Annotated in this window: 40 protein-coding genes, 1 other RNA gene and 4 pseudogenes (2 of these 45 cut by a window edge); 24 read left to right on the forward strand and 21 right to left on the reverse strand. The window is 54.5% G+C overall.

Annotated elements, in window-relative coordinates:
• Both tyrA and aroF read right to left on the reverse strand, forming a co-directional pair.
• Positions 1–719 carry the 5' portion of a bifunctional chorismate mutase/prephenate dehydrogenase gene (tyrA, locus tag KI228_RS16670; RefSeq protein ID WP_061069709.1) on the reverse strand. Its footprint begins 403 nt before the window's first position, so only the first 719 of its 1122 coding nucleotides appear in the window; the start codon lies at positions 717–719; the stop codon falls past the left edge of the window.
• A 10-nt stretch (positions 720–729) separates the two neighbouring features.
• A complete protein-coding gene (gene aroF / locus KI228_RS16675; protein ID WP_042999696.1) occupies positions 730–1800 on the reverse strand; it encodes a 3-deoxy-7-phosphoheptulonate synthase AroF in 1071 nt (356 codons plus the stop codon).
• Positions 1801–2013: 213 nt separating this feature from the next.
• Between aroF and KI228_RS16680 the strand changes: the two genes are divergently transcribed.
• The 4 genes from KI228_RS16680 to KI228_RS16695 all read left to right on the forward strand — a co-directional run bounded on the left by KI228_RS16680 (position 2014) and on the right by KI228_RS16695 (position 4761).
• Entirely contained in the window at positions 2014–2388 is a 375-nt protein-coding gene (locus KI228_RS16680; protein ID WP_061069708.1) for a DUF2799 domain-containing protein, read from the forward strand.
• 140 nt (positions 2389–2528) lie between these two features.
• On the forward strand, positions 2529–3047 hold the full coding sequence (gene yfiR, locus KI228_RS16685; RefSeq protein ID WP_044255216.1) for a regulatory sequestration protein YfiR: 519 nt from the start codon (positions 2529–2531) through the stop codon (positions 3045–3047).
• Positions 3040–4263 carry a diguanylate cyclase DgcN/YfiN gene (gene dgcN / locus KI228_RS16690; protein WP_141227632.1) on the forward strand — a complete coding sequence of 408 codons (1224 nt, stop codon included), beginning with the start codon at positions 3040–3042 and terminating at the stop codon, positions 4261–4263. Before yfiR ends, dgcN begins: the two co-directional genes overlap by 8 nt.
• Positions 4264–4278: 15 nt before the next feature.
• The gene (locus tag KI228_RS16695; RefSeq protein WP_042999692.1) at positions 4279–4761 is read left to right on the forward strand and encodes an OmpA family protein; all 483 of its coding nucleotides are present in this window, start codon (positions 4279–4281) and stop codon (positions 4759–4761) included.
• A 3-nt stretch (positions 4762–4764) separates the two neighbouring features.
• On the opposite strand, the gene KI228_RS16700 is transcribed toward KI228_RS16695, so the two are convergent.
• From KI228_RS16700 to ffh, 7 genes are all read right to left on the reverse strand, one after another.
• Positions 4765–6123: a PepSY-associated TM helix domain-containing protein gene (locus KI228_RS16700; protein ID WP_200016016.1), complete on the reverse strand. Its 1359-nt coding sequence runs from the start codon at positions 6121–6123 to the stop codon at positions 4765–4767.
• Between the two features lie 56 nt (positions 6124–6179).
• Positions 6180–6596: a DUF2946 domain-containing protein gene (locus KI228_RS16705; protein ID WP_042999690.1), complete on the reverse strand. Its 417-nt coding sequence runs from the start codon at positions 6594–6596 to the stop codon at positions 6180–6182.
• A 134-nt stretch (positions 6597–6730) separates the two neighbouring features.
• Positions 6731–7078 carry a 50S ribosomal protein L19 gene (gene rplS / locus KI228_RS16710; RefSeq protein WP_012134695.1) on the reverse strand — a complete coding sequence of 116 codons (348 nt, stop codon included), beginning with the start codon at positions 7076–7078 and terminating at the stop codon, positions 6731–6733.
• Positions 7079–7118: 40 nt separating this feature from the next.
• Positions 7119–7886, reverse strand: coding sequence for a tRNA (guanosine(37)-N1)-methyltransferase TrmD (gene trmD, locus KI228_RS16715; protein WP_042999689.1), 768 nt, complete (start codon positions 7884–7886; stop codon positions 7119–7121).
• A 44-nt stretch (positions 7887–7930) separates the two neighbouring features.
• Positions 7931–8479: a ribosome maturation factor RimM gene (gene rimM / locus KI228_RS16720; RefSeq protein ID WP_042325915.1), complete on the reverse strand. Its 549-nt coding sequence runs from the start codon at positions 8477–8479 to the stop codon at positions 7931–7933.
• An 18-nt stretch (positions 8480–8497) separates the two neighbouring features.
• On the reverse strand, positions 8498–8746 hold the full coding sequence (rpsP, locus tag KI228_RS16725; RefSeq protein ID WP_042325918.1) for a 30S ribosomal protein S16: 249 nt from the start codon (positions 8744–8746) through the stop codon (positions 8498–8500).
• Between the two features lie 270 nt (positions 8747–9016).
• Complete coding sequence (ffh, locus tag KI228_RS16730; RefSeq protein ID WP_042325920.1) at positions 9017–10378, reverse strand: signal recognition particle protein; 1362 nt, start codon at positions 10376–10378, stop codon at positions 9017–9019.
• Positions 10379–10543: 165 nt separating this feature from the next.
• Here ffh and KI228_RS16735 point away from each other — a divergent pair, with 165 nt between their 5' ends.
• Complete coding sequence (locus tag KI228_RS16735) at positions 10544–11335, forward strand: cytochrome C assembly family protein (protein WP_042999687.1); 792 nt, start codon at positions 10544–10546, stop codon at positions 11333–11335.
• Positions 11336–11354: 19 nt separating this feature from the next.
• On the forward strand, positions 11355–12641 hold the full coding sequence (locus KI228_RS16740; RefSeq protein ID WP_042999686.1) for an HlyC/CorC family transporter: 1287 nt from the start codon (positions 11355–11357) through the stop codon (positions 12639–12641).
• Positions 12642–12722: 81 nt separating this feature from the next.
• On the opposite strand, the gene grpE is transcribed toward KI228_RS16740, so the two are convergent.
• Positions 12723–13316: a nucleotide exchange factor GrpE gene (grpE, locus tag KI228_RS16745; protein WP_042999685.1), complete on the reverse strand. Its 594-nt coding sequence runs from the start codon at positions 13314–13316 to the stop codon at positions 12723–12725.
• Between the two features lie 122 nt (positions 13317–13438).
• On the opposite strand from grpE, the gene nadK reads away from it, so the two are divergent.
• The 3 genes from nadK to bamE all read left to right on the forward strand — a co-directional run bounded on the left by nadK (position 13439) and on the right by bamE (position 16558).
• Complete coding sequence (nadK, locus tag KI228_RS16750) at positions 13439–14317, forward strand: NAD(+) kinase (RefSeq protein ID WP_042325929.1); 879 nt, start codon at positions 13439–13441, stop codon at positions 14315–14317.
• An 85-nt stretch (positions 14318–14402) separates the two neighbouring features.
• Entirely contained in the window at positions 14403–16064 is a 1662-nt protein-coding gene (gene recN, locus KI228_RS16755) for a DNA repair protein RecN (RefSeq protein WP_042999683.1), read from the forward strand.
• Between the two features lie 149 nt (positions 16065–16213).
• The gene (bamE, locus tag KI228_RS16760; protein ID WP_044255202.1) at positions 16214–16558 is read left to right on the forward strand and encodes an outer membrane protein assembly factor BamE; all 345 of its coding nucleotides are present in this window, start codon (positions 16214–16216) and stop codon (positions 16556–16558) included.
• 54 nt (positions 16559–16612) lie between these two features.
• Here the strand turns inward: bamE and KI228_RS16765 are convergent, their stop codons facing one another.
• Both KI228_RS16765 and KI228_RS16770 read right to left on the reverse strand, forming a co-directional pair.
• On the reverse strand, positions 16613–16903 hold the full coding sequence (locus tag KI228_RS16765; RefSeq protein ID WP_042999681.1) for an RnfH family protein: 291 nt from the start codon (positions 16901–16903) through the stop codon (positions 16613–16615).
• Entirely contained in the window at positions 16893–17369 is a 477-nt protein-coding gene (locus tag KI228_RS16770) for a type II toxin-antitoxin system RatA family toxin (protein WP_042999680.1), read from the reverse strand. Before KI228_RS16770 ends, KI228_RS16765 begins: the two co-directional genes overlap by 11 nt.
• Before the next feature lie 130 nt (positions 17370–17499).
• Between KI228_RS16770 and smpB the strand changes: the two genes are divergently transcribed.
• The 7 genes and pseudogenes from smpB to KI228_RS16805 all read left to right on the forward strand — a co-directional run bounded on the left by smpB (position 17500) and on the right by KI228_RS16805 (position 35972).
• A complete protein-coding gene (smpB, locus tag KI228_RS16775; protein ID WP_042325938.1) occupies positions 17500–17982 on the forward strand; it encodes an SsrA-binding protein SmpB in 483 nt (160 codons plus the stop codon).
• A gap of 616 nt (positions 17983–18598) precedes the next feature.
• The gene (locus tag KI228_RS16780) at positions 18599–29335 is read left to right on the forward strand and encodes a BapA/Bap/LapF family large adhesin (RefSeq protein ID WP_212807506.1); all 10737 of its coding nucleotides are present in this window, start codon (positions 18599–18601) and stop codon (positions 29333–29335) included.
• Between the two features lie 82 nt (positions 29336–29417).
• On the forward strand, positions 29418–30824 hold the full coding sequence (locus KI228_RS16785) for a TolC family outer membrane protein (protein ID WP_061069704.1): 1407 nt from the start codon (positions 29418–29420) through the stop codon (positions 30822–30824).
• Complete coding sequence (locus KI228_RS16790) at positions 30821–33007, forward strand: type I secretion system permease/ATPase (protein ID WP_061069703.1); 2187 nt, start codon at positions 30821–30823, stop codon at positions 33005–33007. Before KI228_RS16785 ends, KI228_RS16790 begins: the two co-directional genes overlap by 4 nt.
• Positions 32988–34178, forward strand: a complete 1191-nt coding sequence (locus KI228_RS16795) for a beta-barrel domain-containing protein (protein WP_042999676.1) — start codon at positions 32988–32990, stop codon at positions 34176–34178. The genes KI228_RS16790 and KI228_RS16795 overlap by 20 nt, the downstream gene beginning before the upstream one ends.
• 62 nt (positions 34179–34240) lie before the next feature.
• Positions 34241–34602, forward strand: a transfer-messenger RNA (tmRNA) gene (gene ssrA / locus KI228_RS16800).
• 183 nt (positions 34603–34785) lie between these two features.
• Positions 34786–35972: pseudogene (locus KI228_RS16805) on the forward strand (integrase domain-containing protein).
• Positions 35973–36011: 39 nt separating this feature from the next.
• On the opposite strand, the gene KI228_RS16810 reads toward KI228_RS16805, so the two are convergent.
• The 3 genes and pseudogenes from KI228_RS16810 to KI228_RS16820 all read right to left on the reverse strand — a co-directional run.
• Positions 36012–36938, reverse strand: coding sequence for a DUF4435 domain-containing protein (locus tag KI228_RS16810; protein WP_061069702.1), 927 nt, complete (start codon positions 36936–36938; stop codon positions 36012–36014).
• Positions 36935–38329, reverse strand: coding sequence for an AAA family ATPase (locus KI228_RS16815; protein ID WP_061069701.1), 1395 nt, complete (start codon positions 38327–38329; stop codon positions 36935–36937). The genes KI228_RS16810 and KI228_RS16815 overlap by 4 nt, the downstream gene beginning before the upstream one ends.
• A 363-nt stretch (positions 38330–38692) precedes the next feature.
• A pseudogene (locus tag KI228_RS16820) lies at positions 38693–39040 on the reverse strand (phage polarity suppression protein); the annotation flags it as partial.
• Positions 39041–39607: 567 nt separating this feature from the next.
• Here KI228_RS16820 and KI228_RS16825 point away from each other — a divergent pair.
• A complete protein-coding gene (locus KI228_RS16825) occupies positions 39608–39805 on the forward strand; it encodes a hypothetical protein (protein ID WP_042999658.1) in 198 nt (65 codons plus the stop codon).
• Between the two features lie 5 nt (positions 39806–39810).
• Here KI228_RS16825 and KI228_RS16830 read toward each other — a convergent pair whose 3' ends face one another.
• Positions 39811–41334 (reverse strand): EAL domain-containing protein, encoded by a 1524-nt coding sequence (locus KI228_RS16830; protein ID WP_061069700.1) that lies wholly within the window; start codon positions 41332–41334, stop codon positions 39811–39813.
• 271 nt (positions 41335–41605) lie between these two features.
• Between KI228_RS16830 and KI228_RS16835 the strand changes: the two genes are divergently transcribed.
• Entirely contained in the window at positions 41606–41962 is a 357-nt protein-coding gene (locus KI228_RS16835; RefSeq protein ID WP_042999656.1) for a hypothetical protein, read from the forward strand.
• A 76-nt stretch (positions 41963–42038) separates the two neighbouring features.
• Here the strand turns inward: KI228_RS16835 and KI228_RS16840 are convergent.
• From KI228_RS16840 to tctD, 4 genes and pseudogenes are all read right to left on the reverse strand, one after another.
• A pseudogene (locus KI228_RS16840) lies at positions 42039–46331 on the reverse strand (autotransporter outer membrane beta-barrel domain-containing protein); the annotation flags it as partial.
• Between the two features lie 243 nt (positions 46332–46574).
• Positions 46575–46685, reverse strand: a pseudogene (locus KI228_RS24635) (ESPR-type extended signal peptide-containing protein); the annotation flags it as partial.
• Between the two features lie 756 nt (positions 46686–47441).
• On the reverse strand, positions 47442–48869 hold the full coding sequence (locus tag KI228_RS16845; RefSeq protein ID WP_058586987.1) for a sensor histidine kinase: 1428 nt from the start codon (positions 48867–48869) through the stop codon (positions 47442–47444).
• Positions 48856–49530: a transcriptional regulator TctD gene (tctD, locus tag KI228_RS16850; protein ID WP_044255134.1), complete on the reverse strand. Its 675-nt coding sequence runs from the start codon at positions 49528–49530 to the stop codon at positions 48856–48858. Before tctD ends, KI228_RS16845 begins: the two co-directional genes overlap by 14 nt.
• Positions 49531–49682: 152 nt before the next feature.
• Between tctD and KI228_RS16855 the strand changes: the two genes are divergently transcribed.
• Genes KI228_RS16855 through KI228_RS16865 form a run of 3 tightly spaced genes read left to right on the forward strand, consistent with a single transcriptional unit; the run spans position 49683 to position 52631 of the window.
• On the forward strand, positions 49683–50660 hold the full coding sequence (locus KI228_RS16855) for a Bug family tripartite tricarboxylate transporter substrate binding protein (protein ID WP_042999652.1): 978 nt from the start codon (positions 49683–49685) through the stop codon (positions 50658–50660).
• Positions 50661–50674: 14 nt separating this feature from the next.
• On the forward strand, positions 50675–51106 hold the full coding sequence (locus tag KI228_RS16860; protein ID WP_042999651.1) for a tripartite tricarboxylate transporter TctB family protein: 432 nt from the start codon (positions 50675–50677) through the stop codon (positions 51104–51106).
• Between the two features lie 10 nt (positions 51107–51116).
• Positions 51117–52631 (forward strand): tripartite tricarboxylate transporter permease, encoded by a 1515-nt coding sequence (locus KI228_RS16865; RefSeq protein WP_042999650.1) that lies wholly within the window; start codon positions 51117–51119, stop codon positions 52629–52631.
• Positions 52632–52717: 86 nt separating this feature from the next.
• On the opposite strand, the gene KI228_RS16870 is transcribed toward KI228_RS16865, so the two are convergent.
• Positions 52718–54217, reverse strand: a complete 1500-nt coding sequence (locus tag KI228_RS16870) for an alpha/beta hydrolase (protein WP_061069698.1) — start codon at positions 54215–54217, stop codon at positions 52718–52720.
• Positions 54218–54490: 273 nt separating this feature from the next.
• Here KI228_RS16870 and glaH point away from each other — a divergent pair, with 273 nt between their 5' ends.
• The 3 genes in view from glaH to gabD are tightly spaced (at most 24 nt apart) and all read left to right on the forward strand, a layout consistent with a single transcriptional unit that may run on beyond the window.
• On the forward strand, positions 54491–55468 hold the full coding sequence (gene glaH / locus KI228_RS16875; protein WP_042999649.1) for a glutarate dioxygenase GlaH: 978 nt from the start codon (positions 54491–54493) through the stop codon (positions 55466–55468).
• A gap of 18 nt (positions 55469–55486) precedes the next feature.
• Positions 55487–56755, forward strand: a complete 1269-nt coding sequence (lhgO, locus tag KI228_RS16880) for an L-2-hydroxyglutarate oxidase (protein WP_141227634.1) — start codon at positions 55487–55489, stop codon at positions 56753–56755.
• A gap of 24 nt (positions 56756–56779) precedes the next feature.
• Positions 56780–57671, forward strand: the 5' portion of a protein-coding gene (gene gabD / locus KI228_RS16885) for an NADP-dependent succinate-semialdehyde dehydrogenase (protein WP_042999647.1). It continues 560 nt past the right edge of the window; only the first 892 of its 1452 coding nucleotides appear in the window; the start codon lies at positions 56780–56782; the stop codon falls past the right edge of the window.

Here is a 57671-nt window from a genome sequence, read left to right on the forward strand (position 1 = left end):
ATACGGTGCAGCCGCGCGCCCCAGACCTGAATCTGCTCCAGGAACCACTGATAAGCTTCCGGATGACGTCCATCGCACCAGACCACCACCTGCTTTGCCAGGCTGCCGCTGTCCGGGCCAAACATCGGGTGCAGACCGAGTACCGGCCCGTCGTGCGCCGCCAGCATTGCCTGTAAAGGACCGTTTTTCACCGACGCCAGATCGACCAGGATACAGTCGGCGGGCAACGGCGGTAATTTTGCGATCACCTGTTCCGTCAGATGGATCGGGACACTCACGATCACCATGCCGGCATCCGCGACGATCTCCTGCGCGCGATCCCAGTCATGCTGTTCGAGGATCCGCACCTGATAACCCGACAGGGTGAGCATTTTCTCGAACAACCGTCCCATCTGACCGCCACCGCCGACAATCACCACCGGGCGCAGCGAAGGACACAGCGTCTTAAACCCTTTATCGTTCTCACTGGAATAGGATTCACGCATCACTCGACGCAGTACGTCTTCAATCAGATCTGGCGGTACGCCGAGCGCTTCCGCTTCGGCTCGGCGCGAAGCCAGCATTGAGGCTTCGCGTTCCGGTACATAAATCGGCAGGCCAAAGCGGCTTTTGACTTCCCCGACCTCTGCCACCAGTTCCAGACGGCGCGCCAGCAAATCCAGCAGCGCCTTGTCTACTTCATCAATTTGATCGCGCAACGCGGTCAATTCAGCAACCATAACGAACCTCTTAAGCCTGGCGCGCCGCCAACTGGCCGTTCAAGTCTTTGTTAATTTCACGCAGTAACGCGTCCGTCATTTCCCAACTGATGCAGGCATCGGTAACGGACACGCCGTACTTCATTTCGCTGCGCGGTTGCTCGGAGGACTGGTTGCCTTCGTGAATATTACTTTCAATCATCAGGCCGATGATTGAGCGGTTGCCATCTTTAATTTGCGCAACCACCGACTCCGCCACGGCAGGCTGACGACGGTAATCTTTATTGGAGTTACCATGACTGCAATCTACCATCAGTGACGGCCGCAGTCCCGCCTGCTCCATCTCTTTTTCGCACTGGGCGACATCTGCCGGGCTGTAGTTAGGCGCTTTGCCGCCGCGCAGGATCACATGCCCGTCCGGGTTGCCCTGGGTTTGCAACAGCGCAACCTGACCTGCCTGGTTAATACCGACAAAACGGTGCGATTGCGCCGCCGCGCGCATGGCGTTGATCGCCGTCGCCAGGCTGCCGTCGGTGCCGTTTTTGAAGCCCACCGGCATCGACAGACCCGATGCCATTTCACGGTGCGTTTGCGATTCCGTGGTACGCGCGCCAATCGCAGACCAGCTAAACAGATCGCCCAGGTACTGCGGGCTGTTCGGATCCAGCGCTTCCGTCGCCAGCGGCAGTCCCATATTGACCAGTTCAAGCAGCAGTTGACGCGCAATTTTCAGACCTGCTTCAACGTCAAAAGAGCCATCCATATGAGGATCGTTAATTAACCCTTTCCAGCCAACGGTAGTACGGGGTTTTTCAAAATAGACGCGCATCACCAGATAGAGGCTATCGCTGACCTCTGCGGCAAGGGCTTTAAATCGACGAGCATATTCCAGGGCCGTTTCAGGATCGTGAATGGAGCACGGACCGCACACCACTAACAGACGCGGATCGCGACCGGCAATGATGTTAGAAATGGTTTTGCGGGACTGGGCGATTTGCGCCTCTTGCGCCAGGCTCAGCGGGAATTCCGCTTTAAGTTGTTCCGGGGTCATCAGAACCTGTTCGTCGGTAATATGTACGTTGTTAAGCGCGTCTTTTTGCATGATGGCGATCCTGTTTTAGCTCGTTTGCGATAGTTTTCCTCAGTGAGGATGACGTAACGATAACACAACGAGTAAAGATATCAATCCAAAATACGTAAACATTGCGTTACAGAATCGACATTTGTTCGATTTAAAGCCCATCATATCGTACATAATAATTTACACACATTTATTGTACGGTCCGCTATGCTTTGAAAAACAGGAGAACGAGCAATGACGAAAAGAGTCAGTATCGCAGTCATTTTTCTGCTTAGTGGCTGCCAGATCGATCCTTACACCCACGCGCCAACATGGACCAGTACCAACTGGTATGACGCCGGTATCGAAGATGCAATTTCCGGCGTTGCGGTTAAAGATAATGAAACGCTGGCCGATAGCTTTAACGACCCGGAGGTGGATCGTTCGCAATACCTCAACGGTTATGCAGAAGGTCAGCGTAAAACCTGTCAGCAAAATTTTGTCTATGCCAGAGGCGTAACGGGGAAAACCTTCCCTGCCAGTTGCGATACCGTAGAAAATGCCAGCCAGTTGCGTGAAGCATGGCAACAAGGTGCCGATGAAAATGCTGGCTCAATACGTCTGAATTAATATTTAGTCAGATTTAGCTTAAGGCGTATACGTTAATCTACAAGGTATAATGACGCTCCGCAAAAATAATGTTATTTTGCTTTAAACAAAACATGGATGTATTTTGATGACTGATAAAAGATGCTGGTGAGGAAATCGTTATGTCCGCTTCTCACCGATGCCTGATGCTGCTGGTGCTCTTACTGGCAGGATCGCCAGTTTTTGCAAATGACATCCCTGATGCGGCGAAGAACGTTCGCACCATGGTCTCTGGCATTGTCAGCTATACGCGCTGGCCTGCCCTCTCAGGGCCACCCAGACTGTGTATTTTCTCGTCTTCCCGGTTCGTCAACGTCCTGGGAGACAGCAGTGATACGTCGCTGCCTTATCAACCTGTTATTATTTACACCGAACAAGAAGCATTAACTGCGCGTTGTGATGGTGTTTATTTCGGCAGCGAATCTCCCACTGCTCAGGTTGAATTAGCGAATAAATATCCGTCTAAGGCGTTGTTATTAATTGCAGAACAGAATGCCGAATGCATTATTGGCAGCACCTTTTGTCTGATTATTAACAATAATGATGTCAGATTCGCCGTTAATCTGGATTCCTTGTCACGCAGTGGCGTAAGAGTCAATCCGGATGTATTGATGCTCGCACGGAATAATAAAAATGGATAAGGATCTTTCCCTAACCCCCCGTCCCACATTTAAGCGAGCGTTGCGACGCATCAACATCACCAGCGTGATCGTGACCATGACGTTGATCTGGCTGCTGCTATGTGTGGCCTCGGTGCTGACGTTAAAACAGTATGCGCAAAGGAACCTCGAGCTCACGGCGGCGACAATGACCCATAGTCTGGAAGCTGCGCTGGTATTCGCCGATGATGCCGCCGCTGCAGAAACGCTGGCCGCGCTCGGCCACCAGGGGCAATTTTCCGCCGCTGAGGTTCGCGACAATAATCAGAATGTCATTGCCTCCTGGCGCTACAACGCGCTGGAGAACGACGATAAGCTAGGGGATTTTATTAGTCACTGGCTCTTTCCCTTCCCCGTCGCCCAGCCCGTCTGGCACAGTGGTGAAATTATCGGTGAAGTTCGACTTACCGCACGCGACAGCTTAATCAGCCACTTCATCTGGCTTTCTCTGGCGGTACTTACCGGGTCGATTCTGCTGGCCTCCGGTATTGCCATTTTGCTGACGCGTCACCTGCACCGTGGTGTGGTTGAGGCGCTGCAAAATATCACCGAGGTGGTGCACGATGTGCGTACCAACCGTAACTTCTCCCGCCGCGTCTCTGAAGAGCGGATTGAAGAGTTCCACAACTTTGCCCAGGACTTCAACAGCCTGCTGGATGAAATGGAAGAGTGGCAGCTGCGTTTGCAGGCCAAAAATGCACAATTATTGCGAACGGCGCTGCACGATCCGCTGACCGGGCTGGCAAACCGGGCGGCGTTCCGGAGCAGCATCAGCGCCCTGATGAACGACAATTCAGCCCGTAGCAGCTCAGCGCTTCTGTTTCTTGATGGCGATAACTTCAAATTTATAAATGATACCTGGGGACATGCCGCAGGCGATCGCGTGCTGATTGAAGTCGCCAGACGACTGGCTGAATTTGGCGGCAACCGCCATATTCCTTATCGCCTCGGCGGAGATGAGTTTGCCGTCGTGCTTTACGGCGTCCATTCAGACTATGAAGTCCAGCGAATCAGCGCCGCGCTGTCACAAGAGTTTAATCGTCCTTTTGACCTGCATAACGGACATTTAGTCAGTATGACACTGAGTATGGGTTACGCGCTGACCTGGGAGCACGCTTCCGCCGAGAAATTACAAGAACTGGCCGATCGTAATATGTATCAGGCTAAACATCAGCGCGCTGTGCGCTCGATAAAATAAAAAAGGAATGCACACATGCTTAAGCGTCTTTTATCTCCATTCATTCTTGCCACGCTACTGCTGGCAGGCTGTCAGGCTCCACAGGGCAAATTCACCCCTGAGCAGATAGCAGCCATGCAATCGTACGGATTTACTGAATCCGCAGGAGACTGGTCCCTGGGGCTTTCCGACACTATCCTGTTTGATAAGAATGACTACAAACTGCGTGCGGAAAGCCAGCAGCAGATTCAGTCGATGGCCGCTCGTCTGGCTTCAGTCGGTCTGAATCATGCGCGTATGGATGGGCATACCGATAACTATGGCGAGGACAGCTACAATGAGGCGTTATCACTCAAGCGCGCCAATGTCGTGGCGGACGCGTGGTCAGAAGGTGCGAAGATTCCGCGCACCAATCTGACCACTCAGGGATTAGGGAAAAAATACCCCATCGCCAGCAACCAGTCGGCGAAAGGTCGCGCTGAAAACCGCCGTGTCGCCGTGGTCATCAGCACGCCTTAGTTCTCAGTCGGCTGGCTGCACGATTCCCGCGCGTGACGCGTGAACCCAGCGCAGCCAGTCGACCAGCATAAACAGCAGCAGACTCCCCCCCAGCACCGGCATTGCCAGTCCGAGCGTCATCGCCAGTAACCCAACACCTGTACGCCCCCAAACGCTCAACATGAGCCAGCTTTGAACCAGCGTCTGCGCCGGACTGGCTGATGGGCCCGCAGGACGGCGAATCCACCACAGCCGATAACCAATCACGATCATCAGGCAAAGGCCAACGCCAAAACCGATCAGCAGTAATTGGTTCGGCAATCCCAGCAGAATGCCCATATGAAAATCGACGCCCCAGCGCGTCAACTTCGCCATCAGCGGGAAGTCGGCAAATCGGGTATGGTCAGTCACCTGAAGCGTCGTCGGGTCAACGGCAACGGCATCAACCTGCGTAGGCCATCGGCGATCGATTTCCGTTACCGTCCACCCGTGCTGCGCATCCTTCGGCGGACGAATTTCCATCCGAAGCGCATTGAGGCCAGCCGTCTGCGCAGTTTGTAATACGGTATCGAACTGACGGATATTCACCTGAACCGCAGGCATCTCCCTGCCGCCATGGTGGCCTGCGTGCTCATCATGAAGCGGGCGAGCACCATGAAGTTGAGCGTTAAGCTGTGGCGTCAGCCAGCCAAACGCGGTGCGCATTTTATCCACATTGCCGCCTGCCCACTGCGACCAGGTCAGTCCGGTTGCTGAAAACAGCAGCATTCCGACTAACAACAGCCATCCCAGCGTAACGTGCAAGCGACGGTGGTTTTGAACCGGATTGTTCAACCGGCGCCGGGGTCGCGTTACTGACCAGAGTGTAATACCGCCCAGCGCCGCCACCCACATCCAGGATGCCGCCAGTTCACTGTAGAGACGCCCGACCTCCCCCAACAATAGCGAACGGTGGGCATAATCAATCCACTGCCGCAGCGGCAGGATACCGCTGGTGCCGTACACCGGCATATCGCCTTTCACGGCCAGGGTTACCGGATCGATAAAAATGGCCCGATGTTCAGAAGCCGCCAGCGCAGGGTCGGCAAACATGACGCGCGTTGTATCGCCCGGCTCCAGTCCAGGGCGGACGGCGTGCAGGCGCAGGTGCCCACCGGTCACCTGCTGCGCGATCGCAACCTGTGCCGCCAGCAATTGCGGCTCTCCCTGCGTCGTCCCGTTAAGTGCCTGAGCGTAAATGGCCTCTTCCAGTTGCGGCGTCGCCACATACAACGTGCCGGTCAGTGCGGCAACAAAGATAAATGGCCCGACAAACAGGCCGATATAGAAATGAAGGCGTCGCAGCAGGGTTATCCATGCCGCGCGCGGTGTGCAGGTTGTCATACTTTTCCTCAGAAAAAGCAAAAGAGTATCGTGACGCTTATGCGTCAATCTTATTTTCAGTAACAGGAAAGTGAGGACCTGCGCGGCGGCGCGCGCGTATCAGGATACAGCCAGGGGAAGAAATACCAGTGTTTTACCGTCGGACGAGTGGGTTGACATTGCACTCTGAGCAGAACGCCGCAGAGCAGAATCATCATCGCCAGGATAAGCCCTGGAACATGAGCCAGTAATACACAATAGCCACAGGCTTCGCCGTGATCGACAGGTATCGGAATGGAAGGAGAATCACCGTGATGCCCGGTGTGCTTCGCCATCGAACTCATCTCATGATGCATACCCGGCATCGCGCTCATTGGATCTTTTTGCAGTGCAACGGAGATTAGCGGGGCAATGACAATCAGCAGGATCGCAAACAACGCGAGACATGCCGCGTGCCGCTGAAAACCTGACTGACGAAATTTACCGTTATTCACTGTCCCTCCCGCAGAGAACGAGGGGCATTGTAAATGATTTATGAACTGAAGGTTAACGTTGTGAGTGTTACGGAGATAAAAAAGGGCCAGCCAACTGGCCAGCCCCTCTAACAGGATGTCGCCTGAGCGATATCTTAGTTAAGACGCTCTTTGATACGAGCTGCCTTACCAGTACGCTCACGCAGGTAGTACAGTTTAGCTTTACGAACGGCACCACGACGTTTAACAGCAATGCTGTCAACAACCGGAGAGTGAGTCTGGAAGACACGCTCAACGCCTTCGCCGTTGGAAATTTTACGAACAGTGAATGCAGAGTGCAGACCGCGGTTACGAATAGCGATAACCACGCCCTCGAATGCCTGCAGACGTTTTTTGGAACCTTCAACAACCCATACTTTCACTTCCACGGTATCACCCGGACGGAAGGAAGGTACGTCCTGCTTCATCTGCTCTTGTTCAAGTTGCTTAATAATGTTGCTCATAATTTAATCTCTTATCCTGGGTAAACTGATAATCGGGGGCTTACGCCATCCCATCATGTTTATGTTGCTGTTGCGCGTGTTCCGTTTTGAACTCCGCCAGCAACCTTGCTTGCTCTTCAGTCAGAGCCAGGTTTTCCAGAAGTTCAGGTCTTCTAAGCCAGGTGCGACCCAGCGACTGTTTCAAGCGCCAGCGACGTATCTCAGCATGGTTTCCTGACAGTAACACTGCCGGGACGTCCATCTCTTCTAACACTTCAGGTCGGGTATAGTGCGGGCAGTCCAGCAATCCATCCGCAAAGGAATCTTCCGTTGCCGATGCCTCATGACCCAGAACCCCCGGAATAAACCGGGAAACGGAGTCAATCAGTACCATTGCCGGTAACTCGCCACCGCTGAGAACGTAATCGCCGATTGACCATTCTTCGTCAATTTCGGTTTGGATCACGCGCTCATCTATGCCTTCGTAGCGACCACAGACCAGAATCAGCTTTTGATTCGTAGCCAGTTCGCTGACGCCTGCTTGATCAAGCTTGCGTCCCTGAGGTGACAGATAAATCACCTTAGCGCCTTCACCCGCCGCGCTTTTTGCTGCATGAATGGCATCCCGTAAGGGTTGAACCATCATTAACATCCCCGGTCCGCCGCCGTAAGGACGATCGTCCACGGTACGGTGCCGGTCATGCGTGAAGTCACGAGGACTCCAGCTCTGGATGTTCAGCAGGCCATTTTTAACAGCCCGGCCAGTTACCCCGTAATCGGTAATTGCACGAAACATTTCTGGAAACAGGCTAACGATACCTATAAACACAAGCCAATCCCCATCACGCCGTCATTTACCGCTTATCCGGTGGTTTAAAAACCAGGATCCCAATCTACTTCGATAGTCCGCGTAGTGAGATCGACTTTCTTGATAACCTGCCCATCGAGGAACGGCACGAGGCGTTCCTTGATACCAAACGCATCTTTCAGGTTTGCCTTAATGACGATGACGTCATTCGATCCGGTTTCCATCATGTCGACGACTTTACCGAGATCGTAGCCTTCAGTGGTCACTACCTGGCAGCCCATCAGGTCTTTCCAGTAGTAGTCACCTTCTTCCAGTTTTGGCAGTTGCGTAGAATCCACGACAATTTCGCAATTGGTCAACAGATTCGCAGCATCCCGATCTTCAACGCCTTTCAGCTTGATGATCAGATCCTGATTGTGGTGCTTCCAGCTTTCCAGCTGTACTTGCTGCCACTGACCCGCCTTCTGGATAAACCAGGGCTGATAGTCAAAAATGCTTTCGGCGTCTTCAGTGGAAGAAAACACTCTGAGCCAACCACGAATACCGTAAGACGATCCCATTTTCCCTAAGACAATCGGGTCCACGGGTGCTTGCGCAGTGAGTTGCTTGCTCATCATGACCACCGTGACAGATTAAGCTGCTTTGCTTACTTCTTTGATCAGCGTAGCAACGCGATCAGAAATGGTCGCGCCCTGGCCAACCCAGTGAGCGATGCGATCCAGATCCAGGCGAGTGCCTTCTTCTTTTTCGCTAGCGATTGGGTTAAAGAAGCCAACGCGCTCAATGAAGCGACCGTTACGTGCGTTACGGCTGTCAGTAACAACAACCTGGTAGAACGGACGCTTTTTAGCGCCGTGACGAGCTAAACGAATAGTTACCATAACATCCTCTTGTGTGAATAAAACAACCGGGCCCCATCGAGGAACGGAGCCCGGTGTCATATTAAAAGCCCGAAAATTTTACTGATTTCTGGGGAAATTGCAATCAGCATCTTGATGCTGGACAGTAAACAAGGGATAGAAGATGTATATCGGTGAAGCCAGTTTCGTTCCGGCGTGCGCGCAAAAAGCGGAGCGTACACGTAGTACGTGAGCATTTCGAGCACACCCCGGAACTAAAATGGCAAACAAGATAGCCTTATACCCTTGTTTTTAGCGACCAGGGAATCCTGGCGGCATCATCCCTTTCATACTGCGCATCATTTTGGCCATTCCGCCCTTCTTCATCTTCTTCATCATGCGCTGCATGTCGTCGAACTGTTTCAGAAGGCGGTTAACGTCCTGCACCTGCATACCGCAGCCTTGTGCGATACGGCGTTTACGGGACCCTTTGATGATTTCCGGCTTCGCGCGCTCTTTCAGGGTCATCGAGTTGATGATCGCCTCCATGCGCACCAGCACTTTGTCATCCATCTGTGACTTCACGTTGTCCGGGATCTGCCCCATGCCCGGCAGCTTGCCCATCAGGCTCGCCATGCCGCCCATGTTTTTCATCTGGCGCAGCTGTTCCAGAAAGTCGGTCAGATCAAAACCGTCGCCCTTTTTCAGTTTCGTCGCCAGCTTCTCAGCCTGCGCGCGGTCAACTTTGCTTTCGATATCTTCGATCAGCGACAGCACGTCGCCCATGCCGAGAATACGTGACGCGATACGATCCGGATGGAACGGCTCCAGCGCCTCGGTTTTCTCGCCAACGCCGAGGAATTTGATCGGCTTGCCGGTGATGTGACGAATAGAGAGCGCAGCACCGCCACGGGCGTCACCATCAACTTTAGTCAGCACCACGCCGGTCAGCGGCAGCGCTTCATTGAACGCCTTCGCGGTATTCGCCGCATCCTGACCGGTCATCGCATCGACCACAAACAGGGTTTCTACCGGATTGATAGAAGCATGGACCTGCTTGATTTCGTCCATCATCGCTTCATCAACGTGCAGACGACCGGCGGTATCCACCAGCAGCACGTCGTAGAATTTGAGTTTGGCTTCTTTCAGCGCCGCGTTAACGATATCGACCGGCTTCTGGCCGACATCCGACGGGAAGAAATCAACGCCAACCTGCTCGGCCAGCGTTTCCAGCTGTTTGATCGCCGCAGGGCGATATACATCAGCGGAGACGACCAGCACTTTCTTCTTGTGCTTTTCGCGCAGGAACTTACCCAGCTTACCGACGCTGGTGGTTTTACCCGCACCCTGCAAGCCCGCCATCAGCACCACGGCTGGCGGCTGCGCAGCCAGATTCAGGCTCTGGTTCTCTTCGCCCATCGCCGCCACGAGTTCGTTACGGACAATCTTGACGAACTCCTGCCCTGGCGTCAGGCTCTTGTTAACTTCATGCCCAACCGCTTTCTCTTTTACGCGATTGATAAACTCTCGCACTACCGGCAGCGCAACGTCAGCCTCCAGCAGCGCCATGCGCACTTCGCGCAGCGTCTCTTTAACGTTGTCTTCAGTAAGGCGTCCGCGGCCACTGATATTGCGCAGCGTGCGCGACAAACGATCGGTTAAATTATCAAACATTGTCTCTCGCCTGGGGTGGAAACGGTTGGTCGCTCAAGCGACACATGAACAGAATTTTGTCGCAGTATAACATGAAGCCGTCTTTGTTGTTATGCAACGGTTGGAGCCGCGGTCACGTAACGCTATACTGCTTCTCTTTCTCACTGGCCAACTGTCGACACCACTATGCCCGTTTTTGCTTTGCTCGCTCTTGTCGCCTATTCCGTCAGCCTCGCGCTGATCGTCCCCGCTCTGCTGCAAAAAAACAGCGGCTGGCGGCGTATGGCCATTCTTTCTGCGGTTGTCGCGCTGGTGTGTCACGCCATTGCGCTTGAAGCCCGCATTCTGCCGGGTGGTGATAGCGGACAAAACCTGAGCCTGCTGAACGTCGGTTCGCTGGTCAGCCTGATGATCTGTACGGTGATGACGATTGTCGCCTCGCGCAACCGTGGCTGGCTACTGTTGCCAGTGGTGTATGCCTTCGCGCTGATCAATCTGGCTTTCGCGACCTTTATGCCGAACGAGTTCATCACCCACCTTGAAGCCACGCCGGGAATGATGGTCCACATCGGGTTGTCGCTGTTCTCTTATGCGACACTCATTATCGCCGCACTGTACGCGCTGCAACTGGCGTGGATCGACTATCAGCTTAAAAACAAAAAGCTGGCGTTCAATAATGAAATGCCGCCGCTGATGAGCATCGAACGCAAGATGTTCCACATCACGCAGATTGGCGTGGTCCTGCTGACTCTCACCCTGTGTACCGGCCTGTTTTACATGCACAATCTGTTCAGCATGGAAAATATCGACAAAGCGGTGCTCTCGATCATCGCATGGTTTGTCTATATTGTTCTGTTGTGGGGACATTATCATGAAGGCTGGCGCGGTCGTCGTGTTGTGTGGTTTAACGTCGCAGGCGCCGGGATCCTGACGCTGGCTTATTTCGGTAGCCGGATATTGCAGCAGTTTGTCAGCTAAGCCTTAAAGGAGGCGCCCCCTGGAACACATCTCCACCACCACGCTGATCGTCACATTGATCGTCATGGTGGTTATCTCCGCTTATTTTTCCGGTTCCGAAACCGGAATGATGACCCTGAATCGCTATCGCTTACGCCACCTTGCCAAACAAGGGAACCGTCCAGCAAAGCGCGTTGAAAAGCTGCTGCGTAAGCCCGATCGCCTGATAAGCCTGGTACTAATTGGTAATAACCTGGTCAATATTCTTGCTTCGGCCATCGGCACCATTGTCGGTATGCGTTTGTATGGCGATGCGGGCGTTGCCATCGCCACTGGCGTGCTGACCTTCGTCGTGCTGGTGTTTGCCGAAGTTCTGCCAAAAACCATTGCAGCGCTGTACCCGGAAAAGGTGGCCTATCCCAGCAGCTTCCTGTTGGCGCCGTTACAGATTCTGATGATGCCGTTGGTCTGGTTGCTCAACACTATCACCCGATTACTGATGCGCATGATGGGCATTAAAACCGATATCGTCATCAGCGGTTCGTTGAGTAAAGATGAGTTACGAACCCTCGTGAATGAATCCCGCTCGCAAATTTCCCGGCGCAACCAGGACATGCTGCTGTCAGTGCTCGATCTGGAAAAGGTCAGCGTGGATGACATCATGGTGCCGCGCAGTGAAATTATGGGAATTGATATCAATGACGACTGGAAGTCCATCGTGCGTCAGCTATCGCACTCGCCGCACGGGCGTATTGTGTTGTACCGTGACTCGCTGGATGACGCTATCAGCATGCTGCGCGTTCGCGAAGCCTGGCGGTTAATGTCGGAAAAGAAAGAGTTCACCAAAGAGACCATGCTGCGCGCCGCCGATGAGATTTACTTCGTCCCGGAGGGCACGCCACTCAGCACACAGCTCATCAAATTTCAGCGCAATAAAAAGAAAGTCGGCCTGGTGGTCAATGAATATGGCGATATTCAGGGGCTGGTCACGGTGGAAGATATTCTTGAAGAGATTGTCGGCGACTTTACCACCTCGATGTCACCTACGCTGGCTGAGGAAGTGACGCCGCAAAATGACGGTTCGGTGATTATCGATGGCAGCGCCAACGTGCGGGAAATTAACAAAGCGTTTAACTGGCATCTGCCGGAAGACGACGCGCGTACGGTAAATGGCGTGATTCTGGAAGCACTGGAAGAGATCCCGATTGCGGGCACTCGCGTGCGCATCGGTCAATATGATATCGATATTCTCGACGTCCAGGAGAATATGATTAAACAGGTCAAAGTGTTGCCCGTTAAACCGCTGCGGGAGAGTGTCGCGGAGTAATGAAAACGGCCCGCTGGTTTTCCAGTGGGCCGTAGGCCGGATAAACATCAGCGCCATCCGGCAATATAAATAGCCGAAAGATTAACCTTTCGCTTTCGCAACGGTCACCATCGCCGCGCGGATCGTACGACCGTTTAGCGTATAGCCTTTCTGCATAATACCCAGCACGTTGCCCGGCGCGATGTCTTCAGACTCGACCATCGCAATCGCCTGATGCACGTTCGGATCCAGCGCAACGTTCGTCTCAGCAATCACTTCAACGCCAAACTTGCGCACCACATCCAGCATCGATTTCAGGGTCAGTTCGATCCCTTCCACCATAGGCTTCATATCCGGATTGGCTTTGTCCGCCACTTCCAGCGCGCGATCCAGGCTATCAATCACCGGCAGCAGTTCATTGACGAATTTCTCCAGCGCGAACTTGTGTGCCTTCTCAACGTCCAGTTCGGTACGGCGACGCAGGTTTTCCATTTCCGCTTTTATGCGCAACACCGCATCACGTTCACGGGTCTGAGCTTCAGTAAGCTGCGCTTCCAGATTCGCAATTTTTTCATCGCGCGGATCCACCTGCTCAGCAGAAGCGTCTGATTCAACCGCCTCAACTTCTTCGTGCTGATCCATGATAATTTCTTCCGGGGCTTGCCCCTCAGGCGTTTTCTGTTCTTTACTACTCATGAATTTCTCCGCGTTTTTTTCGCATTCATCTCGCTAACTTCGCTTATTATGGGGATCAGATTCAGGGTTTCAAGGGAAGCACTCACATTGTCATCAATCTTCGTCACAAGGACCTCGAAAAAATGAATAATCATTTCAAGTGTATCGGCATTGTGGGACACCCTCGTCACCCCACGGCACTCACGACACATGAAATGCTCTACCGCTGGTTATGCACGAAAGGGTATGAGGTCATTGTTGAGCAACAAATCGCTCACGAGTTGCAGTTGAAGAATGTGAAAATTGGCACCCTGGCGGAGATTGGCCAGCAGGCAGACCTCGCGGTGGTTGTCGGCGGTGATGGCAATATGCTGGGTGCGGCGCGAACGCTGGCGCGATACGATATCAAAGTGATCGGTATCAACCGTGGGAATCTCGGCTTTCTGACTGACCTTGACCCCGATAACGCGCAGCAACAGCTCGCCGACGTGCTGGAAGGTCATTACGTCGCGGAAAAACGCTTTCTGCTGGAAGCACAGGTGTGTCAGAAGGACTGCCAGAAGCGTATCAGTACCGCCATTAACGAAGTGGTGCTGCATCCCGGCAAAGTCGCGCATATGATTGAGTTTGAAGTCTATATTGACGAAAGCTTTGCCTTCTCTCAGCGTTCCGATGGCCTGATCATCTCAACGCCTACCGGTTCCACCGCCTATTCCCTCTCCGCCGGCGGGCCGATTCTGACCCCGTCGCTTGATGCCATCACGCTGGTGCCGATGTTCCCGCACACCCTTTCTGCGCGCCCGCTGGTCATCAACAGCAGCAGCACTATTCGGTTGCGCTTCTCGCACCGCCGTAACGATCTCGAAATCAGTTGTGACAGTCAGATCGCGTTGCCGATCCAGGAAGGTGAAGATGTACTGATCCGCCGCTGTGACTATCACCTGAATCTCATCCACCCTAAAGATTATAGTTATTTCAATACATTAAGTACCAAATTGGGCTGGTCAAAAAAATTATTCTAATTTAGCACCAACCTCTTTACTGTATAAAAAACCAGTTTATACTGTATGTAATTACAGTTATGGTTTTTCATACAGGAAAACGACTATGTTGGCACAACTGACCATCAGCAATTTTGCTATCGTTCGTGAACTTGAGATCGATTTTCAGAGCGGAATGACCGTCATCACCGGTGAAACCGGGGCGGGTAAATCTATTGCAATTGATGCGCTCGGCTTGTGCCTTGGTGGCCGTGCTGAAGCCGACATGGTCCGGGCCGGCGCCAGCCGTGCTGACCTGTGCGCCCGTTTTTCGCTGAAGGATACCCCTGCAGCCCTGCGCTGGCTGGAAGAAAACCAGCTTGAAGAAGGACGTGAGTGTTTACTTCGCCGCGTGATCAGCAGCGACGGGCGCTCCCGTGGTTTTATCAACGGGACTGCGGTTCCCCTCTCTCAGCTTCGCGAACTGGGACAACTGCTCATTCAAATTCACGGCCAGCACGCGCATCAGTTGCTGACCAAAGCTGAACACCAGAAATCCTTGCTTGATGGCTACGCGAATGAATCCGTGCGGGTGCAGGATATGGCTGCGCGTTACCAACTCTGGCACCAGAGCTGCCGTGATTTAGCACATCACCAGCAGCTGAGTCAGGAACGTGCCGCTCGTGCGGAACTGCTGCAATATCAGCTTAAAGAGCTGAATGAATTTAACCCGCAGCCGGGTGAGTTTGAACAGATTGATGAAGAGTACAAACGCCTGGCCAACAGCGGCCAGCTTCTCTCCACCAGCCAGAATGCGCTGTCGCTGATGGCAGACGGTGAAGACGTTAACCTACAAAGTCAGCTCTATACCGCAAAGCAACTGGTTAGTGAACTGGTCGGTATGGACGGTAAGCTCTCAGGCATTCTTGATATGCTGGAAGAGGCAACGATTCAACTCACGGAAGCCAGTGACGAGCTGCGCCACTATTGCGATCGCCTGGATTTAGACCCTAATCGCCTGTTCGAACTGGAACAGCGTATCTCGAAGCAAATTTCGCTGGCCCGTAAACACCACGTCAGTCCAGAAGCGCTGCCACAGTATTACCAGTCGTTACTGGAGGAACAGCAGCAGCTCGACGATCAGGCCGACTCGCTGGAAACGTTGACTCTGGCCGTGAACAAACACCGCCAGCAGGCGCTGGAAGCAGCGAAAGCGCTGCATGAGCAACGTCAGCACTATGCCCAGGAACTGAGTACCCTCATTACCGAGAGTATGCACTCACTCTCTATGCCACACGGCCGTTTCACTATCGACGTGGCGTTTGATGAGCACCATCTGAGCCAGGACGGCGCAGACCGCGTCGAGTTTAAAGTGACAACTAACCCAGGCCAGCCGATGCAGCCGATTGCCAAAGTGGCCTCCGGTGGGGAACTGTCGCGTATTGCTCTCGCCATTCAGGTGATTACCGCACGTAAGATGGAAACCCCAGCGCTGATTTTCGATGAAGTCGATGTCGGCATCAGTGGTCCAACAGCCGCAGTGGTCGGGAAATTGCTGCGTCAGCTCGGTGAGTCAACACAAGTGATGTGCGTCACGCACCTTCCACAAGTGGCGGGATGCGGTCATCAGCACTTTTTTGTCAGTAAAGAGACCGACGGCGAAATGACCGAAACGCACATGCAACCACTGGATAAACGCGCACGGTTGCAGGAGCTGGCGCGCCTGCTGGGCGGCAGCGAAGTAACGCGCAACACCCTAGCAAATGCGAAAGAACTGCTGGCAGCGTAAACTTTTTTGCACCTTAACGGTCAGAGTAGACAACAAAAACGCCGTCGGACCCGTAAGCAAAAGGTTTTAAAGTGGTGAAAGGTCTATTATCATCGGCATATTACATATGAGCCACGTACTGCTCGGGCCCGAAAAGGAATCAAATCACTATGCGCTGTAAAACGCTGACTGCTGCCGCAGCAGTATTATTGATGTTGACCGCAGGCTGTTCCACTCTGGAGCGAGTGGTTTACCGCCCTGATATCAACCAGGGGAACTATCTGACCGCGAACGATGTAGCCAAAATTCGTGTGGGCATGACGCAACAACAGGTTGCCTATGCGCTGGGTACGCCGATGATGTCCGATCCGTTTGGCACCAACACCTGGTTCTATGTGTTCCGTCAACAGCCGGGCCATGAAGGTGTTACGCAGCAAACGCTGACGTTAACCTTCAACAGCAGCGGTGTATTGACCAATATCGATAACAAGCCTTCGTTGACCAACAACCCGTAAGCTTGTCTTCAGATAACAAAAAAGGTGCTCTGAGAGCACCTTTTTTGTTATCTGCTATTTTTTTGCCGATTTCTCTGCCCGCTGTCTGCGCAACTCTTTCGGATCGGCAATCAGTGGTCGGTAAATTTCTACCCGATCGCCATCCTGTAATACATCCGCCAGCTTGACCGGACGGCTGTAAATACCGACTTTGTTTTTCGTCAGGTCGATATCGGTTCGCAGTTCCAGCAGCCCCGACGCGCGGATAGCCTCTTCGACCGTTGCCCCCGGCTGCAACGTCACCGGTTGCAGGTACTGTTTCTCAGGCAGCGCATAGGCCACCTCAACGACAATCTTAGGCGACACGGTAGACCTCTTTGGCTCGAACCGTAAAAGCCTGCACCATATTGGATGCCAGCTCTTTGAAGATACGGCCAAACGCCAGCTCGATCAGCTTATTGGTAAACTCGAAATCGAGATGAAACTCAATGCGGCAGGCATCCGTACTCAGCGGCGTAAATTTCCAGCCACCAATCAATTTTTTGAACGGACCGTCGACCAGATGCATCAAGATACTCTGGTTACTGGTTAACTGATTTCGCGTGGTGAACGTCTTGCTGATCCCCGCCTTAGAGACATCCACTGCGGCCGTCATCTGTCCTGGCGTAGACTCGAGAACACGGCTGCCGGTACAACCCGGTAAAAACTGGGGATAGGACTGAACATCATTCACTAACTGATACATCTGTTCCGCACTGTAAGGGACTAACGCGGTTCGACTAATCTGCGGCATAGCTCTTTCCATCAACAAAAATCGAACAAATAATACCATTTATCACAAGGTAAAAAAAACGCTATCCCACAACAGGGTACAACCACGTTCATGTTAAGATATCTCCTTGCGCCCCAAAGGATGAAATGGGGTGTTTTTCGATTCCAGATTACCTATACTGAGCGGCACTATGACGAAGAAAAAAGCACACAAACCTGGCTCAGCCACCATCGCGCTCAACAAGCGCGCGCGACACGAATACTTTATCGAAGAAGAATTCGAAGCGGGACTCGCTCTGCAAGGGTGGGAAGTGAAATCCCTGCGCGCCGGTAAAGCCAACATCGGCGACAGCTATGTGATCCTGAAAGACGGCGAAGCGTACCTGTTCGGCGCTAACTTTACGCCGATGGCGGTGGCCTCCACGCACGTGGTGTGCGATCCCACTCGCACCCGTAAACTGCTGTTGAATCAGCGTGAACTTGATTCCCTGTATGGTCGCGTGAATCGTGAAGGCTACACTGTTGTCGCCCTTTCTCTGTACTGGAAGAATGCCTGGTGCAAGGTCAAAATTGGCGTAGCGAAGGGTAAGAAACAGCACGACAAACGTTCCGACCTGAAAGAACGTGAATGGCAACTGGATAAAGCGCGCATTATGAAAAATGCCGGACGCTAACGATGTTATTATGTGACCTGCCTCGCATTTGAGGTAGGTCATCATTATTTACCTGTTGAATCTCCAAAAATATATTCTCTCCTTTATTATTTCTATTTCCCCGAAACGTAAAACTGATAAGAATATATCTTCAACCCTATTCATATTACGTACATAGTGCAATAATCTAATACTTCAAATAATTTTTTTTGACATTTTAATAGTCAAAAATACCAATACAATTTATGTAAGAAATCAATACCTATCCGGCTAACAGAAATCATAAAATTAATTTCAATACAATGAGATAAATCACACTCGCTTTCCGCACCGTACCGTTTCACGTCGCCAATCGGTGCAAAACTGTATATATTTTACCGCCACTAAACAAATCGCAAATATACGTTAATTTGCAGAATGAGTTCTTTCTGACTATATCATCTAATACGAAAGTACCAGTGGATCAAAAAAACAAAGGGTTATTCAACGCAACAGAAACCATCATCTGCACGGCCATAACATTGTCATCACCGGCAAGAATTCATCCACATGATGAACGGGATCGCTCGTCTGTACTTTTCCCTGCCCGGTAGTTTTAACGAATTTATGCACAGAGCTAGCCATCAGGAGTGATCATATGCGTCATCTCGCCGTTATATCCAGGTTGACGGGCGTTTCCACCAATGTTGAAGCCTCTGAAGTCACACTTAATGCCCCTTCCATTGTGAAATTATCCGCAGAGCGTAGCGACATCAGCCAACTGGCTCGCGTGAATCAGGATCTGGTGATCACCTTTACGTCCGGTGAAAAACTGACCGTTAAAAATTTCTATGTGGCGAACGACCAGGGGGCCAGCCAACTGGTGCTGGAAGACAGTCACGGTGCTCTGTGGTGGGTGGAAAACCCGGAAAACGGTCTGCATTTTGAACAAATTTCAACCATTGACGATTTACTGGTTACTGCCGGCGAATCTCACGAAGGCGGAGCACTCTGGCCATGGCTTCTGGGTGGCGCGGTTGCTGCCGGTGGAATCGTGGCCATCGCATCCTCGGGAGGTGGCAGCAGTCATCATCATGATAACGACAATGGTAATCCTGATGATGGTTCCGGGAACGGCGGCACGCCGGGGGATGCGGGCGGAAATAACGGAAGTGGAAATAACAGCGGCGGCGATAACAACACGAACCTTCCGGGCGGGGAAAATTCCACACCACCGACGGCCCCTGTGATTACCAGCGCAACAGATGCCGTCTCCGCCATTACGGGGGCGATTCAGGAAAACCAGAGCACCAACGACAGCCAGCCGATGATTGCCGGTACAGGTGAAGCTGGCTCCGTCATCACCCTCTATGACAATGGGCAGGTCATGGGGATCGTTATCGTCGATGAACAAGGAAACTGGAGCTATAAACCCGACCTCCCGCTTTCCGAAGGCGAACACGTACTGACCGCGACCGCGACGGACGAAAACGGTAATACCAGCGCCATCTCCGGTGATTTCACCTTTACCGTCGACACGATTGCCCCTGATGAGGTCTCCGGGTTAGCGATTTCTGAAGATGGGCTCTGGGTTTCAGGGATCGCAGAAGCGGGTTGTGTCGTCACGATTTTCGACAACCAGCACAATGTCCTGGCCTCGGTTCAGGTCGATGACACTGGCCGGTTTACCGTTCGCCTCACTTCAGCGCAAACCGATTCCGAACAGCTGTATGCCGATATTTCTGACGCTGCGGGTAACGAAGGTGACGAAGCCGCCTTTCTCGGTTCCGACTCAGGTTTTCCTGATGCCCCCACCATTACCGGCATCATTGATGACACGCAACCCATCGCGGTGACGTTAGGCAGCGGTCAGTTTACCAAGGACACCACCCCCACCCTTACAGGTACCGCGTTGCCTGGCGCAGTCGTGACCATTTATGAAAATGGTATCGCGATCGGCACGGCGAGTGCCAACGATGGCACGTGGACGTTCGATCTGACAGATGTGCCTGAAGGGTTGCACAACTACACGGCCACGCAGACCACAGAGGACGGCGTCAGCGGCAATACGATAGAATTTGCGGTCACCGTGGATACTACCCCACCGGCGGCTCCCGACGATCTGCTCGTCTCGCAAAACGGAACCGTGCTGACCGGCAACGCCGAGGCGGGAAGTAAAGTCACCATTGCTGACGCCAGCGGCACCACGCTCGGCACCGTGACCGCAGACAGCGAAGGGAAATTCAGCTTCCCGCTCAATCCGCCACGGGTAAACGGAGAAGTTCTGACCGCCATCGCCACGGATAAAGCGGGAAATGACAGCTCGCCAGCCAACGCAACCGCTCCAGATACTACGCCTCCGCAGGCGGCCGGTGATCTGGATGTTTCCGACGATGGGACAACCGTAACCGGTACCGCCGAGCCAGGCACGACGGTGACCATTTACGGCAGCGACAACACCCCGCTGGGATCTGAACAGGTTCAACCCGACGGTTCATTCACCGTCACACTGAACCCACCACAAACCAACGGAGAGATTTTAACCGCCATCGTCAAGGATCCGGCGAATCTGACCAGTCCTCCGGCGACCGCCCTCGCCCCGGACACGACCCCGCCGCAGCCCGCCGGAAACCTGGACGTCTCGGATGATGGCACCACCGTAACGGGGACAGCAGAACCCGGCAGCACGGTGACGATTCGCGATCCGGACGGTAACCCGATTGGCCAGGGTCAAACCGACGGCGAGGGGAATTTCACCGTCACGCTGGACACGCCGCAAACCAATGGTGAAACGCTTACTGCCACAGTGACCGATCCGGCAAATCAGAACAGCACGCCAGCCAACGTTACCGCGCCGGATACCACCGCGCCGCAGCCACCTACGGCGGTTATTTCAACAGACGGCACCACCCTGACCGCCACCGCCGAACCCGGCAGTACGATTACGATTAAAGACAGTGACGGCAATACGCTGGCGGAAACCGGTCCGGTACCGGAGAGCGGAACGCTGGTGATCACCCTTAACCCGCCGCAGGCCAACGGTGAAACGCTGAGCGTCACCGCCACCGACGCCGCGAGCAATACCAGCCAGCCAACTTACGTTACGGCCCCGGATATCACAGCGCCAGACGCCCCCATCATCAGTGCGATTATCGATGATGCCGGCGCGCAGAAAGGCAATCTGAGTAACAGCCAGCGCACGGACGACAACACGTTGACCTTAAACGGTACCGGTGAACCCGGCGCAACCATCACCATTCTGGACGGAGGGACCCCGCTTGCGGGAACCACCACCGTGGACAGCAACGGCAACTGGACGCTCACCACACCGGTGCTGGGCGACGGCGACCATACCTTCACCGTCACCGCGACCGATGCGGAAAACCAGACCAGCACACCTTCTGCACCCATCACGATTACCGTCGATACCACGCCGCCAGTCGTTCCGATCGTGACCCTGACTGACAACACTGGCAGCAACGTAGGTGAACTGACGGACAACGACGTGACCGACGCCACGCAACCGGTGTTAAGTGGAAGCGGCACCGCCGGAGACACCATTACGGTGTATGACGGAACGGCGATCATTGGCACGACAAAAGTTGCGGAAAACGGGAGCTGGAGCTTTACCCCGACTCCCGCGCTGGGCGAAGGCGACCATACGCTGCGCGTCACCGCCAGCGATCCTCTGGGCAACACCAGCGAGAAATCCTCCCCGATAACCATTACGGTGGATACCACCGCCCCCGACACTCCGGCGCTGACGCTGACGGATGGCGCAAATGGCCCACTCACCGACGGTCAGGCGACCCGGGAAATCCAGCCGGTTCTGAGCGGTACGGGAACAGATGGCGATATCATCAGCATTTACGACAATGGCGATCTGGTTACCACCGTCACGGTGACTAACGGCGTCTGGAGCTACACGTCGGATGCCCTTGATGAAGGCGACCATGTTTTTACCCTCACCAGCACCGATCCGGCGGGCAATATCAGTGAACCCTCCGCGCCGATCGGCATTCTGGTAGATACCACCCCACCCGCCGTGCCCAACCTGACCGTCACTGACCGCGTCGGCAATCAGACCGGCACTCTCGATAACGGTCAGTACACCGATGATACGCGACCGCTGCTGAGCGGAAGTGGTGCGCCAGGCGACACGATCACTATCACGCTGGATGGCGTCGCGCTGCCATCGCTGGTGATTGATAATTCCGGGAACTGGAGCATCCCGTCGCCACTGCTGTCGCAGGGCGACCATATCATCAAGATCACCGCGACCGATCCTGCCGGTAACAGCAGCACCTCGCCGGATCGCATTGTTCGCGTGGATACCCAGGCGCCTGGCACGCCAACGCTGGCTGTGAGCGATGATGACGGGGCGTTGAACGCCGGAGCGCTAACCAACGATACCACCCCAACGCTGAGTGGGACGGGCGAGACGGGTAGCATTGTCACCATTCTGAATAACGGCGTGGAGATTGGCACTGCCGAGGTCATTGATGGCGTCTGGAGCTTTACCCCGGATAGCGCCCTGGTCGAAGGCCATTACAACTTTAGCGTGACGGCAAAAGATGCCGCAGGTAACACCAGTCAGCCGTCGGAGGCGACTGGCATCATCATTGATACCCAGGCACCCGACGCGCCGTTTATCACCTCGCTGGGCAGTCCGGCAGTCACCAATCAGCCCGGGTTACCCATTAGCGGTACCGGCGAACCCGGCAGCACCATCACCCTGTCGAATGGCAGCACGGCGATTGGCACGGCTGAAGTCGATGCCGCAGGGAACTGGACGATCACCCCGGATTCGCCGCTCACCGAAGGCAATTACACGTTGACGGCAACGGCCACCGATCCGGCGGGTAACGTCAGCACACCTTCTGCCTCCATCTCGCTGAACGTCGATCTGACTAAACCGGCGTCCCCGGAGGAGGTAACGATCACAGCCGATGGCGCGACGGTCAGCGGCACGGCGGAAACCGGCAGCACGGTGACGATCCGCGATACCGACGGCAATGTGATTGGTACGGGCGTGGCAACGGACGGCACGTTCCAGATTCAGGTCACGCCAGCGCAAACAGGCGTCAATTCGCTGACCGCTACGGCGCAGGATGCCGCCGGTAACACCAGCGATCCCACTAACTTTACCGGCTCCGGCACCGGGTTGCCGGTCATCAGCGCGATAGTCGATGACACCGGCACCATTCAGGGCGATCTGAAGAGCGGACAAACCACTGACGATACGCAACCGGGACTGCGCGGCGTTTCCACACCGAACTCAACCGTCGATATTCTGGTCGACGGCATCGTTGTCGCGTCAAACGTCCCGGTTGACGAGAACGGCAACTGGAACTGGACATCCACCGCCACGTTAGCCGAAGGCCTGCACACCTTCGAGGTTATCGATACTGTGGATGGCAGCAAAGCGTCAGCCGTGGTCAACATCACCGTCGATCTCACTCCACCGGCACAACCGTCGATTGGCAGCGTGACAGATGATGTCGCCCCGGGTACGGGAACACTGACCAGCGGGCAGACGACCAACGATACCCGTCCCACCCTGAGCGGCAGCGGCACCAACGGCGAAACCATCACGATTTACGATGGCAATACGCCAATCGGTCAGGTACAGGTCGTCAACGGCACGTGGAGTTTTACGCCTCCCACCGGTCTGGGGGAAGGCAGCCACAATCTGACCATCACTGCCACCGATGCGGCAGGGAACACCAGCGTCGCGTCGGAAGCATTTGTCGTGGTGGTGGATACCACGCCGCCAGTAGCGCCAACCCTTACCAGCGCCACGGATAACAGCGAGCCGCAAACAGGCGTCATCAGTAACGGTGGCAGCACCCATGACACCACACCCGCCTTTACCGGCAGCGGTGAAGAAGGCAGTACGATTACCCTCTATGACAATGGCGTGAAAATCGGCACCACGCAGGTCACCAACGGTAGCTGGAGTTTTACCTCTCCGACGCTTGCCACAGGCTCACATGCGATTACCGTCACCGCCACCGATGCGATGGGTAACGTCAGCGCGCCTTCCACCGCGTACACGGTGAACGTCGATACCACCGCGCCACGGGTACCGGTGATTCAAAGCGTCACCGATGACACCACTCCGTCAACCGGCGTACTGGCGAACGGACAAAGCACCAATGATACTCAGCCAACCTTCCAGGGAACGGCGGAGCCGGGCGCCACTGTTACGCTGTATGACGGCGGACTCGCCGTGGGCAGCGTGGTGGTGGGCACCGATGGAAGCTGGTCGCTCTCACCGGATACCCCATTAGGCAGCGGCCCACACAATCTGACCGTCACGGCCACGGACGCGGCAGGCAACGAAGGCCCGTCCGCCGCGTTCACTCTGACCGTGGACACACAGGCGCCATCGGCTCCTGTCATCAGTTCCGTCAGTGATGATGTCGCCCCGAATAGTGGTTCACTGAACAACGGACAAAGCACCAACGACACGCGGCCAACGCTGACCGGAACCGCCGAAGCGAACAGCACCGTCAGCATTTTTGACGGCACCACGCTGCTAGGCACCGTGCAGGCCAACGGTACAGGCGCATGGACCTTTACGCCCGCCACCGCGCTGGGCAATGGCTCACACACGTTCAACGTAACCGCCACAGACGCGGCCGGTAACGTCAGCCCTGGCGCTACCTTTACTGTGGTCGTCGATACGGTTGCCCCTCCGGCTCCCACCATCGTCAGCGTCATCGATAACGTGACGCCAGGAACGGGTGCGCTCACCAGCGGGCAAAGCACCAATGATACCCGCCCGATCATGACCGGAACCGGTGAACCCGGTAGCACCATTAACGTCTACGATGGCAACGTTCTGCTTGGCACCGCCACCGTGACCGAAGGCGGGAGCTGGAGCTACCGGCCGGACGGATTGTCCCAGGGGGGCCACTCGCTGAGGGTCACCGCCACCGACAGCGCGGGCAATACCGGCCCGGCATCAGCGAATTTTACGCTGACGATCGATACCGTTTCGCCTGGCGCGCCAATAATCAGTAATGTGCAGGATGACGTTGGCCCGGTCACCGGCAGTCTGAGCAGCGGTCAAACCACCAACGATGCGCGTCCTGTTTTCACCGGCACCGGTGAACCGGGGACCACAATCAGCATCGCAGACAACGGCGTTCCCCTCGCCAGCGTGACGGTTGAGGCGAACGGGAGCTGGACCTTTACCCCCACCAGCGATCTGGGCCAGGGGAATCATCCGTTAACCTTCACCCCAACGGATGCCGCTGGTAACGTCGGTCCTTCTGCCAGCTTCACCGTCACGGTAGATACCGCCGCGCCGCTGGCACCGGTAATTACTTCTGTGGTCGATGACAGCGCGCCGCAAACCGGCAATCTGTCGCCCAATCAGAGCACCAATGACACTCGCCCAACGCTTAACGGCACGGCAGAGCCTGGCACCACGCTAACCTTTACCGATAACGGCACGGTCATTGGCAGCCTCGTTGTCGGTACGGACGGCAACTGGACCTTCACACCAACCACCGCCCTGACTAACGGCGCGCATACCCTTGCTGTGACCGCGACTGACGCCGCGGGCAACGTCGGTCCGGCGGCCAGTTTCGCCGTCACGGTGGATACGCTGGCGCCAACCGCGCCGGTGATCACCACCATTCTTGATGATGTCAGCAATATCATCGGTCCCGTCGGCAGCGGACAAAGCACCAATGACCCCCTGCCAGAGCTGCGTGGCACCAGCGAGCCGGGCGCATTCATCACACTCTATGACGGCGCAACGTTACTCACGCCAACCCCGATTCAGGCGGATGCCAACGGCGCGTGGAGCTTTACGCCTACCACCGCACTGACGGAGGGTGCGCATACCTTTACCGCCAAAGCCACCGACGCCGCGGGCAATGTCAGCGCATCGTCGGCGACATCGACCATCGTGGTGGATACCACGCCGCCCGGCACGCCGACCAATCTGGCGGTGGTCACCAACGGCAGTCACGTCACCGGTACGGCAGAGGCCGGCAGCACGGTCACTATCACCAGCAGCGATGGCACGGTGCTGGGTACCGGCGTTGCGGACGGCACCACTGGCAGCTTTAACATTCTGATTACCCCTGCGCAGGTCGGTGGAGAGACGTTGCAGGTAGTCGCCCAGGACAAAGCGGGTAATACCGGGACCTCCGGCAGCGTCATTGCGCCGTTCAGTGGTCTGCCTGGAGCCCCGGTGATCGCCTCGTTGACGGACGATGTGGGCTCTATCACCGGCCTGGTGGCCAACGGTCAGGCCACCAATGACGCCAGACCGTTGTTAAACGGGACGGGTCAGCCGTTCTCCACCATCACGGTGTACAGCGACGGCGTCTCTATTGGCAGCACCAGCGTGGATGCGCAAGGTAACTGGTCGCTGACCCCGCAGGCCAACATCGCCGACGGAACGCACATCCTCACCGCCACAGCCACTAACACCAACGGCACCAGTACGCTGTCATCCGGTTATACCGTCACGGTGGATACGGTCACGGTCGCGCCAACGGGCACCGTGAGCGCCGACGGCGCCAGCATCAGCGGCACCGCTGAAGCGGGCAGTACGGTGAGCATCACGCTTAGCACGGGCTTAACGGTGACCACAACCGCCAACAGCAGCGGCAATTACACCTATACCTTCGATCGCAAACAGACCAGCGGCGAGAACATCAGCGTCAGCGCCACGGACGCCGTCGGCAACGCCTCGACCCCGACGCAGGTCACCGCGCCAACGCTGCCCATCTCGGCCAGCGATAACGTTGAAAATCTGGAGTTAACCTCCAGTGCCACCGTCACAACCGAGCAACTGAGCGACTATGGTTTGCTGCTGGTTGGCGCGCTGGGCAACGTGGCGAACGTGTTAGGTAACGATACGGCAGCCGTGGAGTTCACCATTCAGGACGGCGGCAGCGCCAGTCTGGTGATAGACGCCAGCACTACCGGGGTTGTGCTCTCGTTGCTGAATACGCAGGAGGTGGCGATCCAGAAATATGATGCCGCGACTAACTCGTGGACCACGGTCATCGACACCGCGCAGGCACAGTTTGCCAATTTACTGACGCTCGGCAGCAGCGGCGTCACGGTGAACGTGTCCGGACTGGAGGGCGGTACTTATCGGGTTCTGACTTATAACACCGCGCTGCTGGCAACCGGCTCTTATACCGCACTGAACGTCAGCGTCGAAGAGACCAGTGCCGGTACCATCACTACCACCACGCCGCAGACCGGCAACGTGCTGAATAACGACAGCGCGCCGCAGGATACCCTTGTCACCACAGTCACTAACGCCAACGGACAAGTCTTTACGCTTAACGCTGGCAGTAACGTCATTCAGGGCGTCTACGGCACGCTGACGATTAATCAGGACGGTAGCTACAGCTATGCGCTGAACCCGAACAGTCCGGCCTCAGTGATTGGCCGCACGGATAGCTTCACCTACACCATCAACGGCGGCGGCAACAGCGCCTCGGCGAAGCTGGTGATTACTCTGGGCAATGACGCTCCGGTCAGCAGCGTGACCGCCGTCGATAACGTCTCCACCCTGCCCTATGACACGCATGTGGAGGCGATCAACAACGGGGCGTCCTCGCAGGGCGGCTTTACGGTGGTGAACGTCAGTCTGGGCAACGTGCTGGATCTGGGCGTACTGGACAAACTGAGCAACCCAATTATTTTCGACGTTGAGCAGGGTTCTACGCGCACCATGACGCTGCAATCCTCCATTGGCGGCGTGGCGGTGGCGTCCAGCTTCGATCTGTACATCTATCGCTTCAACGACGTCACCCAGAAGTTTGAACAGTGGCGAGTGGAGAAAAACTGGCTGAACGCACCGCTGCTGGGCGGTCAGTCCGACAAGCTGACGCTGAATCTGCCGGGCGGCGAATACCTGTTCCTGCTGAACCCGGCATTTGGCGTCACGGCGTTAACCGGCTATACCCTGAACGTGCTGGAGGATCATGTTTACAGCGTTGACAGCCTGACCACCAGCACCCAGGGCAATGTGTTGAGCGACGATATCGCCCCCGCCGGCACGCTGGTCACCCAGGTAAACGGTGTGGCGGTTGCCGCTACCGGCACGACAACCATTGTCGGCACCTACGGCACGTTAACCATTGATGCGAAAGGGAACTACACCTACACCCTGAAAAGCGGCGTAGGTGCGGACGGCACCAAAACACCGGACAGCTTCATCTACACGGTGAAAGCGCCAAACGGGGATACCGATACCGCCTCGCTCAATATCCAGCCGACTGCCCGTCCGCTGGATGCCGTGAACGATGTCAGCGATACCCTGTTGGCCCCGTCCGTACAGGACACCACGAGTTATCTGGATTCCACCGTCGGGAGTGCCAGTTGGGGAGTCCTTGGCAGAACCGGTAGCGGCAGCGGAACCTTTGACGTCGCGGCAGGCACCATTCTGAAAGGCGCGTCCATCGTCTTTGATGTCTCGACGCTGGTGACGCTGGGCAATCTGACCATTAGCTGGTCAATACTGGAAAACGGCGTGGTCGTTCGCTCCGGTACCGTGCCGGTCGCCAATATCACGCTCGGCGGCGCCACCGTGACCGTCAATCTGAGCGGGCTGGAGCTGGATGGCGGCACCTACACGCTGAACTTCACCGGCAATAACACCCTGGCGGGCGCAGCGACCATTACGCCGAAAATCACCGGGACGACGGTCGATCTGGATAACTTCGAAACCTCCGGCACGCACACCGTCAGCGGCAATATCTTTGACGGCAGCGACTCCGGCGGTGCGATGGACCAGTTGAATACCGTCGATACGCGCCTGACCATTACCGGTTACAACGGCAGTACCGCCACGCTGGATCCTTACTCCAGCGCCACTACAACCATTCAGGGCCACTACGGTTCTCTGCAAATTCGCACCGACGGTTCGTACACCTACACGCTCAACAACGGTGTGGCGCTCTCGTCCATCACCACGAAGGAGACATTCACTTACACGCTCAATGACACCCACGGTCATACCGATACCGCCACGCTGACGGTGGATATCGCCCCGCAGGTAAGCAGTACCGTGCAAAGCGACGTGCTGGTGGGATCGGTATATGGCGACACGCTGATCTACAACCTGCTCAACGCCAGCGATGCCACGGGCGGCAACGGGACTGACACATGGAGAAACTTCTCGCTGGCGCAGGGCGACAAAATTGACATCGGCGATTTGCTGGTGGGCTGGAACGGGCAAACCGCCTCGCTGGGCAACTATCTCAGCGTCAGCACCAGCGGCGGCAATACCACTCTCTCTATTGACCGTGACGGGGCGGGCAGCACTTACCACTCCACGCAACTGGTAACCCTGGAGAATGTACAAACCACGCTGACGGAGCTTATCGAACAAAACCATATTGTGACCTGATAAAGGCCAGTAGCACGACCACACAACGACCCCGGGCGCACGCTCGCCCGGGGCAAAAAACAACGCTCAATTAGGGAAGAAAATGGGAAAACGACAGCTTACTTTCTGGTGGCTGGCGGGCAATCTGTGCGCTGCGCCCGCTATCGCTGCCGTGGAAATGCCCCGCATCGCCCCGCAGCAGTGGGTTGTACAGCAGGAACTGCCCGCGCTTGATGGCCCGATGCCGCAAAGCGGCGACAGCGCCGCGCCCGGTGAACTGACCCTCTCTCAGGCGGTCAATCGCGCTGTCACCTGGCATCCATCGATCGCGGAAGAGGTCGGTAAACTGTATGCCCAAATTCAGCAGGTCGATGTTGCAAAAGCCAAATACTATCCGCAGGTTAACGCCGGGATGAATAACGGCTATACCAACAGCTATTCCGACAGCGGATTCAGCCCGTCGCTGGTACTGTCACTGTCGCAAATGCTCTATGACTTTGGAAAAGTCGCAAGCCAGGTGCGGGCAGAAAACGCCGGCGTGGCGCAGGAGCAGGCCAACGTGCTGCTCAGCATTGATACCGTCAGCCATGAAACGGCAACCGCTATTGTACAGGTGCAGACCTGGCAGCAGATGGTGGCGGTGGCAAAGGAGCAACTGGATGCCCTGAGCGCCATTGGCAGGCTGGCGAATCAGCGCAACGATGAAGGCGCCAGCTCGCTGTCGGACGTGGTGCAGACCGATGCGCGCATTGAGGGCGCCCGCTCCCAACTCGTACAGTATCAGGCCAATCTTGAGAGCTCTCAGGCGACGCTCATGACCTGGCTGGGCTGGAAAAACCTTAACACCATCAGCAACGACTTCCCGCAAAAGCTGGGCCGCAGTTGCGAACTGGCAAAGCCGGATGACAAGCTGGTACCCGCCGTTCTTGCCGCCTGGGCGCAGGCCAACGTCGCCCAGGCTAATCTCGACTACGCCAACGCGCAGATGACGCCGACGGTTTCGCTGGAGCCGGAGGTTCGCCACTATCTCAATGATAATTATGCCGGGCATGAGTCCGTTGACCGCACTCAGTATTCGGCGTGGGTCAAAGTGGAGATGCCCATTTATCAGGGCGGCGGCTTAACCGCCCGGCGCAACGCCGCCAGCCACGCGGTGGAATCTGCCCAGTCAGCCATCCAGCGCACCCGGCTGGACGTTCGCAAGAAGCTGCTTGCGGATCGCAGTGAAGCGATGAACCTGGTGACCTCCTTGCAGATCCAGAAGCGTCAGGAGACGTTGAGTGAACGGACGCGCGAGCTGTACCAGCAACAGTATCTCGACCTTGGTTCCCGACCGCTTCTCGATGTGCTTAACGCTGAACAGGAGGTCTATCAGGCGCGCTTCGCACAGTTACAGACAGAGAGTCAGTTGCATCAACTGCAGCTTAACTGCCTGTACAACACCGGTCAGATGCGCCAGGCCTTTGGTCTGGAAAACCGCACCATTCAGTCAGTGGAGATTCAGCCATGACTCACGCCGACATTCCTGGCGACGAGCGCATCACCGCACCGGCGCTGGCCAACTGGGCGCGGGCAATGAGCCATATCGCCACCCATTATCGTATTGCCTGTTCTCCCGGCGCGTTGCAGGCCAGCGCCCCGTGGTTCCAGGATAAACCGATGCCGCAGGCGCTCAGCCAACTGGCCCGCCAGGCCGGACTCTCTTTTCAGCCGCTGGCTCCCAGCGAACAGTCGCTCACCCGCTGGCGTCTGCCGGTGGTGATCCAGCTCCAGGAGGGTGAACTGGTACTGGTTGAACAGTTCGACGGCGAAGACCAGCTTGACGTCTGTTTTATCAACGGCGAACTCCAGCGCAACCGGATCGCCCTGCGCGACCTGCTGCCGACGGTCCGTTTCATTATCGCGTTACGTCCGCTTTCCGCCGTGAAAGACCGCCGGGTGGATACCTATATCTCGCGTTTCAAACCCGACTGGCTGAAAAGCCTGGTGCTGAAAGATCTACGTCCTTACGGCCCGGTGATGCTGGCAGCATTGCTGATCAACATCCTGTCGCTTTCCGGGATCGTCTTCTCGATGCAGGTGTATGACCGGGTGATCCCCGCGCAATCGTGGTCGTCGCTGTATGTCCTTGCCGTCGGCGTTTTGATCGCCATGTTGTTTGGTTTTCTGCTGCGACTCGCCCGTGGTCATGTGATGGATCGGTTGGGTAAGCGCGCCGATATGCGGGTGTCGGATCGCGTGTTCAGCCACGCTCTACGCCTGCGTAATAGCGCGATCCCGCGCTCCACCGGCAGCTTTATTTCGCAGCTACGCGAGCTGGAACAGATCCGCGAGATGGTGACCTCTTCTACGATCTCCACCATTGTGGATCTGCCCTTCTTTTTCCTGTTCATCGTGGTGCTGGCGATCATCGCCCCGCCGCTCGCCTGGATCGCCCCGGTCGCCGCGCTGCTGATGATCCTTCCCGGTCTACTGTTGCAAAAAAAGCTCGCGGAGCTGGCGAATCAGTCAGCGCACGAGGCCACGCTGCGTAACGCCGTGCTGGTCGAAAGCGTTCAGGGGCTGGAGGACATCAAGCTGATGCAGGCGGAGAACCGGTTTCTGCAACAGTGGAACAGCTATATCCGCATCACCGCCGAGTCCGGACTGCGCACCCGCGAACTGTCGCAAGGGCTAATCAACTGGGGGGTGACCGTCCAGGGGCTGGTTTATGCGGCAATGGTGATGTTTGGCGCTCCGCTGGTGATTGAAGGCACGCTGACGACCGGCTCGGTGGTTGCTGCCTCCATGCTTGGCTCAAGAATGATCGCCCCGATGGGTAATCTGTGCGGCGTGCTGGCACGCTGGCAGCAGGTGAAAGCCGCTAAAAAGGGGCTGGACAGCATTATGGAACTTCCCACCGAGACCCAGCGTGACGAAACGCGGGTGCATCAGGAGATCTTTCACGGTCATTATCTGTTCGAGAACGCACAGTTTCGTTATCACAGTGAAGACCAGCGGGTGCCACTGCGCATTAACCGACTGGAGATCGCCGCCGGCGAGCGCATCGCGGTGCTCGGGCGCAACGGCGCGGGCAAATCCACGCTGTTGCAGGCGCTGGCAGGCGGCGTGGATCTGGTTGAGGGCGACGCCCGTCTCGATAACCTCAGCCTGCCGCACATCGATATGGCCGATTTGCGCCGCAACGTCGGGCTACTGAGCCAGAACGCGCGCCTGTTTTTTGGCACCCTGCGCGAGAACCTGACGCTCGGCGCCCCGCACGCCAGCGACGACGAGATATTTACCGTGCTGGAGATTTGCGGTGCAGCCAACTTCGTGAAACGGCTGCCGAAAGGGCTCGATCATCCGATTATGGAAGGCGGCAGCGGGTTATCCGGCGGTCAGCGACAGTCCATTATGCTCGCCCGCATGTTGCTGCGCGCCCCCAATATCGTCCTGCTCGATGAGCCCACCGCCTCGCTGGATGAGCATTCCGAACGCGAGTTTATTCAACGACTGGGACAATGGCTCGGCAACCGCACTCTGATCGTCGCCACCCATCGCGTACCGGTACTGGAGCTGGTCGAACGGGTGGTGGTGCTTAAAGAGGGGCAACTGGTGATGGACGCGCCGAAAGCGCAGGCGCTGGGGCAAAGTCGAATGGCCGCGCAGGTCAACACGCGGGAGTGGAAAAATGAAAACCAGTCAGCCTGACGCGACCCACGACGCGCTCGACGACAGCCGCGAGCGAGAATTCTCAGGTGCCAGCCGCATCATCTGGCTCACCGCGATCTTGTGTCTGCTTCTCGCGGTGTGGGCGTGGTTCGGCATTCTTGATGAGGTCTCGACGGGCACCGGCAAGGTAATCCCCAGTTCGCGCGAGCAGGTATTGCAGTCGCTCGACGGGGGGATCCTCGCCGAACTGATGGTGCATGAAGGCGATCAGGTCCAGGCGGGACAGGTACTGGCGCGAATGGACCCGACGCGCTCGGAGTCTAACGTCGGCGAAAGCGCCGCCCGCTATCGTGCCTCGCTGGCATCCAGTCAGCGCCTGACGGCTGAGGTTAGCGACAAGCCGCTGGTTTTCTCTGACGAACTGAACGCCTGGCCGGATCTGCTCGCCTCGGAAACGCGACTTTACACCAGTCGCCGCGCACAACTCGCCGACGCGCAGTCTGAGCTCAAAGAGGCGCTGACGCTGGTGAATAAAGAGCTGGCGATCACCGAGCGGCTGGCAAAAAGCGGCGCCGCCAGCCACGTCGAGGTGCTACGTTTGCAACGGCAAAAAAGCGATATTGGTCTGAAGCTCACGGATTTGCGCTCGCAATATTACGTCCAGGCGCGCGAGGCGCTGTCTAAAGCCAACGCCGAAGTGGCAATGCTCTCCGCCATCATTAAGGGACGCGAAGATTCGGTGACCCGCCTGACCGTTCGCTCACCGGTTCGCGGCATTGTGAAGAACATTCAGGTCACGACCATCGGCGGCGTGATCCCGCCAAACGGCGAGATGATGGAGATCGTACCGGTTGACGATCATCTGCTGATTGAAACGCGTCTGTCGCCGCGCGACATCGCTTTTATCCACCCCGGCCAGCGCGCGTTGGTGAAAATCACCGCCTACGATTACGCCATTTACGGCGGACTGGAAGGTGTTGTCGAAACCATTTCGCCGGATACCATTCAGGACAAAGTGAAGCCGGAAATCTTCTACTACCGCGTTTTCATTCGTACCCATCAGGACTATCTGCAAAACAAGCTGGGACGCCGTTTTTCCATCGTACCGGGCATGATCGCGACAGTGGATATAAAAACAGGTGAAAAAAGCATCGTCGACTATTTAATCAAACCGTTCAACCGAGCCAAAGAAGCGCTGCGCGAGCGGTAAATGCCTGATGATTGGGGGTGGCAAGGGCTGTCACAAGTCTGTTATACTTGTCTTAACACATTGGGGCTGATTCTGGATTCGACGGGATTTGCGAAACCCAAGGTGCATGCCGAGGGGCGGTTGGCCTCGTAAAAAGCCGCAAAAAATAGTCGCAAACGACGAAAACTACGCTTTGCAGCTTAATAACCTGCTCTGAGCCCTCTCTCCCTAGCTTCCGCTCTTAAGACGGGGATCAAAGAGAGGTCAAACCCAAAAGAGATCGCGTGGATGCCCTGCCTGGGGTTGAAGCGTTAAAACTAATCAGGCTAGTCTGGTAGTGGCGTGTCAATCCGCAGGTGCCAGGCGAATGTAAAGACTGACTAAGCATGTAGTACCGAGGATGTAGGAATTTCGGACGCGGGTTCAACTCCCGCCAGCTCCACCAAATCATGATCCGGATACGTCCGGTGAAGTACAGAAAGCCCGCATGGCACAAGCACTGCGGGCTTTTTTGTGTCTGTCGTTGTCCGAGAACATCCGGCTAAATCCAGAGAAAATTGGTACACGTTTAGGTACACGCTATACTGTGGTCCATTAAACGTGTACCAATTATGGAAGGGATCCAGACATGGCGCGCATCACACGCCCCCTCACTAACAACGAAATCCTTAAAGCCAAACCTCGGGAAAAAGACTTCACCCTGCATGATGGTGACGGCCTATTCTTGCTCGTCAAAACCACCGGTAAAAACTCTGGCGCTTCCGCTATCAACGTCCGGTCAGTGGCACCCGAACTAATTTGAGTCTCGGCTCATACCCTGCTCTTACTCTCGCAGCAGCTCGTCAGATCCGCGACCAGCACTTAACCACGCTCGCACAAGGTATGGATCCGCAACAGCAACAAGAGCAGGCATCAGAACAACGTCAGATTGAGCTGGATAGTATTTTCTCAACTGTGGCCGCCAACTAGTTCAAAATGAAGAGCAAAAGCGTCACTGAGGACTACGCGAAAGATATTTGGCGTTCTCTAGATAAAGGCGTATTCCCGGCAATAGGCGCGATACCTGTTCAGGAGATTAAAGCCAGAACGATAGTTGAAGCATTGGAACCAATCAAAGCACGCGGCGCATTAGAGACAGTTCGTCGATTGGTCCAGCGCATTAACGAAATAATGATTTATGCAGTCAACACCGGCCTGATTGATGCTAACCCTGCATCAGGAGTTGGAATGGCATTTGAGAAACCTCGAAAACAAAATATGCCGACACTACGACCAGAAGAATTGCCAAAGCTAATGCGTTCTTTAGTCATGTCAAACTTATCTGTTCCGACTCGCTGTCTTATTGAATGGCAACTACTGACTCTTGTACGCCCTTCTGAGGCCTCCGGTACCAGGTGGATAGAGATAGATCTGAATGCAAAGCTTTGGACAATCCCAGCAGAAAGGATGAAAGCTAAGCGTGAACATATTGTTCCTTTATCATTTGAGGCGTTAGATATTTTGGAAGTAATGAAGCCTATTAGTGCGCATCGTGAATATGTCTTCCCCAGTAGAACTAATCCCAAACAGCCAATGAATAGCCAGACTGCAAACGCTGCTTTAAAGCGTATTGGTTATGGTGGAAAGTTGGTTGCACATGGTTTACGTTCTATTGCAAGTACGGCAATGAATGAGGCAGGTTTCAATGCGGATGTTATTGAGGCCGCTTTAACTCATAGTGATAAAAATGAAGTTCGGAAGGCTTATAATCGCTCAACTTATCTTCAACAGAGAGTTGAGCTTATGAATTGGTGGGGTAACGAAATTCACCGATGATCCAAATGGCCAGCCTGTATATTCTAGGCTGGCAAATTATTACTCAATATCTTTCAAAAGCGAGTCAGGAAAATACACATCTTCTAGCACTCCAATTTTCCTTACCCAACTCTCAGCTAAAGCTGTTGTTAGTGATAATTCCGAAATATTGCAAAAATAATTTGCGCTTGAATCAGCCTGTACAGCGTCATCTTCCCTACCAACGTAATACAAACACGCTGAAAATAGTTTTTGTAAAAGTAAAATCCCAGTGTGTCCCCTAACAACTCTGGAGCAAACTCCAACATCTGAAGCTATGACACTGGGTAATACCGCATCAAAAGCATTAAAAAAACCGTCTACGCATGCTGGGTCAATATCATAAGCGTCACGTTTAATTAGCTTGATCGTTCCATCATTAATTACTATATCTTTCCAATCAATCAACGCAGCTGGCAAGCCAGCCTTGTCAATATCCTTTGCTGCAAGGGAAATAGCAGCCAGAACAGCAAAGGAAGATGATATTAATTCAGAAAATAACTCAATAGCTTTATATTTATATTCTGAAGGTGAGAGAAACTGAAATGCATCTATTATTATAGAAGCGTTAAAGAAATAATTTTCAAGTGAATGCCCTAAAGTCCAGTACAAGGAATCGTCACAATAGTGTGAATTCAGTAGGTCTTCAATTTGATCATTAATAGTGAACTCTCTGAATTCGCGGTCGCATAAGAAAGAAATATTATCTTTTCTTTTAACCCTCGAATGAATGGTTTCTATTTTCAACCTATTATTTTTAGACATAGCTTTGTCAGATGCTTTTATGTCTTGTGCTGTGTCAATTTTTACTTTAGACGCAGGGTTAAATTTATAAATTAACTGATATAGATGCGCACGGTCATGTCTCCCTTCAACCAACAGGCGCTTTTTAGAACTCATGGTCAATGATGTGATATAGCTATCAATCGTGTAAGCACATGAACTCATAAAGATTCATCCTCTTCCATTTCTTCCGAATCTTTATGGTTATCATTATCACGCGAAGAAATAAATTCAGGCGAAATATTTATCATAAAATCTTCGTAGCCTGTTGCAATAGAAGGTGAGTGAGTACAAACGATAATTTGTCGCCCACTAAGTTGGGAAAGCATTCTTTTCAATAGATCTTCTTGCCAATCGATATGTAATGAAATCTCTGGTTCATCAATAAGTACAATAGCATCATCTCCCATCTTAGATGCTGCATAAAGCATAGTCAAAAGTTGCCTCTCTCCAGAAGATAATACCCTAATAGGGCTCCATGAACCATCAGGGAATTTTAGCCCGACTTTTGGATATTTTCTTCTTAAGTCAAAATCATAAGCCATCTCTTTATCTTCTAAAAAAGAATTAACTGATGACATATAATTATCAATCTCAGAAAAAGCTTTTTCTTGATAGTCTTGCCTATCTCTTAACGCATCACGATACACAACCAAAGCACCAGAAACAGAATTCTCTACCTTACCCTTTAGATTCCTATTAATTAAAGATCTAATTTCCTCATATACCTTTGAATATTCCGCATAATAATCATTTTTAATTGAGCTATCTTGTGCTATTGCTAACCCTTCTATTTCCTTTAATAATTCCCCAGTAATCTCCCCCTCTACTGATGAATTATCAAACAATGCTGAAAAAACTTTCACAAATGATTCAGAAAAAGTTCTACTTTCATAGGCTGCAATACCCAACTGCGCTCGTCTTATTTCTTCTCTCAAGCGCTCTTCAATCTCCATTGGAGATGGATAATTTATGCTAGGCAAAAAGTGGCCGAAAAGCTCACGTGCAAAAACACTAGCTTTGCGGTTATAAAATGAAGGGCGAATACCTCTTCGCTCATAGCCTACATCAGAAGATGAGCTCCACGCTTCTAACATCGTTCGAAACGCTGGGAAGTATGATGCACTTACTTTTTGTAGTTCATTCTCTTTAACAAACCTATTGATATCCATCGCCAGCATTGATTTAACATCTCGCTCCCTCAAATGACGATCACTTTCTATCTCTCTCACCGCTGCCATAGCTTCCTCAACAGCGAAGTTAATATGCTTACCATTAGAAAGTGTTACCGAAATAAAAGAATGGTCATCTGTTTTATCTCTACGTATTACTATTTCCAGACCATCACTGTAAGTAGCCTTTATTTCTTCAAAAGTTAAAAATGCAAACCGAATAAAGTCACCATTAACTATATTAGCTATAACATGTATTAGTGTGGATTTCCCCGCCCCATTTTTCCCATGAATTACATTCAGGTCATTAAAAAAATCCACACTTAAATTATATCTATTATGAATTTTTGAAAGTTCTACTTTGCTTATTGTTCTAATCGCCACACTCTATCTCCTTTCACAGTATGTTTAAGCACTAACACAAATTTAAATTAAGGTCATCTTTCATAAGATGCACTGAAGTTACCAATATATTGCTAAATTAGCCTTGAGTACATGTTTGATCAATTGAAAATTACCATATTTATAATTTTACACTTCTCCCTAGCGCGCGCAATGCTCTCCCCGCCACGCCTGCCCGCTTAAGGGGCCGCTTTTAATGCAGGTGCAAAGGTGGCCTCAGGCCGCGCCACGACTGGCGCTGGTCTGGCATGCCGGAGCGAGAAAACGCATGCAAAACCATGCACCTTATGGATGCATGGCTTATTTCGTTAAAAATAGCGGGATTTACGGGGATTTTTTGACAGGCTACTGCGCGGCCAGTCCGGCGCGTCGACGGGTGTAAATCATGTTCTGTGCAGGGGTGAATTTTTCACGATTATCATCCCGCGAAGGCGCGTCAGGCCTGTATCCGATGGCCATTAAAATATCTTTATCCTGTGCAGAATAATTAATGTCATTTCCAGGGGTCAGCCAGACGGAAAGAGCTTCTCTCAGGTAAGAGACTGAACGGTCAAGCGCGAGATTTTTTATCATCGCGGGCTGGTTTTTAATCCCCATCAGCTCCGGTGCCAGTGCGGCGGCCAGCTCTGCGCCGTTCTGCTGCATAAAATCATGCAGCCGGTTACGGATGCTGATGCGCTGCACCTCCTCGTGCCCCAATCATGATTGGACAGTGCCAAGACAGCACTAACAAAAACAGGAAGTTAGCAGTCTCAGCAGGACACCGACCAGACGGTGAGGGGACAAAAAAGGATACGCAAAGGAGCCGCGGCTCCAGAGTGACATGAAAGCCCGTTGATGCGGGCTTTTTTATTGCTGCTCTCTGGCCTCATTCGCCACTCTCAATGCGACCGCAAACAACAGCCCGCTTTTCTTTCAACGCAGCCTGTCACCTTCCCCTCATACATGCTTTTTAGCCATAGCTGATGTGAGCGTCTGCTATGAGCTGTGAGTTCAACTGATAGACGCAACACACTTATTGAACCGTTCTAAGGCGGCTTCATAGTCTGGCGTTTAGCCTTTCTTTAACACCATTGAGATATGCTAGAGTCCTCCTGAACACCAGACAAGCCACGCCAATTCTTTGGTTTATAAAAAACGAGATCTGGTCCAGATTCAGACTTGCAGGCATGTTCAACTTGTTTTGCGCCATGTCCTACGTAGTATCTTCCTGTCAATAAAACATTGGCTCTACGCGAGCCATTTATTCAAGGAATGAATATGTACGTTCTGGCACTGATTTTCGCCCTTTCCAATAACACAACGAAAAGTGAAGTGATTGGCGCGTTTAGCGATCTGGCGCAATGCGAGACGGCATCACTGGCCCATTCGTCAAAGACGAAATGCTATTTTATTGACCCACAAAAAGGCATGCAGGAAGTGGATAATATGAATACACAAAATTCACAGAAAAAATAACGCACCTATTCAACAACCACTTTGACTTTCGGCTTCGACAAAATAATTTTTATCAGTTCGGTGAAGTTAACCGGTTTAAAGAAATAGTACCCCTGCTGGAAGGTAATATCGTTACGGTTCAGATAGTCAACCTGCTCCTTTGTTTCCACGCCCTCCGCCACAATGCTTAGCGACAGTTTTCGAGCAAGATCCAGTACACAGTCCAGAATCCGGGTGGAATCTTCTTCCATGCTGACTCGCGCCACAAAGCTTTGATCGATCTTAATGTAATCAATGTGTAGATCATGAAGATAAGAAAGTCCGGAATAACCGGTGCCAAAATCATCCAGAGCGATGACAAAACCATTTTCGTGCAGAACGTTGAGCGTCTGTACCAGGTGCTCATCGACATGCAAAGGTTCACGCTCGGTCACTTCGAGCACCAGATTCAAATCTTTTCGGCTGAACCGCGCCTTAAAGTTCAGACACTCGTCGACAAAGGTCGGAGCGGTAATATGAGAGGCGCTGAAGTTAATACCGACATGAAAACCTTCTGGCAACTTCGTGGCGATAGCATTCATATGGGTAACCACTTGTTCCATCAAACTTTGCGTCAGAGGAATAATCAAACCTGACTTTTCCGCTAGCGGAATAAATGACGCCGGGGAAATATATCCGGCTTTCGGATGTTTCCACCTCGCCAGCACTTCAACGCCCCGTAACGTCCCTTCCCGGCCATTCACCACGGGCTGATAAAAAGGCACGATTTCTCCCTTGAGAATTGCTCTGCGCAGCGCTTCTTCCGGTGTGGTGCTTTTATTTAAATACTTAATCAGGGCATACGCGGCAAAACAAGACATGAGAAAAATGAAGATCAGCATCCCCATCCCCTGACTGATGAGTCTTTGCAGGCTAAACACGGGCGGTAAATTATAACGTATTGTGAAGGGGTAACGTTTGGATCCTACCTGTCCGAACTCCTGGCCTGTATCGTTGACGGTCGCCACATCACCGGACAGCCCCAGGATCGCCTTCCCTACCATTAATGAATAATTCGCCTCTTTCAGCGGCGTGCGCAGTGAATCACGAATATGCTGATCGCTGATGGTGATGACAATTCGGCTCCCGGCAAGTTGATTCTGATATAACAAAACCGGTCGTCTGTTAACCGCATTATTTGCTGGCGCGAGTTGCAGCGTTGTCTCCGGTATCTCAGAAAGATAAGAAAGTAGCACGCGATTACCCGGCAGCGAGGAGCACCATATTTTGCCTTCGCGGTAGATTAAAATGGTCCGAAGATGAGGCTGTAGCGCGGCTTCCGTCCCTAACCGGTACTGTCCTTCCTGATCGCAACCCTTTCTCGTGATATCACTGGCCGTTGACGTCGCGTGAGTAGCCTCATCAAGAATGACATCAATATCACTCGCAACATAGCGGGCCCCCGAAAGACTGTCTGCTCTCGCCGAATACCAGAGCTGCACATTTAAAACAGAAACACCGAAAATAAAGAGCAACACAGAAACAATAATAGGGAGAAGAGTGTTACGCATTGTCAGCCCCGGGCGAAAGAAAAGTTATTATTTTGTCGTTGACTCGCTTAACGCCACGAATCTAAAAAGCATGGTAGAAAGAACGATAAATAACCATAGTCATGTCGATATTTATTTGTCGCCGTCAACGCCAATCAGCATGACGCGCTCCTGACGTAACACATGGAAAAAAATCGATATTTCCCGCTTACAGTTTTTTCCTAAAGCCAGCGCTTCGTTTAGATGCCATGCTTAATCACGCTAATAACTTATAACGTAAAGCGAGGACATGATGAAAAAGACTCTAATCGCATTATCTGCACTTCTGCTGGCTTCTCCTGTTTTTGCCGCTACGACACACGCAACCGATAATGATGTCGCTGCCGCACATGAAAACGCAAATACAGCGAAAGAGAAATTACACCAGGCGCAGAATCAGGGTGAAGAGCAAAAACTGAAAGCAGAACACCGCGCCGAAGGTAAACAGGATAATATCAGCAGCAAAGTTAGCGAAGGCTCGCAAGAAACCTGGCATAAAACCAAAGAAGGTACTGAAAAAGGCTGGAACGCCACGAAAGAAAGTGCTGAGCAGGGCTGGAATAAAACCAAAGAAGGCGCAGCCAGCGTAGAGAAGAAAATCAGCGAATAAATCTTTCGCCCTGATCATTAAAGAATAAAAAAGCCGCTTACGCGGCTTTTTTATTTCTGCTTTTCCCCGTCTGAACTTACCAGCTGTATTTCACTCCCAGCATGCCCTGGGTATCGCTGTAGCCTTTATCACCCAGTTGCACACCGACATTCCCCCAGACGCTTAAACGGTTATTCAGTTTACCTTCCACCCCGGTACGCACTTCACCCAGATTGCGCGCGCCGTCACGGCTGATTTTCACGCCATCCATCTTCACGCCGAAGGATTCGGTATTGTGGATCCAGTTCACTTCGACATAGGGCTGGAACTCGCGCTGCTGTCCGTCATCCATTTTGTGAAGACTGTTGAGGTACGTTTTCACCCCAAGACGCGTCTGAATGTTGCCATCACCTTCTGTTTCAATGCGCGCACCATCATGCCGGGTATGCGAATCCGACTTCACGCCCATCCAGGTGAACTGTGCCTGCGGCTGGATGTACCAGGTGTTCAGAGAACCCTGGCTGCCGCTGAACGTACCGGCTTTCAGGGTGTAACCCGCTTCCAGCGAGGCCGTCAGCCCTTTAGAGTCATAGCTGTCGCTCTCACGCTCGTCCGCATCCACCGTGTTGTCGAACCAGTTGTACAGCAACCAGCTATCAACATACGCCCCGGTGTTATCCACGGCATTCTGATACCAGGTTCCGTACAGACCGGCGCTGTAGCCGCTGGTACGTCCGTCTGAACCGTATCCTGCACGGTTACTCTGGGTGTTGCTGTGCTCATTGGCGTAACCGCCCATCACGCCGAGATGCCAGCGGTCCAGCCCATCCATACTCCACTGTGCAATGTCGCCACCCAGTTGCAGCACGTAGCGATTGCTCTGTGTTTTCAGTTGGCCGTCCCCCGCCGTGGAACGTTCATGCCCGCCGACGTGGCGCATCCACATGCTACCAGCCAGCCCTTCACCCTGGAGCGCATTGCTGTACTGCGGCTCGCCGAGACGATCGTGCAGACGGTGAGCAAACAGCGTGTTCGCAGCAGAAATATTGCTGGTATAGCTACCCGCTTCCGGTCGCAGAACATCCACCGTCCGCGGATCAACAACCGGCGGGTTGTCCGAATCAATCACACCATTCCATTTGCTGGTCAGATACCAGTTTTTCGCCGCCTCGCCGGTTCCCTTCGCCAGCGTGTAGACATACGCACCGGCCTCCACGGAGCCACGGGTCAGGGCGAATTGACCGGCTGAATTGCCCTCCACTTGCACCAGTTCAATGCCGTTGCGGGTCTGCGCGCCAATACCGCCGACATTATTGACGTCCACCCGCGTGTTACCGGAGGTATCGCCATGTACGGTCAGTTTGTCCGTGGCGGAATCATCACCGCCGAGGGCTGTGTTAAATACCATCAGACCGTCATTACCGTGGTAGTTACCGTTCACATCCAGGTGATTACCCGGCTGCATGCCCGAACGCCCCAGGATCACAGTGCCGCTGTGAGTCAGATTGCCGCCGACTGTAAAGCCGGACACCTGCATCGTCCCGCCGCTCATCACATCCACATCCCCGGCGGTGCGACCATACCCCGACAGGGTAGCGCCATCGTGAATATTTACCTGCTGGTTAGCCATATCGACGGCAGAATCGGCATCGCTACCCAGCGCAATCTCACCGTCGAGAATATCGGTGGTGCCCGTCCAGGAGGCCAAATCCTGTTTCAGTGTCAACACGCCGCTACCGGTCTTGGTCAGATTGCCTGTGCCGCTAATGGCATTGTCCAGCGTCCAGTTCGTATCCGTCGCTACCGTCAACAGGCCGTTATCCGTCACAGAAGCAGTGCCAAGGTTCTGCTGTTCACTGACGGTCAGTTTGTTGTCTGCGTCGATATTGAACAGGCCGCTAAAACCGCTGTTATCCCCGCTGACGACCACATCTGACATGTTTGCCACATCAATGCCGCCCGCTCCGCTGAGGGTGTTCGTCAGCGTGCCGACAACGCCATTCAGGGTCAATGTCCCGCCGTCGACGATATCGCCGCTGCCTGCACCCAGCACATCATTTACGCTCACTTCCGCCCCGCTGCTGATGGTCGTTTTGGCCGTCAGGGCGGCGTTAGCACCGTCAATCGTTAACAGGCCGCCGTTAACATTCAGCGCGCCACTGCCGGTCAGACTTCCCTCGCTAAGCCCGCCGTTCGACAGGGTCAGCGAGCCGCCATTTAGTGCTAAGGTAGAGTTGGACTGTCCTGTCAACGTACCCGCCGTCTGGGTTGTACCATTGAGATCGGCGGTTGCTCCACTACTGATGTGCAATTCGCTGGTCTCGCCCAGCGCGCCATCGGCGTCGGTGCGCAACGTCCCTGCCTGTACCTGCGTGGCACCACTGTAGTCGTTCAGGCCGTTGGAGAGCGACACGACATCAGCCGTATTCACCGCCAGATTGCCGCTGCCGGAGATCGTCGCCGACATATCAGCGCCCGCACCCGTCGCCCCCGCATACGGCGACAGCACCAACGTTTGTCCGGAGAGAATATCCAACGCCTTCAGACCGTAGTTTACATACAGGCCATTACCCGGTGCGGTGGTCAGGCGAAAACCATACTGCCCGTTCGCCACGGTCGTCCCGTTCTGCGCTATCTGAAGGGTTTTATCTCCCGCAATCGGCGCACCGTTTTGATCGGCAAGCGTCAGTGAACCACCCGACCCAAGCACAATCGACGCTTTCACCAGTTGTACGCCAATCCCGGCGTCATCCTGCTGTAGCAGGTTTGCGGTAGTATCTGGATTCGCCGCCGCGCCAGTATCGTTCCAGGGATCGGCAAGGTTTACTTTCACCGTGCCGGTACCGTCTGCCTGATGTTCGCGTCCGTTGTACATTACCCCCGCTGCGCCGGCAACCAGGGTATTGACCGACACCAGACTGTTGGAGATCGTTGCCCCCGGAAGCGTAACGTCAAAAGCCAGCATGCCCCCATTAAAAAGTAGCCCCGTAAGATCCTGCGTACCGCTGACGGTTGTGGTGTTCCCCGCACTGCTGATTAACAGCGATTGTGCCAATGACGAAGCGTTATTCCCGGAAAGCGCAAATGTGCTATTTCGCAACTCAACCGCTCCGCGAAAACTGTTGCCGACAGCAGGCGTAAAGGAAAAGACATCATCTCCAGCGTGCAGATTGACAGACATCAACCCCGTGCCGTTCAACACATTGCTAAAAGCAAAGTCATTAGTGCTGGTGTCGGTGGCACCGACAATTTCGAGCGTGCCATCGCTGCCAATCGTTACTTCACTGCTGCCAAGACCGGTTCTGTTAGCGCTAGATTGCTGAGCCGAGGTGAGCGTGCCGCCATTGACCAGGGTCTTCCCGCTGTAGGTATTGTCCCCCGTCAGTACGGTATGCCCGGCCTGATGAACAATCGTTCCCTGGCCGGTAATCGGCATAGCGAGCTGATATCCTCCCGCGGTGGAGGGATCGTTGGTGGTGTGATTGAGCACAAGAGAACCGGTACCCGAGCCAAACGTCACGCCGGTCACGCCGGAAATCACGCCCGCTCCGGCGGCGGCCTGTCCCTGAGCCGCGCCAATGTTCACTACGCCGGTGCTTGAGGCATTCTGCGCAATGAACAGTTTGCCATTCAGGTTAAGCGCGCCGCTGTTACTCAGGTTGAGAGTACCGTCGCCCACAGCGCCGACGGTGGCTGACGTCGCATCCAGACGCGATCCGGCGCCATTGATATTCACCGTCCCCTCGCCGCCATTTGCCGCCAGGCTCACCGCGCTGGCAACCACTTTCCCACCCGACTGAATATCCAGTATCCCTGTCGCGGAATGACCCACGTTGAGTTTTTTGGTGACGTCACTGGCGTCAGCGATCCGCCATTCCCCGCCGTTACTGATATTCACTCGCCCGTAACCCGCAGGCGAACGTCCCAGCATACTGTCGGCGCTACTGCGTACAATGGCAGAGTCAGAGATATTCAGCGTTCCCGAACCATAATCCCCGACCCGCAGCGCGCCGGTGCTCATTGTTGAATTCTGACCGCTAACGCTGACGGTTCCGACCCCGGCCTCAAAACTGCCAATCGTTGTCATACCGGCGTTCAGCGCACCGCCCTCTTCAATGTTAATCACTCCTGTGCCGCCATAACCAATATTCAGGTCCTGGAGCGCCCCCGAAGGATTCACTAAATTCCACAGCCCACCCGAACGGATCGTAGCGGACCCGTGACTGCCATTTGATCCGCCCAACACGCCCAACCCTGAAGTATTCACCACCGCAGCGTTGGAGATGGTCATGGTGCCGACACCGTACTCGGCAATGGTCATCGCTCCTGAACGTAACGAAGAGCCGGAACCATCGACGTTCACCGTACCGTTCGCCTGGGTGTTATCGCCGATAATGAGCTTGTAGACATCCGATCCTGCCACCACACCGCCCGCGAGAATATTCAGTGTGCCCACGCCGTTCATGCCGACGAAAGTGTAGTAATCCAGTGAATATCCCGTCGACACGTTGACCACCTCGCCATTATCAATAATGGCCGAATAGGCGGGCAGAGAGGCCAGCAGCAGCAGTGACAGGGCACTACGTTTAAAAAGCGGTTGCAAAGCATGATGTTGTTGAGCGGAAGAGGACGTTGTTTTCAAAGATGAATGGGTTGATGACTGGCTTGTCCCTCTCACCAACTCGGAACAAACCTGAAATACCTTCAGAACTTCATTCCATATAACGCGATAATTTGTGTTCATAAAAAATGCTCATAATCTGATAAAATGTTTATATGCGGTGTAATTGTTTTTAATACGCAACATAGAATCGATAAGCTTCCCTCACCTGGAAATGGGAAATAGAGGGCTATTCAGAAATGAATTCTGAACAGTCTTAAATTAAATAATCTATTGATGGTGTTATAATGATTTCACATATTGTCTCCGACAATAGTATCCATGCATGAGTAAATAACGAACATCCAGGATCCACGATTTACTCTCCGGAGAGGGCGTTAATGAATCACAGACCATCGTCAGAAATAAAAAACAATATTATGCAAATATATAACGCGTGTCCCTGTACAAAACATCCACTCATGCCAGTTGGTGACTGACAACACACGATAAATTCAGACCTTCTGGTGACGACCCGGGATCGGTTCGGCGGCAGCCATTGCGGCTTGCTGTTTGGTTAATAATGTTTATGTAATTCTTGCGCTCAGTTTTACACTCGCCTAAAAAGCTGTCAATACGCCCCCGGACTATTAGCCTGAACATTAATATCAGAAAATAATAATTAGTGAGCATAAATTCCTGGGAAGGACAGATGACGAAATTCTATTTTTCCGTATCATGAAAGGGGAAATAGAGAGGAACCCAGGATTTTTATATTGCGCAATAAGATTTTTAGCATTTTGCCAGCGTGTAAAAACTGCCTTTGAAAAGCACTTTTTGCTAAAAGCTTTTATGGCTCAATGTGGTAATTCCGGCTATCTGATTGTCTATAAAGAATATTTATGTTTTCATCGGGATGTGAGCGACCACTAAAAAGCGAACCCGAACATGTAAACCGCCTAACGTATTGCTGCGTGAAAGATGAGGATGGGTGCGATGCAAACGGGCAATATCAGAAACCAGCGCCAGGCCAATGCCTGCTCCGGCTTCCGTTCCGGCATTTTCCAGACGATGGAACGGCAGCATTGCCTGATGAATCTGTTCATCTTCGATGCCAGGACCACTATCTTCGACCTCCAGCACCACGGCCTCACCTTCCCGACGTAACCTGGCGGTCACCGTCCCTTGGGCCGGGGTATATTTCAGGGCGTTATCCAGCAAATTACCGCACAATTCCCCCAGCAGGACATCATCACCGTCTATCCATATCGCCTCCAGCACGCCTTCATAACCCAGGTCGATGCCTTTACTGCGCGCCTGCGCCAGTCGCGTGAAACAGCTCGTCTGCACCACCTCGAACAGATTGACCGGTGAAAACTGCCGCTCCCCCTGCTCTTTTCGCTTCACCGCTGAAAGCTGTAACAACCTTTCCGTCAGCAGGATGGTGTTGTCCAGCGTCGTACTCATCGCCCGTAAACTCTCGTGCCACTGCTGAGGCTGTTCGCTGGCAAGCGCTACGGCGGCCTGCGTTTTCAACACGGCCAGCGGGGTTTTCAGTTGATGAGAGGCATCGGCGCTAAACCGTTCCTGCCGGGAGATCAGCGCGCGCAGGCGATCGAGATAGCGGTTAAACGCGACGATCAGCAACCGCGTCTCCGACCAGGGCAGCAGTTCAGGTAACGGCGTCAGGAGTTCCGGTTCACGTCGCACCATCAGTGAGGAGAGCTGGCGCATCGGCCGCAGCACGCGGCGCAGCAGCCAGCCGACCAGCACCAGCGTCAGCAGCACCAACAGACCCTGCGTTACCGATGACGAAAACAGCAGTTGTCCTGCCAGGTAACGCCGCGATTGTAGCGTCTCTGCGACGTAGATCTCCGCCATCCCGACAATGCCGCCCTCGTTTACCGGCTGTAGCAGGCGCGCCACGCGAATGGCCTGCCCCTGATATTGCGTATGATAAAACCAGGCCAGCGCAGGGTAGAGTTGCGTACGAGAGGTGGAAGGCGGCATTGCCGGCAGGTCGTCGTAACCCGAAATCACCTTCCCCGACGGATCCACCACTTTATAGTACAGCCGGTCGTTCATGTTCAGTTCAAAGCTGTCCAACACCACCCACGGAACATTGACCTCCAGCGTTGCATTGCGGACCACCAGCCGCTCCGCCACCGTGCGGGCAGACGACAGCAGCGTGCGGTCATAGGCCTGCGTTGCCGCCTGCAGGGCGCTGACGTAGCTGTTAAACGCCGACAGTCCCCACAGCAGAATCAACGGTAGACCAAGAAACAGCATCAATTGCAGGTATAACGACTGGGGTTTAACCCACCTCATTGCCGCACTCCAGCACGTATCCCAGCCCGCGCAGCGTGGTGATCCGCACATTGCTGCCCTGTAATTTTTTCCGCAGACGATGAATGTACAGTTCGATACTTTCGGGGCTGACCTCATCGTTCAGGCTGAAGACCTGTTCGAACAACTGCTGGCGCGATACCGGACGGGTTCTGCGATACATCAGCACCGTCAACAGCGCCAGTTCACGCGGGGTGAGCGCCAACGGTTGCTGCTGAAGCAAGAAATATCCTTCGTCATGGAATGCCAGATCGCCCAGTTGCTGAAGCTCCTGTACCTGTCCCGCACTGCGCCGGAGCAAAGCCCGCAGCCGGGCGTCCAGTTCCTCAAGTTCGAAGGGCTTGGGCAGATAATCATCCGCTCCGGCATTGAGTCCTTTTACCCGATCCGCCACCGCGCTACGCGCTGTCAGCAGCAGCACCGGCAGCGTCTGCGCACGCTTACGCAGACGCTGCACCACTTCCAGTCCGTCGATCCCAGGCATGTTGATATCCAGAACCGCCAGCGCATAGGTTTCGCTATGCAGAAGATGGTCGGCAGCCAGTCCGTCGAACACACAGTCCACGGCGAATCCGTTCTGTACCAGCGCTTTTTCCAGCCAGTGAGCCAGCTCACGGTTATCTTCCGCCAATAAGAGACGCATATCACATCCTGTAAAGTTTCTGCCGCATTGAAAGGGAAATGAAAGGTTAATGTTTTAACAATCACGCAACTGAACCGCTACATGTTGGTTCACATAATCAAAAAATAATCTTCCGAACCCTACCATCCGGTTCTCCGGCGTGAGGATAAATAATGAAAAAACAGTTCGTTCGTACCCTTGCTGCAAGCGTTTTACTGATGAGCACCTCTGTCCTGGCGCAAGAAGCGCCGTCGCGTACCGAATGTATCGCCCCGGCGAAACCGGGCGGCGGCTTTGACCTTACCTGCAAACTGATTCAGGTGAGCATGATGGAAACCGGCGCTATCGAGAAACCGATGCGCGTGACCTACATGCCAGGCGGCGTGGGCGCAGTCGCCTATAACGCGATCGTCGCGCAACGGCCCGCCGAAGCGGGGACGGTCGTGGCGTTCTCCGGCGGTTCGCTGTTGAACCTGTCGCAGGGTAAATTTGGTCGTTACGGCGTGGATGATGTGCGCTGGCTGGCGAGCGTCGGTACGGACTACGGCATGATCGCCGTGCGCGCCGACTCACCGTGGAAGTCACTGAAAGATCTGCTCACCGCGATGGAAAAAGATCCCAACAGCGTGGTGATTGGCGCCGGGGCCTCTATTGGCAGCCAGGACTGGATGAAGTCGGCGCTGCTGGCGCAACAGGCTCACGTCGATCCGCACAAGATGCGCTATGTCGCCTTTGAAGGCGGCGGCGAACCAGTCACCGCACTGATGGGCAATCATGTACAGGTGGTTTCCGGCGATCTCAGTGAGATGGTGCCCTATCTGAGCGGCGATAAAATCCGCGTCCTCGCCGTCTTCTCTGAAAACCGTCTGCCCGGACAACTCGCCAATGTGCCTACCGCCAAAGAGCAGGGTTACGACCTGGTCTGGCCCATCATTCGCGGCTTTTATGTCGGCCCAAAAGTCAGTGATGACGAGTATCAATGGTGGGTGCAGGCATTTGAAAAACTCCAGCAGACCGACGCGTTCAAAAAGCAGCGCGACCTGCGTGGCCTGTTCGAATTCAATATGACGGGTCAACAGCTTGATGAGTATGTCAAAAAACAGGTGACCGGTTACCGCGAGCAGGCGAAAGCCTTTGGCCTGGCGAAATAAAGATGGAGGCTCCGATGAGCGATCGTATTTTCGCCGGTATCTGGCTGTTGCTGTGTATCGCCGGGCTGTTTATCGCCTGGCAAATTCAGAGTGAATACAGTTACGAACCGGTCGGCCCGCGTCCGTTTCCGCTGGGGATTATCGCCCTGATGGCGCTGTGCGCGCTGGCACTCCTGTTACGCCATCCGGATGTTGTGGACTGGCCGCGCCGGCACGTCCTGCAAAAACTGTTAACTATGGTGATCGTCCTGTTGATGTACGCCTGGGGCTTTGAGTGGCTGGGCTTCCCTGTCGCCACCGCCATTCTGACGCTGGTGATTGGCATTCTGTTTGGCGCCACATTACCCGCCGCGGGCATTTCCGGCGCGATCCTCGGCGTCGCCCTGTGGTATGCCTTCGACCGCCTGCTTGATGTCACCTTACCGCTCGGCGCCTGGCTGAGTTAACGGAGAAACGATGGATACCTGGATATATCTTTCTCAGGGTTTTGCGGTGGCGATGACGCCGGAAAACCTGGTGATCGCGCTGATCGGCTGCTTCGTCGGCACCATTGTCGGTCTGCTGCCGGGTCTGGGGCCGATCAACGGCGTGGCGATCCTGTTGCCACTGGCCTTTGCTTTGCATCTGCCAGCGGAATCGGCGCTAATCCTGTTGGCAACGGTTTACATTGGTTGCGAATACGGCGGACGCATTTCGTCGATTTTGCTCAACGTGCCCGGCGATGCGGCGGCAATTATGACCGCGCTGGACGGCTACCCGATGGCGCAACAGGGGCGCGGCGGCGTCGCGCTCTCTATTTCAGCGGTCAGCTCCTTCTTTGGCTCACTGATCGCCATCGGCGGAATCATTCTGTTCGCCCCCTTACTGGCGCAATGGTCGCTGGCGTTTGGTCCGGCAGAGTACTTCGCGCTCATGGTTTTTGCGATTGCCTGTCTTGGCAGCATGATGGCGCAAAATCCGCTGAAATCGTTTCTGGCGGCGCTGATTGGTCTGGGACTGGCGACCGTCGGCGTTGACGCCAACACCGGGGTGTATCGCTTTACCTTTGACAGCGTGCATCTTTCTGACGGCGTGCAGTTTATCGTCGTGGTGATCGGCCTGTTCTCGGTTTCTGAAATCCTGCTGATGCTGGAACATACCAGCAGCGGGCAGAAACTGGTACGCAAAACAGGGCGCATGCTGTTCAACGCCAAAGAAGGCGCGCAGTGCGTCGGCGCGACGCTGCGCTCGTCGGTGATTGGCTTCTTCGTCGGCGTGCTGCCGGGCGCGGGTGCCACCATCGCCAGCGCCATCACCTACATGACCGAGAAAAAAATCAGCGGCAACAGCGACAGCTTCGGCAAAGGCGATATTCGTGGGGTTGCCGCACCAGAAGCGGCGAATAACGCGTCGGCCTGTGGCTCGTTTATTCCGATGCTGACGCTGGGCGTGCCGGGTTCCGGCACCACGGCGGTGATGATGGGTGCCCTAACCCTGTACAACATCACGCCGGGACCGGCGATGTTTACCGAACAACCGGATATCGTCTGGGGATTGATTGCGGCTCTGCTGATTGCCAACGTGATGCTGCTGGTGATGAACATTCCGCTGATCGGCCTGTTCACCCGGATGCTGACCATCCCACTGTGGTTCCTGGTACCGGCTATCGCGGCGGTTTCCGCTGTCGGGGTGTACGCCGTACACAGTACAACCTTCGATCTGGTGCTGATGGTCGCGCTCGGCGTGCTGGGCTACGTTCTGCGCAAAATGCACTTCCCGATGTCGCCGCTGATCTTAGGCTTTGTGCTGGGCGAAATGCTCGAACAAAACCTGCGCCGTGCGTTGTCGATCAGTAACGGCAATATGGCGATTCTGTGGGAAAGTAGCGTCACCAAAGTGCTGCTGGTGATGGCGGTGGCAGTCATTGTGATCCCGCCGCTGTTACGGATCCTCCGTAAGCGCCACACCAAACCGCAGGTGGATGTCGGGTAATGCCTCGCCGGATGGCGCTTCGCTTATCCGGCCTACCCGCAACCCAGGCCGCATAAAACACGCCGCGTTGTCATCCGGCAACAGTCTCAATTCTTAACATTCCTTCCGATAACCGCCTCAATCCGTTCCTTCATATAGGGAAAGAACGGATTCGAGGTGACACGCATTAACGTATCCAGCCCCACCAGCAGCGTGGAGGTCTCTCCGCGCAGCGCAATCGTGCCAATGCTCAGCCCATAGCGATTCAACACATCCGGCTTCAACCCATACAACGAATCGGTCAGTGGAAAGGGCACCGCCACATGCGACAACGAATACATCTCCTGCGGCCAGGCCTCCTGTAACGGCTGAACCTGCACATCACGCGTTCCGGCGAGGGTGTCACGCGCCACCACGGCCAGCGTTTCTGCCGTGGCATTAGTGACCACCGTTGTGCGGTAAGCTCGCGGTACGGAGGGCAGCAACGTCGCGGCGGCGGTATAAGAAGATGTCCGCAGCAGAGGGCGCAGGTTAGCCGCCTGATTGATATCAAACAGCACCAGTTCGCTGCCGTTAGGTCCCAGATAGCGATACAACGACTCCACTACCGCCTGGGTGCTGACGGTGGAATCCATTACCGACTGGAAGGTCAGCACCGGCGGCAGATCGTGAAGTCGCATAGTCTGCGCATCCTGGACAATTTGCTGCTGTAGCGCTTTGGTCAGCAGATAAGACTGCCGCGCCGCATTGACAGGAAACGAATTGTATTTGAAGGGGTTAAATTCTGGCGTGACGTTGAGCCACGCGGCTTTGGCAAACGCGGGAAACAGCGCCGGTAACCCCGCCAGCCCGGCAAAACGGGCGAATGACGTGACGCCAATCATCGGCGACAGCAACACCACCTGACGCGGACGTCGCAGCGTGGCGTCGTCCAGACTGTCCAGCGTGTATTTCAGCGCCAGCGCGCCGCCGTTAGAGTACCCCACCAGATGCAGCGGCACCTCGTTACCCACCAGTCTCGTCGCCTCACGCACCGCCAGACGTGTCGCGGCCAGCCACGCTTCCCAGTCGACCGCCGTTAACGCGCCTGGCGCGGTGCCGTGTCCGGGCAGGCGTGGCACCACGGCGATAAATCCCTGCTGCTGGTAGATCCGGGCGATATCTTTCAGGCTGTAGGGCGAGTCGGTCAGGCCGTGGAGCATCACGGCAACGCCGCGCGGTTTGCCTTGCGGCATCAACACGAATGAGCGGTTCCAGTTGGGGGTAAATTGCGCCGGAGCAACCCGACTGCCCGACCAGAAACGGTTGATCGGCGTCTGCTCATCCGGGCTCAGCGTATCGCCCACCTGTTTTTGTAGATCGGCAAACAGCGCCGCTTCCCGTACCTGATACTGCGCAAAGGTGGCGTTATCCAGCGCCGCCGCGCTCATTTCATTCCCGTGCCAGGTATGCCAGGAATGAAGATCAGGCCCACTCTCTGTCTGATACACCCGCACGCCGAGAAAAATAATCAGTACCACCAGCAGCGTCAGCACCACGTGTTTGATCAGCGCCAACAGGCCGGAACTGACCCACTTCACCCGACGGAAGAGGTTTTTAAGCAACATGTTTATCCCGAACCTCGCTCATCAGACACACCGCAACCGGCGTTAGTGTAGGCTAACCGGCGGTTTCCTCAACCTTTTCCGCCATTTTCTCCCGATACGCATGCATTTACCCCTGCATTTAATAATGTTCAATATTTGTTGTTTTTGATCACAAAAAAGAAACAAAAAGTTCATTTTGTGCACGCTTTCTAAAAATGTAGATATTTTTAATTTATGGCTACGAAATGAGCTTCGCCATGTCTCCCTGACCATCTACTGAGAGGATCGATTCTGATGAATGCACTGACTGCCGTTAAACCAAACGCTGAAGATCCAGGCCAACCTGGCAACGGATTTACGCTGAAACCGTCAGCCCAATCCCCACGTCTGCTGGAGCTGACCTTTTCCGCCCGGACGACAGAACACTTTCTTCGGCAGGTCGCGCAATGGCCGGTGCAGGCACTGGAATACAAATCGTTCCTGCGCTTCAAAGTGGGCAAGATCCTTGACGATCTGTGCGACAACCAGCTGCAGCCGCTGCTGCTGAAAACGCTGCTGGATCGCGCAAAGGGCGCGTTACTGATCAACGCAGAAGGCATCGATAACGTGGCGCAGGCTGACGATATGGTCAAACTGGCAACCGCGGTGGCCCATCTGGTTGGACGCTCCAACTTTGATGCCATGAGCGGTCAGTATTATGCGCGCTTTGTGGTAAAAAACGTCGATAACTCAGACAGCTATCTGCGTCAGCCACACCGCGTAATGGAGTTGCATAACGACGGCACCTACGTCGAAGAGATCACCGATTACGTGCTGATGATGAAAATCGACGAGCAAAACATGACCGGCGGCAACTCGCTGCTGCTGCATCTTGACGACTGGGAACATCTTGACGAGTACTTCAGCCACCCACTGGCGCGCCGTCCGATGCGCTTCGCTGCGCCGCCCAGCAAGAACGTCAGTCATGATGTGTACCACCCGGTATTTGACGTCGACCAACAGGGCCGCCCGGTTATGCGCTACATCGACCAGTTTGTGCAGCCAAAAGATTTTGAAGAAGGTGTCTGGCTGAGCGAGCTGTCTGATGCGCTGGAAACCAGCAAAAGCATCCTGTCCGTTCCGGTTTCGGTGGGTAAATTCCTGTTGATCAACAACCTGTTCTGGCTACACGGACGCGATCGTTTTACCTCGCACCCGGACCTGCGCCGCGAACTCATGCGTCAGCGCGGCTACTTCGCTTATTCCACCCACCACTACCAGACGCATCAGTAAGCGTGAAGGAACAAGCGGATGTATGATTTTGTGATTATTGGCGGCGGCATTATTGGCATGTCGACCGCCATGCAGTTAAGTGAGGTCTATCCGGACGCTCGCATCGCGCTGCTGGAAAAAGAGTCCGGCCCGGCCTGTCATCAGACGGGCCACAACAGCGGCGTGATCCATGCCGGGGTCTATTACACTCCCGGCAGTCTGAAAGCGCAGTTTTGTCTCGCCGGTAACCGTGCGACCAAAGCCTTTTGCGATCAAAACAGCATCCGCTACGACACCTGCGGCAAGATGTTGGTCGCCACCTCTGAACAGGAAATGGAACGGATGCGCGCCCTGTGGGATCGCACCGCCGCGAATGGCTTAGAACGCGAGTGGCTGAATGCGCAGGAATTGCGCGAGCGCGAACCAAACATCACCGGACTCGGCGGCATTTTTGTGCCGTCCAGCGGGATCGTCAGCTACCGGGAGGTCACGGCGGCGATGGCGAAAATCTTCCAGGCCAGAGGCGGCGAAATTATCTACAACGCCGACGTCAGCGCTCTGAAAGAGCACGCCTCGGGCGTGGTCGTGCGTACCCGCCAGGGACAGGAATGTGAAGGGTCGACGCTAATTACCTGCTCCGGACTGATGGCCGATCGGCTGGTGAAAATGCTCGGCGTCGAGCCAGGTTTTATCATCTGCCCGTTCCGTGGCGAGTACTTCCGCCTGGCGGCGGAACACAACCATATCGTCAACCATCTGATCTACCCGATCCCCGATCCGGCGATGCCGTTTCTCGGCGTCCATCTCACCCGCATGATCGACGGCAGCGTCACGGTTGGGCCGAATGCGGTGCTGGCGTTTAAGCGCGAGGGCTATCGCAAACGCGACTTTTCGCTCAGCGATACGCTGGAGATCCTCGGTTCTTCCGGCATTCGTCGGGTTCTGCAAAACAACCTGCGCGCCGGTTTAAGCGAAATGAAAAACTCGCTGTGCAAGAGTGGCTATCTGCGACTGGTGCAAAAGTACTGCCCGAGCCTGACGCTAAACGATCTGCAACCGTGGCCTGCAGGCGTCCGCGCTCAGGCCGTTTCGCCGGACGGCAAGCTGATTGACGATTTTCTGTTTGTCACCACACCGCGATCGATCCACACCTGCAATGCCGCCTCCCCGGCGGCGACGTCAGCGCTGCCTATCGGCGCACACATCGTCAGCCAGGTACAAACGCTGCTGGCAAACCAGAGCAACCCCGGACGCACGCTGCGTGCGGCACGTAGCGTGGACACCTTACACGCCGCTTTCACCCGTTAACCTTTTTTCAGACAGGAAGCCATCATGCAACTAAACGATCCGACGTTGTTCCGTCAGCAGGCCTTGATCGACGGCCAGTGGCGCGATGCCGATAGCGGCGAAGTCATTGCGGTGACCAACCCGGCCAACGGCAAGACGCTGGGCAGCGTGCCGAAAATGGGCAGCGCGGAAACCCGCGACGCCATTGAGGCCGCTAACCGCGCGCTGCCCGCCTGGCGCGACCTCACCGCCAAAGAGCGGGCGAATATTCTGCGTCGCTGGTTCAATCTGATGCTGGAGCATCAGGACGATCTCGCCCGCCTGATGACCCTGGAACAGGGCAAGCCGCTGGCAGAAGCCAAAGGGGAAATCAGCTATGCCGCCTCCTTTATTGAGTGGTTTGCCGAAGAGGGCAAACGCATTTATGGCGACACCATACCCGGACACCAGGCCGACAAACGCCTGATCGTCATTAAGCAACCGATTGGCGTTACTGCCGCCATTACGCCGTGGAACTTCCCGTCAGCGATGATCACCCGCAAAGCCGGTCCGGCACTGGCGGCTGGCTGCACGATGGTGCTTAAACCCGCCAGCCAGACGCCGTTCTCCGCGCTGGCGCTGGCGGAACTGGCAAACCGCGCCGGGATCCCGCCGGGCGTATTCAGTGTTGTCACCGGTTCGGCGGGCGCGGTCGGTAACGAACTGACCCACAATCCGCTGGTGCGCAAACTGTCGTTCACCGGTTCGACGGAGATTGGTCGTCAGTTGATGGAACAGTGCGCCAAAGACATCAAAAAAGTCTCTCTGGAGTTGGGCGGTAATGCGCCGTTTATCGTCTTTGACGATGCCTGCCTCGATAAAGCGGTTGAAGGCGCGCTGGCGTCCAAGTTCCGCAACGCCGGACAGACCTGCGTCTGCGCCAACCGTCTGTATGTGC

It is taken from the genome of Citrobacter amalonaticus (genome assembly GCF_018323885.1).
GTDB lineage: Bacteria > Pseudomonadota > Gammaproteobacteria > Enterobacterales > Enterobacteriaceae > Citrobacter_A > Citrobacter_A amalonaticus.

Bases quoted from the DNA above. Each gene is read 5' to 3' on its own strand.
- KI228_RS16735 (WP_042999687.1), top strand. From the start codon at position 10,544: ATGCCCGTTTTTGCTTTGCTCGCTCTTGTCGCCTATTCCGTCAGCCTC.
- KI228_RS16700 (WP_200016016.1), bottom strand. From the start codon at position 6,123: ATGACAACCTGCACACCGCGCGCGGCATGGATAACCCTGCTGCGACGC.
- KI228_RS16810 (WP_061069702.1), bottom strand. From the start codon at position 36,938: ATGAGTTCATGTGCTTACACGATTGATAGCTATATCACATCATTGACC.
- yfiR (WP_044255216.1), top strand. From the start codon at position 2,529: ATGTCCGCTTCTCACCGATGCCTGATGCTGCTGGTGCTCTTACTGGCA.
- KI228_RS16695 (WP_042999692.1), top strand. From the start codon at position 4,279: ATGCTTAAGCGTCTTTTATCTCCATTCATTCTTGCCACGCTACTGCTG.
- grpE (WP_042999685.1), bottom strand. From the start codon at position 13,316: ATGAGTAGTAAAGAACAGAAAACGCCTGAGGGGCAAGCCCCGGAAGAA.
- KI228_RS16845 (WP_058586987.1), bottom strand. From the start codon at position 48,869: ATGAGGTGGGTTAAACCCCAGTCGTTATACCTGCAATTGATGCTGTTT.
- KI228_RS16835 (WP_042999656.1), top strand. From the start codon at position 41,606: ATGAAAAAGACTCTAATCGCATTATCTGCACTTCTGCTGGCTTCTCCT.
- KI228_RS16870 (WP_061069698.1), bottom strand. From the start codon at position 54,217: ATGTTGCTTAAAAACCTCTTCCGTCGGGTGAAGTGGGTCAGTTCCGGC.
- dgcN (WP_141227632.1), top strand. From the start codon at position 3,040: ATGGATAAGGATCTTTCCCTAACCCCCCGTCCCACATTTAAGCGAGCG.
- KI228_RS16785 (WP_061069704.1), top strand. From the start codon at position 29,418: ATGGGAAAACGACAGCTTACTTTCTGGTGGCTGGCGGGCAATCTGTGC.
- rplS (WP_012134695.1), bottom strand. From the start codon at position 7,078: ATGAGCAACATTATTAAGCAACTTGAACAAGAGCAGATGAAGCAGGAC.
- KI228_RS16865 (WP_042999650.1), top strand. From the start codon at position 51,117: ATGGATACCTGGATATATCTTTCTCAGGGTTTTGCGGTGGCGATGACG.
- recN (WP_042999683.1), top strand. From the start codon at position 14,403: ATGTTGGCACAACTGACCATCAGCAATTTTGCTATCGTTCGTGAACTT.
- KI228_RS16860 (WP_042999651.1), top strand. From the start codon at position 50,675: ATGAGCGATCGTATTTTCGCCGGTATCTGGCTGTTGCTGTGTATCGCC.
- KI228_RS16795 (WP_042999676.1), top strand. From the start codon at position 32,988: ATGAAAACCAGTCAGCCTGACGCGACCCACGACGCGCTCGACGACAGC.
- lhgO (WP_141227634.1), top strand. From the start codon at position 55,487: ATGTATGATTTTGTGATTATTGGCGGCGGCATTATTGGCATGTCGACC.
- KI228_RS16780 (WP_212807506.1), top strand. From the start codon at position 18,599: ATGCGTCATCTCGCCGTTATATCCAGGTTGACGGGCGTTTCCACCAAT.
- ffh (WP_042325920.1), bottom strand. From the start codon at position 10,378: ATGTTTGATAATTTAACCGATCGTTTGTCGCGCACGCTGCGCAATATC.
- rimM (WP_042325915.1), bottom strand. From the start codon at position 8,479: ATGAGCAAGCAACTCACTGCGCAAGCACCCGTGGACCCGATTGTCTTA.
- aroF (WP_042999696.1), bottom strand. From the start codon at position 1,800: ATGCAAAAAGACGCGCTTAACAACGTACATATTACCGACGAACAGGTT.
- KI228_RS16830 (WP_061069700.1), bottom strand. From the start codon at position 41,334: ATGCGTAACACTCTTCTCCCTATTATTGTTTCTGTGTTGCTCTTTATT.
- KI228_RS16790 (WP_061069703.1), top strand. From the start codon at position 30,821: ATGACTCACGCCGACATTCCTGGCGACGAGCGCATCACCGCACCGGCG.
- bamE (WP_044255202.1), top strand. From the start codon at position 16,214: ATGCGCTGTAAAACGCTGACTGCTGCCGCAGCAGTATTATTGATGTTG.
- rpsP (WP_042325918.1), bottom strand. From the start codon at position 8,746: ATGGTAACTATTCGTTTAGCTCGTCACGGCGCTAAAAAGCGTCCGTTC.
- KI228_RS16855 (WP_042999652.1), top strand. From the start codon at position 49,683: ATGAAAAAACAGTTCGTTCGTACCCTTGCTGCAAGCGTTTTACTGATG.
- tctD (WP_044255134.1), bottom strand. From the start codon at position 49,530: ATGCGTCTCTTATTGGCGGAAGATAACCGTGAGCTGGCTCACTGGCTG.
- KI228_RS16825 (WP_042999658.1), top strand. From the start codon at position 39,608: ATGTACGTTCTGGCACTGATTTTCGCCCTTTCCAATAACACAACGAAA.
- smpB (WP_042325938.1), top strand. From the start codon at position 17,500: ATGACGAAGAAAAAAGCACACAAACCTGGCTCAGCCACCATCGCGCTC.
- nadK (WP_042325929.1), top strand. From the start codon at position 13,439: ATGAATAATCATTTCAAGTGTATCGGCATTGTGGGACACCCTCGTCAC.
- glaH (WP_042999649.1), top strand. From the start codon at position 54,491: ATGAATGCACTGACTGCCGTTAAACCAAACGCTGAAGATCCAGGCCAA.
- KI228_RS16770 (WP_042999680.1), bottom strand. From the start codon at position 17,369: ATGGTATTATTTGTTCGATTTTTGTTGATGGAAAGAGCTATGCCGCAG.
- KI228_RS16680 (WP_061069708.1), top strand. From the start codon at position 2,014: ATGACGAAAAGAGTCAGTATCGCAGTCATTTTTCTGCTTAGTGGCTGC.